Source organism: Vibrio sp. S457-15 (genome assembly GCF_000960545.1).
GTDB lineage: Bacteria > Pseudomonadota > Gammaproteobacteria > Enterobacterales > Vibrionaceae > Vibrio > Vibrio parahaemolyticus.
Map to the genome: position 1 here is coordinate 1 of NZ_JYOQ01000142.1, position 57,671 is coordinate 57,671.

Consider the following 57,671-nt stretch of genomic DNA (forward strand, 5'->3'; position numbering starts at 1 on the left):
AACGCTGAGCGGTCATCGCTGATACGTTAGTGTTTACATTCACTGCCATGGTGATTTCTCCAATTGATTTTCCGATGTAGCGGTTTCCGACGTCTCGGAAAACCAAGTAGTTCTCTCAAAGTTACTTCTATTAACGACACCAAATTCAGAAGCTTTAGAAAAAAAATTAAAAAAATAACATAGCGAGATTTGGCTAAAAAAATTGAAGAAAAGTCAGAAAAAGTGCTCAAGTTTCTACAAATTGAGCCGAGAGGGCTAAATTGTACAGAAAAACATCAAAAACAAGAGATAAGGAAATGAATAGAGAAAATAAAAGAAGGAAAATGCAGAAAAGAAAAAGCCCCTTTTCCTTTGAGAGAACTGGGGCTAGGTTGGTCGCCAGAGCCTATGTGGAGATCAAGAGAAATTAACACATTTCCGGCATACCGGGTGCAACTCTACATTGAAAATGATTGGCAGGTGAGAGATGAGAGAGCCATTCATTCTATTATAAAGTTGCTTGCCAAAAGCCCGCATTCCCATCCACGTCTGAATGTATTGAATACAGGCTAGAGGATACCAATCGTAGTAAATAACTGCTCACCCTAGCTTGCTAAAATGCTCGATAATTATGTTAAAGTTTTTGACTGTAGAATGACTACTTATCGAAAAACTTTGCCTCGTTCTCAAGCATTGAATCTACGCTATTTCTGAACTTTTATTCACTGTAATTGGTATAAACTACTGCAATAGTGACATTGCAGAGTTTGGCAACTGTTTCGCTTGAGCAAGAATCGAAGTACCTGCTTGTTGCAAAATTTGTGCTTTGGTCATTTGCGTTGTTTCTTTCGCAAAGTCCGTGTCTTTAATTCGGCTGTTCGACGCGTCAACGTTTTCTTGGATATTTGCCAAGTTGTTGATGCTGTGGCTCAGACGGTTTTGTTTCGCACCAAGATCCGCACGTTGTGAATCCACGTATTTCAGTGCAGAGTCCAGTACAGAAATCGCGTTCTGAGATCCTTGAACCGTTGTCATATCAATATCTTGTACTGATGTTCTTACTGGCTCATCGCTTAGGCCTAGCTCAGAAGCAAGACCACCAGAGATCGAGATGTCACCCTGAACGTTTGGATGAGCAACAAAAATTTGCAGCTTGCCATCTTCGCTTACAGACGCGTTGATCATGTCTGATTGACCATTGATGTACGTTGCTAGCTCTTCGATGTCATCACCCGCTTTCGCGTTGATATTTATTTCTAGATCATCAACATTACCATCTTCGTCTTCACCCATGCCAGGAAGCGTGATTTTTAGATCGGCTTTAGTTGGATCAACACCCCAATCTTTACCTTTTCCTACTTCAGAGAAGAATGTCACACCGCCCATACGAGTGTCATCTGCACGAATACTAGTTAGACCCATGATCATCGCTTCACCAGAGCTCGCACCGATTTGGAATGCCGCTTCACCGAATGAGCCGTTCAATAGACGACGACCACCGAATGATGTGGTTTCTGCGATACGGTTCAGTTCGTCAACCAACGCCATTGATTCTTCGTTGATTGCCTGACGCTCAGCTGGAGAGTTAGTACCGTTTGATGACTGGATAGCCAAGTCACGCATACGCTGCATCACTGACGTTGCTTCGTTCATCGCACCTTCAGCCGTTTGAGCGATAGAGATACCATCGTTCGCGTTACGCATTGCCACATCAAGACCACGAGACTGTGCCGTTAGACGGTTAGAGATCTGTAGACCTGCTGCATCGTCTTTTGCACTGTTAATTTTGTGACCTGATGATAGACGCTCCATCGAGGTATTAAGCTCGTTGGTCGCTTTATTTAAGTAACGCTGCGCGGTCATCGCGGAGACGTTAGTACTAACTGTTACAGCCATTTTGCTCTCCTTTTGAGTTCGCAAGCTTTTGCGAAGCGGCCAGCTTTACTCTCATTTGGATAAGCACTGACCGTAAAAATTACTTGCTAAATCTGCCTTTAACGCAGGGTTTAGAATCTCGAAATCTGTTCTGACATTATTCAATACAATTTGTGTGCCAACTTATTTAAGATATCGATTCCAAATTAAAATAGATAAATAAACAATAAGTTAGATAACACACTCGCTGTTTTCGACCTCTTTCTCTATGCGATGAAGATATTTTCACACCAAGAGAAGTTTGCCGCTCACATTGCCACCGGTGCCTTTGCCGCATTCGGTAAAAACATGCCGCTCACTCACCTCAACGACTTTTGAAATTTCTCGCACTTAAGGCTTGGCACATAAGGCATCAAAATCTCTCGTTGTCGTTATTCGCCGCTGGCCGTCAAATCATTAAATGTAGTTAAACAATGTCAGGTCTTTTGTTTTGCCAAAAGCTTGTTGCGAGGCCTGTAATGCACGCGAGTTCTCACTGAACTCGATCACGGCTTTGGAGTAATCCAAATCCTCAAAATTGCTCTTTGCTTTTGCCAAAGACAAGTTAAAGTCTTCGTGGTTTTGCTCTTGAATATCGAGCGTGCTCAGCCTTGCACCCACGTCGGTTCGAGCTTTGTTCAAATGGATGAACGCAGCTTGAAATTCCTCAGTCATTTGGTGCAACTTCGCGGTCGCTGATGTATCGGAAACGGATTTATCCGACCAAGACATCGCTTCCTTAAAGGTATCGAAAATACTGAAGGACTCACGCTTTTCGATGCCGATGCTGTCTCCAGGGGTAATTTGCCCTTTCACATGCACTTTAAGTCCTTTGTACTCGATGCCTTTTTCTGGCGAAAATTCGTCAGCGTCCACCACTTTGCCGTTTCGCTCCAATTGGTAGCCAAACTTGCCGTTATTCATATCGACAAACGTCACGCGATAAGAAGCGGTGTCCTTCGCATCCACATTGGTTGCTTTGCTTAGCAGTAAGTCAGAACCGCTTTGTAAATCGTAACTAGGCTGGTAATCACCAAACGGGTTTGGGATTTCCATGAACAGTTTGCTACCAGGATCGTTCATCGGCATATCCAGCATGCTGGACACTTTCATTTTGCGTTGGTAATCATCACCAGCGTATTGCACGCTGCCATCTTTATCGCGATAAAATGGCTGGCTTTTCGGCTTTGTCCCCGCAAACACGTAGTTGCCCGATTCATCTTGCGCATTCACTAAGTTAAGGAAGTTATTTGCAATTTCTTCCAACTCACGCTTTTTCGCTTGTCGGTCTTCGGCAGAAAACGCACCGTTGATCATTTCCATGGTGAGACGTTTCGATTCATCAGCGAAACTTTCTGCGTTCGCGATGTTCACTTCGTGGTTTTCTAAACGGTTACGCACCAACACAATCGAACTTAAATATTGCTTTAACTGCTCTTGCTGCTGGCCAATATTCTGAATGTAATGCGCAGCCAGCGGATCATCACTTGGTTTAAGCAGCTTCTTACCTGAGGCAAGTTGCTCTTGGTTGTGATGGATCTTGTTCTCTTGGCGACGCAAGTCATTTTGTACAGACTGATAGTTATGGAAACTAGAAATTCGGGTTAACACTTATCTCTTCTCCTTACCTCAGTTGCAAAATGGTGTTGAAGGTGTCATTTGCCGCCTGCATCACGCGTGATGAAGCCATGTAAGCTTGTTGAAACTTCATCATGTTGGCGGCCTCTTCATCGAGGTTCACACCCGCAATCGATGCTACACGTTCTTGTGCGGCTTCATGCTCTAAACGCGCAACCGATGCTAAGCGGTTAGCCGTTGCCGATTTCAAACCCACTTCAGTATTAAGATTGTGGTAAACGTCAATCAAGGTGCTCGATTTACCATCCATCATTTTGTTGGTTTGTAATTGCTGCATCTTTCTCAAGTTGCCGTTACCACCTTCTGACGGCACCAAGTTGGCCGTAAATTTATCGTTCAGCAGTGCGCCTTCTGTCAGTTCAAAGATGGTTGCATCGCCATTTTTGTATAGCGGATGACTCTTCGGCACTGAGATTTCAATCAGCGGATCATCTTTGTCTAACGGATAAGAGTATTTATCAGACAGTAAGTTACCTTTGTTATCGGTAATCTTTAGCCACGCTTTGTCGTGCTTTTCATCGGGTGGCTGAACCGTTACTTCAAACTCTTTTACATCACCCGCTTCACGAATATTGAATTTCGCACTGCCTTGAGCAAACGTCGTAGACGCTTCATAACTTTGTGCGGCAATGGATTTAGCGTCGTTGGTTTCCATCTTGATGATGGCAGCACCACTGCGAGTAGGACGCAGCAGCACTCGTTCGCCAGCGGCAAGGCCTTCGCCGATTTGCACTCTCATGCCATCCAATACGAAGGTAGAATCCGACTGGTCTATATCTATCTGAACTTGCTCGCCTTTCGGTGTTGTCACGCTGTAGCGATCACCATCGAAGCGCAGCGCATATTCGCCACCTTTCAACGCCGAAATATCATCGACATAAACGGCAACGTCCGCTTTCGAGTTTGGTGCAGTAAACACTCGTGATTTAGCCACCAGCTCAGAATTCACATCGGTGAAAACGTCTTTACCGATTTTGCCGTTGAGATCCAAACCTTGCGATTGCAGTTGGTTGACCTTGTAAGAGAATCCGGTAGCTAAGCGCCCCATTTCATCCAGCAGCTGCGGAATGTGTTTGTCACGCATGTCGAGTAGCGCGCCGATTTTGCCGTCCATGTCGTCGGCCTTAATCGCTTTGATGCCATCGCCTTCGACCATCGCTAGACGTCGTTGGTGCACGTCTGGGTAGCCATCAATCATTTTTAATTGGCTTGCCTCTGTGCCCGACACCAAGGTATGGCCATTGCCGATGTGCACGTTGAAGCCTTCTGCGTTTTTACGTGGGGTCACAGTGACCTTAGTGTATTCCGACAGCTCGGTAATCAGCTTTTCATGCTGATCCATCAAATCGTTATGTGGACCAGGAGTGCGCATCATCAAGCGGTGAATGTCACGAATTTCTAGCGCCAGTTGGTTAATGCGCTCAATGCCCATGTCCAATTTTTTATTGGTTACGTCTGACTGCAGTCGCACCGTTTCGTGAAAGTCGTTTAATGTGTCTGAAAAGATTTTTGCCTTTTCCAACACAACTTTACGCGCACCTAAATCGTTTGGTGTGTCTGCCATGGTTTTCACAGCATCAAACCACTCGTTGAGGTTTTCTGGGATTTTCTTCGATGCAACAGAGCTCAACATACTAGAAAGCATGTCTAAGTTATCTTGGGTATCCGTTTTATTCGCATTGCTTGTAGAGGACAGGTTGAGTTCATTAACGGCAAATTGGTCCCACGAGCGGCGAACATTTTCCACATGCACGCCCATGCCGTAGGTCGAACCACCAAACATGCGTGGATCGTTGGTACCCTGAATCACTGACTGACGGCTGTAACCTTCTGTATTAACATTAGAAATGTTATGACCAGTAGTATTTAACTGCCTCTGAGCAGTAAGCACACTTTGAGTACCTACATTCAGAAGATCTGACGCCATACCTGCCCCCAAAAACGAAATAAGATCGGTAAATACCGATCACCTAGACAAGTAAAAGCAAAAGATGTGCCAAGTGGAATTTAGAGTAGTAAATTCAGGTAAAATAAAGGCTTGCACGATGGCAAGCCTTAATGATTCGCGTACGCTGTAACCCCAAAAGGTTACATACTTTCGATTTTCTGCTTCACTTGCAGAACTTTGTCGGCGTAGGTTGGATCCGTCGCATAACCTGCTCGATGAATACCGCGAATAAAGGATTCAGAATCTCCACGTTGCTGCAATGCCGTCTCGTAACGTGGGTTGTCATTCAAGAAACGGACGTAGTCGTTGAAACTATCTTGATAGTTCGAGTAAGAACGAAACGCTGCCGTCTCTTTCACTGGCGTATTGTCATGAAATTCCAATGTTTGCGTGGTGACTTTATCACCTTGCCAGCTTCTGTCTGCTTTGATGTTGAACAAGTTGTTACTGCTACCACGAGCATTTTGCACCACTTTTTGTCCCCAGCCAGTTTCCAGAGCTGCTTGAGCAAGAAGCAATGATGGTTCTACACCCAACGCTTTCGCCGCCTTTTCAGCGTATGGCTTCATGGAGTTCACAAAGGATTCTGGCGAATCAAACTTAGCAGGAGTATGGTTGGTACGGGAAAGTTCGCCGGACTCAATCAATCGCTTTTCAATTTCACGCGCTTTTTTCGGGTCCACACGACGATATTCTACGGCGCTGTTTGCCGCATCGCGCATTGCCGTTTCGCTCTTATCATTGCCTTGGCCAGCCGTCAGCTGTGCCACTATCATATCTGCCAAGCCCATAGAGCCATTTGCGCTCAGTTCACTCGCCATCTGCTCATCAAGCATCTGGCGGTAAAATTTCTCATTTTGGCTATTCATGATGTTCGACTCGAAGCCTTCGTTCGCTTCGCGCATCGACTTCAACATCATGGATGTAAAGATAGACTCAAACTGACGAGCAGCCGCATGCAGTGCTTCTTGCTCGCCACCTTTACCCTCTTTCACCGCTTTCTGACGCAGGCTATCGAGCGAGCTAATGTCGTGAATAAAACCGATATCGTTAGGATTCTTCATCATCGCAACCTCCTAACCATTAAATGATGATCAACTGGCCTTCGATGGCACCAGCTTGTTTCAATGCTTGTAAAATGGCCATCAAATCAGAAGGTGCTGCGCCCACTTCATTCACCGCACGTACGAGGTCATCCAGCGTCAAACCCGGCTCGAATTTGAACATCTTGCCTTTTTCTTCCGTCACTTCGATATCTGAATCGGGCACCACGACCGTTTGGCCGCCAGAGAAGCTGTTTGGTTGGCTAACGTTTAGATTTTCTTTGATGGCGACAGTCATGCCACCATGCGTCACTGCCGCAGGCTTAAGACGCACGTGTTTGCCAACGACAATCGTGCCAGTACGGGAGTTAACAATGATCTTCGCCGCGCCATCAGCTGGGTCAAACTCTAGGTTTTCAATCGCGGACAAAAACGCCACACGCTGGCTGACATCACGCGGGGCACGCACGCGTACCGACGTCGCATCGACTGCACTAGCCATTTGTGGGCCAAGGAAGTTGTTTACCGCATCCGCCATGCGTTGTGCGGTCGTGAAATCAGATTCAAGCAAGTTGAAAGTAATGTAATCACCACGACCGAATGGGTTTGGAATGTCGCGCTCTACCGTCGCACCACTAGAGATAAGACCAACAGTTGGGTTGTTACCAACAATTTTTGAACCGTCAGCGCCTTCAGCACTGAAACCGCTCACCACTAAGTTACCTTGTGCAACAGCGTAAACTTGACCGTCTAGACCTTTAAGGAACGTTTGTAGAAGCGTACCACCACGTAGGCTTTTCGCACTGCCGATTGACGATACAGTCACGTCCACTTGTTGACCCGGCTTAGAAAATGGCGGCAACTCTGCCGTGACCATAACCGCGGCAACGTTCTTGATTTTTGGTTTGGTACCCGGCGGCAGTTGAATGCCGAAGTTTTGCAGCATGGCCGCGAAACTTTGCTCAGTAAATGGGTTCGCTTCACCGGTACCTGGTAAGCCTGAAACCAAACCATAACCCACGAGTTGGTTGCTTCGCACGCCTGCCACTTGCGCGACGTCTTTGATTCGTGCGGCTTGGGCGGCTGTAGAAAACAGAGCAACGCTCATCAGTAATAAAACGATTCTTTTCATGCTTACTTAATCTCTTGCAGTCAATTTGCCGTCAGTACGGCGTCTTATAGCGCTACATTAAAGAATCGTGCCAAGAAGCCAGGCTCTTGCATATCTTGCGACAGACCGGTTCCTGAGTATTGAATTCTTGCGTTAGAAACACGATTTGACGCAATTGTGTTGTCGAAGTTGATGTCATCAGGACGAATTGTGCCGCTTAAGCGAATGTACTCGTCACCCGTATTTAGCGTCATCCACTTCTCACCACGGATCACGAGGTTGCCGTTTGCCAGCACTTCGATAACTTCGACCGTAATGTAACCACTGATGCTGTTACTCTGCTTCGCAGAAGAGTCGCCAGCAAAGGTGTTGGTGTTGTTTAAGTCATAAGAGAAGTTGTACTTGCCGCCTACTTTCAGCTCTTCACCGCCCACTTGTAACGGATCCATTTGCGCTTCGTTGGTTTTCGACAAGTCCGCGTTAGCGCTCTTCGTCGCACTGGTGGTTTCATCTAACGTGACTGTGATGATGTCGCCAATGCCGCGAGGTTTAGAGTCATCATACAAATCGGTAATGTGCTCTGGGCTAAACAGAGAACCCGTCGCCGCAGCATAATGCTCAGGCTTTTGTTTTGGATGGATTGGAGCCCACGCTGGATCACCAGCAACCGGATCATTTCTGCCACGCAGTGTATCAACGATGCCGCTACTCTCGTCTTTCGACTTATCGCCTTCAACCGCATCCACAACGGTAGTCGCTTGCGTCACTTCATCCGTTTCGATGGGTTCTAACATCGCACAGCCAGACATGGTTGTGATCAGCGCAAGTAAACAGATACGTTTCATTATGAGCTCCTTAATGGCTAACTTTTGCCGTTACAACTGCTGGTTAACGAAGCTCATCATCTTATCGACAGATGAGATCACTTTAGAGTTCATTTCGTACACGCGCTGAGCTTCGATCATGTTGACCAATTCTTCTGTCACGTTTACGTTGGAGGCTTCTAGCATGGATTGGCGAATTTCACCCAAACCGTCCAAACCCGGAACACCTTCTTGCGGGTCGCCACTTGCGCCTGTTGGCAAGTAAAGGTTCTGACCGATTGGCTCTAGGCCACCTGGGTTAACAAAGTCCGTAATAGTCAACTGACCAACGACTTGGTTATCTTGCTGACCACGTACGCGCACAGATACTTCACCGTCCGTACCGACAGTGATAGAAATCGCATCTTCAGGAATCACAATTTCAGGTTCTACTGGGTAACCAGAACCAGATGTCACTAGCGTGCCTTCACCATTTAGCGTGAACTGGCCGTTACGGGTGTAACCGATGTTGCCGTCAGGCAGAGTCACTTGGAAGAAACCATCGCCTTCCACCATCATGTCCAATGCGTTGGTGGTGGTTTGCGCATTACCGTGCGTGTGCACTTTTTGCGTTGCAACCACTTTAGAACCAGCACCAAGCATCAAGCCACTTGGCAGCTCGGTGTTTTGAGAAGACTGACCGCCCGGCTGGTTGATGTTTTGATAGAACAAATCTTCAAAGACCGCACGGCTTTTTTTGTAGCCCACGGTCGAGGCGTTCGCCAAGTTGTTCGAAATCGTAGCGATGTTGGTTTGTTGGGCGTCTAGACCTGTTTTACTTACCCATAGTGCTGGATGCATAGTGAACCTCTAACTCTGTTAACTCATACGAAGCAATGAATCTGAAGATTTATCCATCTCTTCAGCGGTGCTCATCATTTTGACCTGCATTTCGAATTGACGTTGAAGGTCAATCAGCGCGGTCATTTCACCTACGGCATTCACGTTACTACCTTCAATCGCACCAGTTTGGATGCTGATAGTGCCATCTGCTTCGTAAGGCTGGTTTGGAGTTTTATGGCGAAATAAGCCATTGGTGTCTTTAAATAAGCTTTGATCGTCAGTTTTCACAAGCTTGATACGATCAACGATTTGTAATTCTTCAGCCGGCGCACCTTGTGGAAGTACAGAGATGGTGCCATCACGACCGATTTCGATTTTGGAGAGTGGGATTGGCAGAGTGATTGGCGCATCGTTCTCATCCAAAACGGCATGACCGCTTGCGTTGGTTAGCATGCCATTTTGGTCAATTTTTAGGTTACCGTTACGGGTCAAACCTTCTTTGCCGGTGTGATCCAATACAGAAATCCAACCGCTGCCTTCGACGGTAATGTCTAAATCGCGACCAGTCGTGATCACGCTGCCTTGAGCAAAATTATGTCCCGGACGCTCTGTCATGCTAAACACGCGTGACGGCAAACCATCGCCATACGCTTGCATTGAGCGAGCCTGTGCTAAATCTGCACGAAAACCCGTCGTGCTGACGTTAGCCAAGTTGTTAGCACGCAATTGCAAAGCCTGCATATTTTGCTTGGCGCCACTCATTGCGAGAAACAGTGCGCGATCCATAATCTACTCCAAAAAAGTCTCTGTACTTCGGAGTAAAAGCAATAGTTATGCCAAGATAAAATAGGCTTATTTATCAAAAACTTGAATAAAATTAAAGGCAATCAAGAAGGATGTTCAATGAAGGAAAACTGCAAAGGGAGGCAAGATTTTGATCCATGTGGCGGCAACAGCGGCAAACCAGAGATCAAAGCATGCTTAGCCTGAACTGAGGTGTTTTCAGGCTAAGCATCAGATGAATGTCATGATGTTATCAAGCCAAGCGGCGAAAGCACGCCCAACTTGATGATGCAGATTATCGAATCTGCAGGATATTTTGTTGTAGCTGGTTATGTACTTCTAGCGAACGTGAGTTTGCTTGGAAGTTACGCTGAGCAGAGATCAGATCCACCAGCTCCTGAGTCATATCAATGTTTGACTGTTCCAGCATACCGTTGTTGATAGTACCGAAAGAGCCTTTGTTTGATTCACCCCAAATCTTGTCACCAGAGAACTGAGTTGAATCCCATTGCGTACCGCCCTTCTTATCCAGACCTTGCTCGTTAGGTACACGAACTAGCGCCACACGACCCAACGTTACGTTTTCACCGTTTGAGTAAGTACCCAATACGCTGCCGTTTTCATCAAAGTCAACTTTGGTTAGGAAACCCGTTGTCGCACCATCTTCATCGAACTTAGTCAGCTCAAATGGGGCGGCAAATTGTGTCGCAGCACCCAGACCAAAGTTAAGCGTCTGAGCAGGATCTGCACCATTCATATCAAGCGGCGTGGTGTTTGTTGCAGGATCACCCAATGCAACAGAAGTAATCGGGTTACCGCTGTTTAGGCTTGCCAACGTACCATCGTTGTTGAACTTCATGGTGTGACCAATATGACCTGTTGGTGTTTGCGCATCACCACCAGCAACGTTTAACGGCTTCTCACCACTCTTGTCTGTTACTGTGTAGTAAGTGTTCCACGTGTTTGGCTGAGTCTGATCTTTCAAGTAGTACGTTGTTAACTTGTAAGATTGACCCATCGAGTCATAAATGGTCGAAGAGGTTGAACGGTTGTATGTATCTGGGTCTGAAAAATCAAACTGAGTTGGATCTTTCAAATCACCATTAGCAGGTAAGTTCACGCCCACTTCAATGTTCGCTGTTTGTTTTGGCTTACCAAATTCCGCAGGAATATTGATTGGTTGTGGCTCGTAAGATGAAACCTCACCAGACTCTGGGTTTACTTGATAACCAAGTAGGAACTCATCGTTCGCGGTTACCATGTAGTTTTCTTTGTTCAAATGGAATGCACCGTTACGTGTCATTTCATTTTGTTGTGGGATAAGACGATCTTTCGCGACCGCGAAGAAGCCAGTACCCGATACACGCAAATCCATTGGGTTGTTGGTGTAAATGCTTGAGCCTTCGTGGAACTGTTGTGCCACTTGGCTTGCTTGTGCACCGCCACCCGGAGTGGTTTTCGCGTTAGTAAACAAAGAGTTTGAGTAAACATCAGCAAATTCCGCACGAGACTCTTTAAAGCCGTACGTGTTAGCGTTCGCAATGTTGTTACTGGTTGTATTTAAATCCAGTTGAGCCGCGGACAAACCGCTTAAAGATACATATGACATTCCAAAATCTCCTAATCTAGCGTGTTATGGATTACGCTTTGCCGACTTCCAGTACTTCTGCAAGTCGAACTGGTGATTCAAAACCAGCCAGATTGAGTAATACGTTTCCGTCACCTTTGCCCAGCAATACGCTGTTTACGTTGGCATAAGTAGACACTGGGAACTCTTGTGACTCCCCATCCACTAAACCAGACGCTTTCACTTTGTATTTGCCAGCAGGCAATGGATTACCGCTTTCATCATTACCATCCCAAAGTACGCGTGTGTCGCCGGCTGGTTTCGCACCTACCTCAAAAGTACGAACCAATTGGCCGGCTTCGTCTTCTACACGAACAAACAAGTTGTCGAGAGATTTCGAAAGCTTAACCATTGCCGCCATAGGCGCATCGTCTTGCTTCACACCCGCCGCACCTGGGACCAATACGTCGCGCCCTACCAAAGAGGAAGCTTGCAACGCTTGGTTCGATGTCATTGACGAGTTCAAACTCTCAAACTGAGTGTTCATCTTGCCAATGCCATCTACGGTCGCAAATGACGCCATTTGCGCAATCATCTGGTCATTACTTACCGGCTTAAAAGGGTCCTGTTGAGACAATTGTTTCGTGAGCAACGATAAGAAGTCTTCCTGTTTTAGGTCCTGCTTACCTGTGCTCCCTTCCGCTTTTTTGTTCTCTTGAAGACTTTTAAGCTGGTCGATATAGGACAAGCCGCTTTGACCAACGTTGTTAATTCCGGCCATACGCTACCTCCTTATCCTTATTGACCCATCTGCAGCGTACGCAGCAGCATTTGTTTACTAGAATCAGCAACCTGCACATTCGTTTGGTATGCGCGAGAAGCCGAAATCATGTTTGCCATTTCTTCCATTACATTGACGTTTGGCTTGTAGATGTAACCTTCGTCGTTTGCAAGGGGATGATCAGGGTTGTACTCCGCACTAAGCGGCTTATCACTTTCTACAATTCCCAGAACTTTCACTGGCACAGTATCACCGCCACGCATGGCGTTACTTAACTCAGCACCAAATACAGCATGACGCGCTTTGTAGGTGTCTTTCGCAGAGCTGCTGACACTGTCGGCATTCGCCAAGTTGCTCGAGGTAGTATTCAGACGAACAGACTCAGCGCTCATTGCGGAACCTGTCACATTGAAAACGTTAAATAAGCTCATCTAAATTAATCCCCTTTGATTGCCTTGGTTAAGTTCTTGAATTTGCCGCCTAGAAAGTCGAGTGATGCTTGGTGTCTGATTTGGTTTTGCATAAACAAGTTACGCTCTAAATCCAAGTCAACGGTGTTGCCATCACCCGTGTCTGGTTGCGTAGGAAGACGATACAGTTTGTCCCCCATCAACGTTGTAGTGGCAGGAATATGCCGACCATCTGTTCGGCTAAGACCAATGCTTGCCCCAGATGTTGCCGCTTGTAATTCCTTGGCAAAGTCTAGACCTCTTGCTTTGTAACCAGGCGTGTTTGCTTGCGCGATGTTGGTGGAAATCACCTCTGCATTGCGCTCACGTACGCCCACCGTGTGCTGGTGGATGCCTAGTGCCTTGTCAAAAGATATAGCCATGTTTGCCTCTACAATTAAGAACTGACCGTTATTAATAACCAAATAGCAATTAGCGTGCCAAAAACCGGAAACGCTAAAACACCTATCAGCTATTGACGTTTTAGATTGCAATAAGCAAGCCAAAGTAACTGGAATGTCGTATCACTTCGCTTACTTGAATAAAGATACACCCTGCAGAGGGAACAGGGCAAAGTCCGACAACAGATTAGCGAGGGGAAACTCGAAATCTCATCTCATGTAGACAAAAGAAAGGATGCAGAAAAAGAAAAGCCTGACACGAGGTCAGGCTTTGTTTTCAAATAAGAGATACCGCTATTTAAGCTTGTAAATGATACCGGGATTACAGCGCACCATTTCAAATTTATCAGTCAGACCGGTTAACGACTCTGACGCACCCAGCAATAGGTAACCACCAGGGTTTAAACTACTCGCCATTTGGTTAAGCACTTTAGATTTCATCTCTGGAGAGAAGTAAATCAGCACGTTACGACAGAAAATGATGTCGAATTTACCCATCAGTGCGTAGCTATCCATCAAGTTTTGAGGACGGAAGTTCACCAAACGTTTAACGTTGTCTTTCACTTTCATACGGCCATCGCCTGCATCTTCAAAGAAAGTGCGGCGACGCTCAGGCGAAAGACCACGACCTAAAGCTAGGTTGTCATACACACCTGCACGACACATTTCGAGCATGCTTGCAGAAATGTCCGTCGCTGTGATGGAAACACTTGGCAGCAAACCTGGCTTACGCTGTTGCGTTTCCAGAATTGTCATCGCGATTGAATAAGGTTCTTGACCAGATGAACTGGCCGCAGACCAAATTTTAATTGGACGTTTATTTGCCGCAACTTCTGGCAATAGTTTGTCAGCTAAAACCGTGAACGGATAAGTATCTCGAAACCACAATGTTTCGTTAGTCGTCATCGCATCCACAGCAGCAATACGCAGTTCACGATTGCGGCCAGCAACAACATCGCGCAGCAAATCAGACAACGACGCAAGCTTGAACTTAGTCACTAGAGGACTCAGTCGGCTGCGCACGAGGTATTGTTTGCTATCGCCTAATACGATGCCACATTGCGATTCTAGAAAACGGCTAAAGTCACGATACTCTTGATCACTGATTGTAATAGCAGTCATTAATGTCTCTTTTATTGTGTTAATGCAGATTTAACCGCGTTACCCAATTCGTCTGGGTTAAATTTCGCAATGAAGGTGTTTGCACCTACGCGCTCAACCATGGCTTGGTTGAAAACGCCACTTAATGAGGAATGAAGGATAACATAAAGATCTTTCAAATCTGCATTTCTGCGGATTTCAGCCGTTAATGTGTAGCCATCCATTTCTGGCATTTCGATATCAGAAATCACCAAAGAAATCTGATCGTAAATGCTGCCTTCTTGAGCCATTTCAAGCAACTTATTGTACGCTTCTTTGCCATCTTTGACAGATACGACCTCGAAACCAATCGAAGTAATCGCGCGCTCAACTTGCTTACGTGCAACCGTTGAGTCATCAGCAATCAGAATACGACGTACGATAGGCTTTTCTTGCTCCGCTTGTGCGATTTCTTCACCGATGGTTGAATCCATGGTTTCATCAACTGGCGCGATTTCAGCCAGGATTTTTTCCACGTCTAGGATTTCAACAAGTTCGTTATCGATATTCGTCACAGCAGTTAGGTAGTGCGCTTTACCTGCGCCATCTGGCGGCGGCAAAATCGCTTCCCAGTGCATGTTGATAATACGCTCAACCGATGATACCAAAAATGCTTGGATCGTACGGTTAAATTCAGCGATAACAACAAAACATTTATCAATATCGGTGGTTGGGCGGCCACCAATTGCCAGGCTCAAATCAATTACTGACACGGTATGGCCACGGATATGAGCAATACCTTTTACCAAAGGGTGTAGATTTGGCATAGAAGTCAGCTTAGGGCACTGAAGTACTTCTTTTACTTTGAATACGTTGATGCCGTAACGCTGTCGCCCCATCAGTCGAAAGGTCAATAATTCCAATCGGTTCTGACCGACGAGTTGCGTACGCTGATTCACCGAGTCAAGAATCCCCGTCATATGCTCATCTCCATCTCAAACTTTTTGTTTTTAAATGATACTCTACCACTGGCAAGCATGATACCAGGGAGACAGTATGGCGTATTTCACTATAACTTCGACAACATTGACTATGACAATATGTAGAGCGCTATTTACAAAGTACGCTAAGTCTATCGGCATTTTGCTCAGTATGTTTAGTTTTTTTGTTCATTCGGCAACAGATAATCAGATAGAACAAATAAAATTGGCAGCAGAACAACATATTCTTGCCACGGTAGAGCAGCCAGCCGGAGGTGAATTGACTGTGAATGCGGCAGACATTGACTCTCGAATCAAGGCAACAGACTGCCCTGAACCACTCGACACTTCGGCCTCTTCCACCAGCAGCACCCGCAGCAATATCAATGTGTTGGTAGAATGCCCTGCCGATGACTGGAAAGTGTATGTCCCTGTTCGTGTCTCCTCTTCAGTACCGATGATCGTAGCAACTCGACAACTTGGCCGAGGTGAGATCATCAGCGCATCGGATGTCACGACGTCCATGATTGAGCTTCAACGCTTTCGCAAAGATGGCTTTTCCAGCTTCGAACAAGTGGTCGGTGCGAAGTTAAAACGTAGCGTTCGTCTTGGTGACGTGGTTGAGCGCAATGATGTTTGCGTGGTTTGCCGTAATGAAAAAGTGATAATAAAGGCCGTAAAATCAGGCATGACGATCACAACACAAGGCACAGCATTGCAAGATGGAGCCACGGGCGATCAAGTAAGAGTGAAAAATGACAAGTCACAACGTATAATAGAGGGCATAGTGACTGACATTGCGGAAATTACCGTCACCTTTTAACCTTTATTTAGGTAGCACAACCGCATTGTGAAAATTGATCAATAAAAATGCAAAAAATGATTAAAGTTATCGTTTGGTTGGTCGATAGTCTGGATACCAGTATTACGATACAAGGCAAAGGTTAAACATGGCAGGTATAGATAATATACGTTCAGGGCAAATGATGTCGACGACCAGTCGCGCGCCTGCACGTAACGATTCAAGTGCGACATCAAGCGCAACTGAATCGAAAAAAGCGCCAGCTCAACAAGACGCTGTATCGCTAAGCCAACAAAGTAAAGCCGTCAGCAAACTCCAAAAGGATATGGCAGCTTCTCCGGCTTACGACAGTGCGAAAGTAGCGGCAATCAAAGAAGCAATCGCAAACGGTTCATACCGCGTTGACCCAGAAAAACTGGCCGACAATATGATCAAGTTTGAAAACGAATTGCAAGGCAAAAGCTAACTGACTTAGGCCCAAGGTAAGTATTTATGGCAGCATTAGTCGATCTCGTAAACTTTCAACTAGAAAATGCTAAGGCACTTTCTACTGTGTTACGTCAGGAAACACAGGCGATTACTGCGCGTGTCTCTTCTGAAATCGAAAGCATCGCCAAACAAAAAATGACACTCATTGATCAGCTAAGAACTACTGATCAGCGAATTGCCTCTCACCCGCATGTCAATCAACTTACCGAAGATGAGCACCTAAGTCAGGTTGTAGCCCAAATCCAATCCATCGTGCTGGACTGTCAACAAGTCAATCGCGTGAATGGAGAATCCCTCAGCCGTGCTCAATTGAGTTTTAACAAGCTCAATAACATGCTTCAACACACTCACGGCAAGATCGGTATGACCTACAATGCCGGCGGCAAAACCCACACCATTTCAACGCTAGGCACCAATATTAAAGCCTAACGCTCTAGCCTCTCCTTCCTCATTAGGCAAAGCCATCAAATCAACCCATAAAAAAGCGACCAATTGTTGCCAATTAGCCGCTCGAAAAGATTATCTGTTTAGTGAAGGGGGTTTAGAACAAAGTTTGCTGACGCTTCTCAGGCACTTGTTGAACTTCACCGTAATCGCGTAGCTTATCCATCTTACGGATATCCAAACGTAACTCTGTTACGTAACTGTCTTCAACTAAGTAACTGCGCACGACCTCTGCACCGCGAATCACGCCATCGACCGCGCCACTCGTGCTTTCAATGCCAAGACGCTGATCTTCAAGTTCGGCTCGACCGCTTACTCGCATGCCGTAAACTTGCTCTGCTAACTCACGATACGCATCAATTTTTGATGCTCGCATCGCGCGCACACGTTTTTCTTCTACCGTGCGGCCAGTTTGTTCGCTTACGCTTGCATAACCTACCGCCACTAAAATTTCATCTTGGCGCATCTGTTGTAATGGCTGACATCCCACAAGCACCAAGGTGGCAATAATAAATAATAACTTCTTCATGGTTCTATCCTATGGGCGGAGAATCACAGTGTATGGCTGGCGAATAGTTGGGTCTGAACGAATCAACACGCCATCTTGGGTACGGATGCTATTTAGCGTATCCAAATCACGACCGATTCGGTCTGCAGGCAAGAACCCTTGCGCTGTGGCAACCACAACACGGCTTTGCATACCAACAACGCGAGCATTAACCAACACGCCACCTTCTTGACGAAGCATGGTTCCCGTTAACACATACTGAATTTGCTGCTCTTGTGCCAGATCTTGCCAGTCACGGCTTAAGGCAAAGTCGCCTTGCTGCGTCACTTGGATAGATCCTGTCGTTTTAAAATCGACGACTTTAAAACCGCGACGTTGGAACTGATGGATAAATCCTTCAGATACAGAGTTGCCCAACCAGTTGGTCGCATCCATATTTTGCAGGTCAACAAACGATGTGATAGCAATTGGTGTACGTGCAGAAACGGCAACGTTAGATACCATCAAATCTTCTGTCATGCTCTCAATAAAGAAGTCCATCGTATGACGCGGACTGTCCATCAACATGAACTGGCTGCCTGAATACGGTTCTTTACCATTATAAATCGGTGAGTACGCGCACGATGTCAAAAGCGTCATCATCGATGCGGCGACAAGCCACTTTTTCATGGTTTGATTCTCCAGATAATCTTGGGTGGTACTGTTCTTTCACAATTCCTTACTGAGTAAAGGTAATATTGGAACAGTCTTTGCTTTTCTTTGTTTGTCGAACTAAGAAAGCGCCACCAAACTTCACTGAAATTGATATAGCAATATTTATACCCGAACGGTCATACCCAATGAAAAAAATATTATTTAGCCTACTTTCAATCACTTTCGTTATGCTTCTGCCATTTCGTGCAGTGGCGTCTTGGTACGAAGTGACAGGCGTTGCCACGATCGTTTCTTCTGAAGATGCGGCAAGGCTCCATGCGTTGGAAGACGCTCTATTCAAAGCCGTCAACTTTTCGGGCGCAGACATTGGCAGCATCAGTAATTTGATGCCGCTATTGGAAGAAAGCCGCAAAGAATATCAGTTTACTAACCATGAGGTGCGCTACATTCTCGTGGAATCTGAGCGCAAACGCGGTGGTAAAATGGAGATGAAGATCCGAGTGGACATTTATCCATCGGCAACGGGTTGCCACACGGATCAATACAAAAAGACTATTTTGGTCGGTAACATTGACGTTGCCTCTCCCCAACAAGCAGTCATGGGGCAAATCTACCAAGTGGGTGACGATTTCAGCAAAGTCGTTAATCGCCAATTGGATCAAACCTCGCGCAGCTTCGTTTCTGTTGGCACGACGGACTACTCAATCAGCAGCAATTATCCAGCTCGCACTCAAATGATTGCGCAAGACAACGGCGCACAATACATTATTGGCGGCGTGATCACTGACTTAACGGCAACGATTGAATCTCAACTCTTAAAAGACGACATCATTAACCGTCAGTTTGCTTTAGAGATGAAAGTCTTCGATGGCAAGACAGGCCATGAAGTCTTCAACAAAGCGTACCGCGAAGTCGCGCGTTGGCCATTCGCCAAAACCAGCCAAGTGGATACTCGTAGTGCACGTTTCTGGGCATCGACCTATGGCGAAATGATGCTACGCGTCAGCCGCAACATCATGTTAGACCTCGAGTCCGAACTGTCTTGCAAGATTACCCTACCGGAAGTGGTGGCCGTTTTTGGCAACACCGTCACGATGGATCTGGGCCGCATGCACGGCGTAAAAGAAGGTGACAAACTGCAACTGTGGCACACGGCATCATTCATCGATCAAAAGGGTTTACCACGTAATAAAGTGTCGCAAAGCGAGATCACGCTGACGGTCTCCCGCATCTATGAACAAGAAGCAGAATTGACGATTGATCAGCCGAATTTGGCGTCCAGCGTTCAAATTGGCGATGTAATGAACAAGATCTTATAAAAGGTCACATTAAGCCTTGAGATATGCTTACTTTTGAATATCATAGACAACGCATCTTATTTGATTATGCCTGTCTAAGTAACTAACAAGTTAGCACTAGGGTTAAAGAAATCAGCAGCATGGCTGTGAATTTGTTTAACCTGTAGCAATAACCCAATAGTTGCTGTGATTGGTATTACGCCCTCATGGCACAGCTGGATAGCGCAGTCCCCTCCTAAGGGACAGGTCGTAGGTTCGAATCCTACTGGGGGCGCCATATCATAGCCTTAGCTCACCGTTGAGCTAAGGCTTTTTTATACGCGTTTATCGGGCTCATTGCCCGCACACAACGTTCTCTTCCCAATAATCCAAACGCCCAACAACAGCATATTGCCGCTTCTGGTCAAACCTCATGCGGGTTGAAAACGCTCGCCATCGCCCTTAATTACTTCACAGTTACTATTTACAGTTTTGTATTTTATTACTTTAATTATTTATGAGTTTTGCTTACCCTCTCGACTATTAATAAAAATATTAGTTAGCACTATGTCTAAGAGCAATTTAATTACTAACACTGGACACCGCTTTATTTCGAAAGGCAAGACTGCCTTTAAGATCCACATTCATACTCCTGACGATACTGTTTTGCATCGCTCAGTGGGTTTTGTTCGTATTGGAGAGAAAAAGGGCTTGAAGAAAGCCATCAAACTAAGAAATGAGTTGGGTAGAGAAATGTGGGGCAAATTTTGGCGACGTCTATTAAAAGACCCGTACTTAATGACGCGTCTGCCGCACAGCGTTGAGCCTAAAATCGTTCATAAGCCTAACCCTACCCTAGAGAACCCAGACAACCGAGACACTTGTTACATTGCGAAATGGCGCGAGTTTAACGATAAGGGTGAATACAAATACAAGACGGTAGTACGTTCGATTAACAAATACGGCAAACTTGCCGCTTACATGCAAACGAAAAAGGCACTACTAGAAGCCCACAAAGAGAACTTAGAAATCCTCACTTTTATGGGCCGACTCAACAGCATCGATCTGAAGTAATCCACTCTCGTACTTACACAACTTAAAAGCGCCTCAGACAAATTTCGCTTCACTGCTAAAAATGATTTCGAGAGTTGAACCTCTATCGAACGCAAAAAGAGAACCCGTCATCAACCGGTTCTCTTTTTTTGTGTCCACCATTCACAAATTAAGCGATACAAAATGAACAGATAAAAAAAGCCCCGAAGAGCGAACTCTTCGGGGCATTCAGCTTTAGGCTGCTATTCTACGGTCGGATAGGAGCTTATTGCTGAACTTGGTATTCGAACTCAGGTACAACGATTTCTACGCGACGGTTTTGTTGACGACCTTCACGAGTATCGTTTGATGCGATTGGGTTGTTTTCACCTTCACCGCGAGCTTGGATGCGTGATGCATCGATGCCTTTTTCAACTAGCGCGTTTGCTACAGACTCAGCACGTTTCTCAGAAACTTTTTGGTTGTATGCTGCAGCGCCTGAAGTATCTGTGTAACCAATTACTTCAACCTTCGCTTGTGGGTGCTCGTTTAGGAAAGCAACTAGGTTGTCTAGTTTAGAAGCGCTTTCTGGTTTAAGTGTTGTGCTGTTTAGGTCAAAGCTACCAGTACCGATAGTTTGAGTTTCGAAAGTTTTAGTAACCACTACTGGCTCAACAACTTCTTCTACAACTACTTCTTCAACTACTGGCTCTTCTTCAACTACTACTGGCTCATCGTTGCCGCCGAATTTGAAAGAAACACCTAGAGTTGCAGAGTTACCAGCTGCTTTGCTTACGTTGTTGCTAATGTCAGTAATTGTTTGGTATTCCGCACGTGCTGTAACGTTTTGGCTTAGGTTGAATTCAACACCAGCTGCGCCTAGGTAAGAGTAATCATCTTTACCGTCGAACATTACGTAAGCACCACCAACTTTACCGTAAAGTGCGATGTCTTGAGTGATTGGTAGGCTGAATTTAGGAGCAAGAGTGATTGCTTCTACGTGGCCACCGAAAGAAGTTTGATCGAAATCACCAACGTTGTCGAAACCAGCTTCTAGTGCAATGTAGTCATTGAATTCGTAACCAACGAAAGCACCAAGAGTTGAGCCATCTTTGTCACAAGATTGACCTGCTACACAAGCATCTTCCAACCAAGATTTACCCATTTTACCGCCCACGTATACTTCTGCTTGAGCTGCTGAAGCCATAAGTAAAGACGCTGAAATTACCGCTGCTAGTTTTTTCATTATTGATTCCTCTAAAGAAGTACTTTTTTTAATTCGATGACGAAATGCGCCGCCTAATAACACTGACGTTGTATTTCAATTCTTTTTATTCATTCCTTGAGTGGATACCGAAGCAACTTCCGCTTTATGCACATGCAAAAAATTTATGGAAAGTCACTTGGATATATTTCCAGTGCAGTGATGCATATCGTTATCGAGTTCTCACTGACGGGTTGAACTATAACGCTAAGAAATCACGAGACAAATCCCAAAACTGTCAATTTCGTGTCATCAAAAAGTTCTACATTATGTGATCTTGAGCACTCAAAGACCCACCCCACCAACTACGCAAACGTTTGCCTCACTTTTTAAAACCAGACAGCTAAAGCAAGTTAATTTCTCAATATTGAGACAATAATTAGGGAACTTTAGGATTTATAAATATAAATCAGAGAGATATTTTGAATGCGAACGGTTAATTTTCATTCATATTAGGCATATATGGATTACAAAAACTTATCCATTTTTGAACAGCTAAAAAGCAAAACGAGCAGTTTATATCCTTAGCAAGATTAAGCTTTATAGTGCTGTGAACCTTCAGATACAAAAAAGCCGCGACAAATATCGCGGCTTAGAATGACTATTTATTCAGTCTAATTATGCGTTTGCTTCACGCTCAGCAATGAACTCTAGCGCCATTTTGATGCGAGCAACACAACGTTCTTTGCCGATCAACGCCATTACAGCATCAACAGAAGGTGATTGACCGCCGCCTGTTACTGCAACACGAAGTGGCATACCGATTTTACCCATGCCAATTTCAAGCTCTGCACATACGTCAGCGATCATTTGGTGTAGGTTTTCTGTCGTCCACTCTGTGATCGCTTCCACTTTCGCAAGTGCTACTTCTAGAGGCTCTTTCGCTACACCACGCAGGTGCTTCTTCGCTGCGCCCGCTTCAAACTCAGAGAAATCTTCGTAGAAGTAACGAATTTGCTCAGCAAGCTCAACAAGAGTATGACAACGCTCACCGACTAGCTTGATCACGTCAGTGATCGCAGGGCCGTTTGTTACGTCGAGTTTTTGCTGATCTAGATGCCATTGTAGATGCTCTGCAACATACGCAGGATCTGAGTTCTTGATGTAGTGGTTGTTCAACCATTGCAGTTTATCCGTGTTGAAAGCAGAGGCTGACTTAGATACTGCGTTTAGGCTGAACAAGTTGATCATCTCTTCTTGAGAGAAGATTTCTTGGTCGCCATGAGACCAACCTAGACGCACTAAGTAGTTGTTTAGTGCCGCAGGCAGGTAACCCATATCACGGTATTGCATTACTGATACTGCACCATGACGCTTAGACAGTTTCGCACCGTCATCACCTAAGATCATTGCACAGTGTGCAAACGTTGGTACTGGCGCACCCAATGCTTCGTAGATGTTGATTTGACGAGGCGTGTTGTTGATGTGGTCTTCGCCACGAACGACGTGAGTGATACCCATGTCCCAGTCATCCACTACTACACAGAAGTTGTAAGTAGGTGAACCGTCAGTACGACGAATGATTAGGTCATCCATTTGATCGTTGCGGATTTCGATACGGCCACGAATTTGGTCTTCGAATACTACGCTACCCTCTTTTGGGTTACGGAAACGGATAACACATGGGTCACCGTCTTTTGCCGCTTCGTTTGCCGCTTTGATTTTTGGATGGTTTGCATCGTAACGAGGCATTTCTTTGTTTGCTTCTTGCTCTGCACGGATTTCATCTAGCAGCTCTTTAGACGCGTAACACTTGTACGCTTTGTCTTCAGCAAGAAGCTTATCAACCATTTCGTTGTAACGATCAAAACGTTGAGTTTGGTAGTAAGGACCTTCATCCCACTCCAAGCCTAGCCATTCCATGCCTTCTAGAATCGCATCAACGGCTTCCTGAGAGTTACGTTCAAGGTCTGTATCTTCGATACGTAGAACGAATTCGCCACCTTGGTTTTTAGCGTATAGCCAAGAGTAAAGTGCAGTACGCGCACCACCAACGTGTAGATAGCCAGTTGGGCTAGGAGCAAAACGAGTTTTAACCGTCATTTGAGTTCCTTAGGGGTAATGAGCAACGAGAGGGCTCTCGTTGTGATGTCAAGGATAAAAGTGGCGACATTTTACCACCGTAAGTCAATTCTACAATCGGTTTGACACCAGAAATACAAACAGGGCAGCACCAATATAGGTACTGCCCTCTTATTTATTGTTTAAGCGCGAGACGAAATTACTTCAGGTTACGCATCGCCCATTGCATGAACTCTTGTTGCTCTTCACGGCTGAGTTCATTGAACGACTCTTTCAATGTTTTCGTCACCGCAGGAGATTGCGCGATACTGCTCTTAGTCGCTTGTTTGTTCATTGCGTTGTTGTAGTCGGCCACTTCTCGCTCGTAATCACGAAAACCTTGCAAACCACCTTTACGGAGCTGAACCATAGAGAAATCCACTTCTTTTCCGTTTTTATCCTTTAGTACCACTTTTGGATCGAGTTCGAAGGCTTTCGCTTCTTCAATGGTGCGGAAGGTTTTGTAAGTCAGAGAAAGTTCAGCATCTTTTTCTGCATCAAACTCTAATAAAAGAGGCTGCGAATCAAACTTACGGCGCTTTCCATCTTCAAACACAATTTGACCAACAGTCACCGCTAACTGGTTTTCACCGTCTTTTAGCTCGATACTGTTGTTGTCAGAGATCCACTCAGGGTAAACGAACTCACCATTAATAACGCGAGGCACTAATTCCTTTTGCAGAGTCAACTGAGCAGCGAAGGCAGGCGCAGAAAGGATTGCGCAAATTCCAAGAAGTGTCGTTGTTTTTTTCATCATGGTTTCTCACTTTATACCAATTTAGATAAGCCACTGAAACTTACAGGCCAGTCATTTCAATGGCTTATATGAATAAGTATCAAGACAAAAAGGGCGTTTCCGCCCTTTAAGCTGCTTCTTTATTAGAAGTAGTATTCAACACCTACAGAGAACTCATCGTAGTCAGCTGACTTCCAACGCGCTTCTGCTGGTTTATCTAGTTGAGACGCACCGTCACCGAAGTCTAGAGTACGAGCACGTACGTAAAGCACTGCAGATGGGTCTACGAAGTACATAACTTGTGCAGATAGTACATCGTCTGCTGTATCGTTAATTGTCTTACCGTCACGTTCTAGGTCGAAGTTCGCTGCGTAACCTAGCTTGTACTGCCAGTCACCTGTTGTGTACATCAGACCTGCAGACATTGCATCTTGCTTCTCGTTCACGCCGTTGCTTGCGTCCGCTTCCATGTATTTGTATTGAGCGAAGAACGAAATACCGTTATCAAACCAACCTTGAACACCAACTAGGTACGTGTTGTTTTCCCAAGTTTGACCTTCAGATTCAATGTTACGGTTACCTTCGTAAGCAGCATCCAATTGTAGTGGACCTAACTTGTAGTGAGCCGCGATGCCGCCCCAGTAATCATCACCAGCACCTAGACCCGCTTTATCACCAGCACCCGCTGCGATGTCTAGAGAGAACTTGTCTGCGTACATTGGAGAGTCCCAACGAATGGTGTTTGATTGACGGTCTTGGTACTTAGCACCACCGATTGCACCACCCCAGTCGTAAACATCGCCTAGACCTGGGTTAGATGCTGGCCAGTCAACCAACTCGTACATAGGTGTCAAAACACGACCTAGACGAACTTGACCCCAAGAAGCACTTTCAAAACCGACGAATGTGTCACGCTCACCAAGACCAGCACCCTCGCCACCAAAGCTAGGGTCTACGTAACCACCTTCGATTTGCCAAATAAAGGTAGGACCGAAGTTAGCAAATTGTTTTTTACCACGGAAACCGATACGAGATTCGTTGTTTAGCTGCATGCCACCTAGGTCGTCATCCGTTGCTTTGCTGCCAGAATCGTAATCGCGGTACGCGGCCTGCATCGCGATGATCCCGTAAACTTCATAAGAAAAAGAATCTTTTGTTAGGTACTCTTTAGCAGCATCGCTGTTTGCGCCATCAGCAAGAGCTGCACCACTGAACATCATGCCTGTGATTGCCGTAGCAAGTAGGCTTTTCTTTAGGTAAGACATTTTTAACCCCTATATTTTTAGTTTTTTCCATTTTCAAATTCGCTAACTAGGACATTGCAGGAACTTGAAACAATGTTTGGACGGGGCAAATATGACAAACTTTTTTCGCAGTAAAAAACTTTCCCAGCAGCAATCTGAGCAAGTTCAAAATGAGAAGATCAAAAACAATATCAATCCTTATTTTTCAATTACTTATATAGATAAATAAAAACATAAAAACGTCAAAAGTGAGTTTTTACGCTGTTCTGACATAAGAAAAGCTTCAAATTCGTGAGCGACTTCATTCATGTTTTAGGAGTTTTAACGGAACTTTATATTCAGAGAGAAAAAACCTTGAGATCACTCGCAACACAACAGAGGAAGAAACTGAGCTTTACTGACAGTTTTGACGAAATTGTTTCGCCAATGAAATGCTTGACCTTCCCCTTGATGTAAGGTTTAAGCTCTCTACATCGCTATTATTGAGGACAAGTTTATGAACCAGTTCGTTGTACCGTTATCGGGGCTCAACTGCATGGGTTGTGCAAAGAAAGTAGAGAAAGCGTTACACGCTAATCACGATGTTGAAATCATCAATTTGTCTCCGACCTCTGTAGAATTAAAGACGGATGCGTCTTTATCTGACGTGGTCGCCTCAATTGAATCCCTTGGTTACCAAGCTGGCACCCATTATGAGCTCCAACTATCGGGGCTAAGCTGCGGTGGCTGCGTTAAAAAACTCTCTTCTTTATTGGAGTCCAATCAAGATGTTGTCTCTTTCGAAGCTTCGACAACGCACTTACGCATTCATACTCTGCTGACACAAGAGCAAGTCATCGATTTGGTGGCAAGCTTAGGCTATAGCGCGAGTTCCGAAGTGATCATAGAAGCAAATACAGAAACAAATGTATCAGCTCCGCAGAAGGCAGAAACGCTAGCTCAAGTTGAGCAGCAACTTCACGGTGAGCCTGAAGTTAAAATTGAAGAGCTACCACCAGCAGGCGCGACACAATTACAAATGCTGATTCAAGGGATGACGTGTGCCAGCTGTGTTGCCTCTGTTGAAAAAGCGCTGACTCAAGTCCAAGGCGTTGAAAAAGCACAAGTCAACCTGGCTGAGCAAAGTGCGTTGGTCTTTGTCGATAACGATTCTGACGACTTGCACGCCGAGATTTTAGAATCGGTTAAACAAGCCGGGTATCAGGGTGAAATTCTACAAGACGCCGCAACCCAGCAAGAAAAACAAGCGCAGCAACAACGTCAGCAGCAAAAACGCTTCAAACTGGATGCTATTGCAGGCCTTGTCGTCGGTGCCCCTTTAATGATTTGGGGCGTTGCTGGCGGCAATATGATGATTCGCAACACCAACGACCAATTAGCTTGGGGCGCGATCGGTATCGTATGTTTGCTCCTTCTTGCCACGGCGGGTAAACACTTCTTCAGTAATGCTTGGTTAGCGGCCACTCACAAACGCGCCACAATGGATACCTTGGTTGCACTCGGTACGGGTGCGGCATGGTTTTACTCGATGTTGGTAGTGATTTTTCCTGACTGGTTCCCCATGGCTTCTCGTCATGTCTATTTTGAAGCCAGCGCGATGATCATTGGTTTGATTTCACTTGGTCACTATATAGAAGCTAAAGCTAAGGCGAACACAACGCGTTCCTTACAAGCGTTGATTAACTTACAACCTCAGCAAGCTACGGTAATCACGGAACAAGGCGACCAACAAATAACGGTTGAGCAAATCACGCTAGGCATGAAACTGCGTATCAAACCCGGCGAGAAAGTGCCTGTTGATGGCGTTGTGATTCAAGGTGAATCGTACATTGATGAATCTATGCTCACAGGCGAACCTGTTCCTGTATTAAAAGCGCAAGAGGCTCAAGTCTCCGCAGGTACTTTGAACACAGATGGAGCCTTACTCATTGAGGCAACGGGCATTGGCGCAAATACCATGCTGGCTCGAATCATCCGCATGGTGCGCACAGCGCAAAGCAGTAAGCCTGCCATCGCGAAATTGGCAGACCAGATTTCATCGGTGTTTGTCCCTGTCGTTGTTGGTATAGCAATACTGGCCGCGCTCGTTTGGTTTGCCGTTGGCCCAGAGCCAAAAGCGAGTTATATGCTTGTGGTCACCACAACGGTACTGATCATCGCCTGCCCTTGTGCTCTAGGCTTAGCAACCCCACTTTCTGTCACGGTGGGAGTGGGTAAGGCCGCTGAACTCGGCATTTTGATCAAAGACGCCGATGCCCTGCAATTGGCAAGCAAAGTCGACACGGTTGTATTCGACAAAACGGGCACACTTACCCAAGGAAAACCGAGCGTTCAGCAAGTGTTTACTCAGACCACCAGCCAAGAAGAACTATTGGCTTTAGCGTATGCGGCAGAGCGTCAGTCTGAGCACCCACTGGCAAAAGCGGTGTGTGATTATGCCAAACAACACAACGCAAAAGACGTCTTATTAGACAAGTTTGAGAACGTTCGCGGACGCGGCATTTTGGCGACGTATCAAGATAAACCGCTGCTTATTGGTTCGCTACAGTTCATGCAAACAGAAAACGTTGAGACCAGCGCACTGAAACCAGACATCGATGAATGCGCAAAAAATGCGTGGACTCCGGTAGCTGTGGCATTGAACGGCGAACTGATCGGTCTGATTGCCATTGCCGACCCAATCAAATCAGATGCGAAACAAGCGCTCTCTGCATTAAAATCGCAAGGCATCAAAACGGTAATGCTGACGGGTGATAACCAACACGTTGCCAATGCTATCGGCCTAGAACTTGATATTGATGAAGTGATCGCCCAAGTAATGCCAGATGAAAAAGCTCAGCACATTGAGCAACTTCAATCTCAAGGACATGTCGTGGCAATGGTGGGGGATGGCATTAACGACGCCCCTGCTCTCGCGTTAGCCAACCTTGGTATTGCCATGGGTAGCGGCAGTGATGTCGCCATTGAAAGTTCGCAAATGACCATCCTGAACACGTCACCAATGGCGGTAGTACATGCGATTGAACTGTCTCGCGCTACACTTAAAAATATGAAGCAAAACCTATTTGGTGCCTTTGTTTACAACTCGTTGGGTATTCCAGTTGCCGCTGGCGTGCTTTACCCAGCATTTGGATTTTTGCTCAGTCCTGTTGTCGCAGGAGCGGCAATGGCACTGTCTTCAATTACTGTCGTTAGTAATGCAAATCGACTACGACTGTTTTCAGTAAAATAACCACTTCTTTTTGAGGGTATTATGAAGTTGAAACTATTGACCTTTGCAATGCTTGCGACCGTGTCCGCCAACGTATTGGCAGCCGATGTCATTAACCACAAATCGCCATACTGTGGCTGTTGTGGAGAATGGACAAAACACATGGAAGAGAACGGCTTTACGGTCGAAGAAAAATTGCACGATGACATGAACGCCATCAAACGCGATCTAGGCATCAAGAACGAAAAGCTTTACTCTTGCCACACGGCAGAGATCAACGGCTATGTGTTCGAAGGTCACATTCCAGCCGAAGACATTAAAGCGTTCTTAGAAAATCCACCACGTAACGCGAAAGGTTTAACTGTACCAGGTATGCCGATGGGCTCTCCGGGTATGGAATATGGCGACAAAAAAGACAGCTACACGGTCTACGCCTTTAACGAAAAAGGCCAAGTGTTCGAATACCGCCGCCACGAAGGTAACGACAAGTAATAAGAAAGCCCAGCAAACCAATTGCTGGGCTTTTTCTTAATGGACAGTTAAGACAAATATAAAATTAGAAGCCGTAAGAAGCACCAAATACAAAAGCGTTATTCACTAGGCTGTCGCCACTCGCGTTTTCTGCGCCATGAGCTTGAGAGCGTAATTCAAAGTAAGGCTGAACACCTTTACGCGTCCATGTCGCACGGAACTCGTGATCCATAGTTTCTGCTTCAATCATGTAAACGTTGTTGTAGCTCAGCGTCACATCTTCATTCATCACGTAACCGATGCGGTTATCCATGCGGTAATCTGTATCCGCATCTGCGTCTGTCGCGTCGATGTGAGCACGAGTACGGTTACTTAATGAGATGCCGTTATCGAAGTTGTAGCCGATCTTAACCAGTGGACGATATTGCACGTTCTCACCGGCAGAAAACAGGTGTTGGTAACCCGCCGCAACCCATAGATGATCGGTAATGTTGAATGACTGCTCACCACCCACGGTAATTGCAGGAGTCGTATTGCCTGCACCGCCATTTTCAGTTTCCAACTTACCCAGCTGAATACCATCAAACTCAGTGTAAACCGTAAAGCCACCAAATTGGTTATCAAAAGTATGACCAGCTTCAAGGGTAGACGTCACGTCAGAGCCATGAATTCGACCATCATCGTGGAATTGAACGTTACCCGTTACGTAAGAAGAACCAGCAAAAGCGCTAGAAGCGAAAGCGAGTGAAAGAGCACTCAGTGCAAAGATGTTTTTCATAATTACTGCCTTTAATTATTCACGTTATGCGATGGTTCCATGGGCTTCTTTTCCCGATCATCTCAAGCCTTGGAATGTGCCTCCGTGGCGGTGGCCATACTGAAATAATTAATTCGCAATGGAAAATAAATCCGTTTAAAAAGTGATCTCGTTCAAACCCGACTCTATAACCATAACAAAAACACTGTTAATTACAGACACTTGCGTTGATTTATAAAAATTCGTCAAAAAAATAAAATGTGATCATCAACAACTAACGATTTAATAAATGGCGAAATAACCAGACTCACTTCACATTTAATTTCTATCTTTAACACCAAAACTTATTTATCAATGCAAAATATTAAGACTTCGATCACACTTAATTTCCTTTAAAAATAAAGAAAGCCTCAACATGCGTTGAGGCTTTGCCAAAAATTAACTTACAAGAATCGTGTTATTTTACGCTAGTCACACGACTTGTTTTCTCACCTGTTGCCGATACAGATCGGATGAACACTTCACCTTTCACATTTGGACGAGCATTGTCTGCGTAATTCAGCCAGTTTTTGCCGTCTAGAGAGTATTGAAGCTTCACGCCAGGAAACTGAACGTTCATTGCTAGCTTACCATCTTCTACTTTCGCACCTGGTACAGGCAGGCGGTAGTCGATACCAGATTTCTCTAACTTAGCCAGTTCACGTTGACCAAGCACGTTTGCAAAGCGGTTGTAGTCTTGGTTTAGCGATGCTTTATCAACTAGGTTAGAGTTTTGCGAGTATTCAACACCCACTTTGTAGTCGTTTTCCCACTCAGCACGGTGCCATGCACGCTCTGCCGCAGCAAGTACGCGAGGGAATACCATGTACTCGAACTGCTCGTCGTTACGCACGGTTTCAGACCAAAGCTGTGCAGATAGACCGTAGAAAGGTTTCGCTGCGATTTCACCTTTACCAGTAAAGCCATTGCCATCGCGGTCAACTGAGGTTTCCGCGTTCTGAGGCATGTTCTCTGGTGCAAAACCGAACATCTTACGAGTATCTGTTGCACGTGTTGCCCAGTAGTAACCACGCTCTTTCGGGTCTACTTCGTATGGCATGTCCATGTACACGTAATCTGGGTTAGAAACGATCACGTCATAACCTTTCTTAGACCACTCGTACACTGATGAAGTACCGCCCCAGTACAGAACGTCCCAGAAGTTAACGCGTGTGTTTTCGGTTGCAAATGCCTTCTCACCTTCGCTGTACTTCAAGCCATCTTGCCATGCTTGGAAGCTTGGAATGCCCTTCTCTGCTACGATCTTCGACACTTGTTCTGCAAAATGACTTGGAAGGTGACCAAAGTCGCTTACTGTACCGTCTGCGATTAGCGTCTGACATTGTGGAGACTGCGCGAATGGCTTGTCTTGTTTCGACAGATCAATCGTGCCCTTCCAGCTAACTTTGTCTTGCGCGTTAACGTCTTGGAAACCCGCACCTAACTTAATGTTCTTCGCTTCATCACCACCAAAGTGCCATGTTGTTAGCGGCGCGCCTGCTTCCGTGTGCATTGCTGCCACTTCTGAAATCACTTTATCAACAAAGCGAGTTGAAGATTCCATACATGGGTTGATGAAGCTTTGCTTGTTGTAGAACTGAACCGTCGTTACGTTCGATGTATCTTGAGGATCCATCAGGCGGTATTCGTTTGCTTCTTCTTCTTTACCTTCTTCCATGAGGCGGTCGTAACGCGCTTCCATCGATACTACTGCTGCACGAGCGTGCGCTGGCATATCGATTTCAGGAATCACTTCGATGTTACGTGCTTTCGCATACTTTAGGATTTCCACGTAATCTGCTTTGCTGAAGTAACCTGAACCGAAGTTGTCAGAAGTTGAGCCAGAACCTAGTTGTGGCAACAAACAACTTTTTTCTTCAAGGTCAAAACAGCGGTTAGAACCTACTTCAGTCAGCTCTGGCAGACCCGGAATTTCAAGACGCCAACCCTCATCATCCGTTAGGTGAAGGTGCAGTTTGTTCATCTTGTACGCCGCCATTTGGTCTAGCGTTGCAAGGATGGCATCTTTAGAGTGGAAGTTACGAGCCACATCCACCATCACGCCACGGTAGTCAAAACGTGGTGCGTCTTGGATGGACAGTTGTGGTAGAGAATCAGCATTTTGGCTATCTACCAGGCCAAAGATAGATTGTACCGCGTAGAAAGCACCTGCTTTATCAAATGCTTTAATCGCGATACCGTCGCCGTTGATGCTCATTTCGTAAGCACCCGATTTTGCTAATTCACCGGTGAAGTCTGCAGGAACAACAGTGATGCTTACAGGAAGATCACCACGAACATCCACACCTACCACTTCTGCACGATCTTGAATCACTGCGAACTGAGCTGCATCAAATACGTCTTTAGGCAGCGCAATACCTTCTGTAATATCGACTTTGCCTTTGCCCGCCTCAACGTGCATTGGCGTTGGTAACAACGTCGTGGAGACGTCTTGTTTCACTAAGTCGTCGTTCTTCTCGAAACGCGATACCGCACTGGCAAAGATGTTGTTGTCATCTGGTGTACGTTTTAGGTTATTACCTTCAAGACCAGTGACAAAAGAAGCCACATCTTCAGTATTGAGAGAAGCGATCATTTTAGGTTCAGCGTTTGGCGCTGCAACAAATGCACCCGGCATAAAGTCTGTTTCAAAAAGCTGCCAGTATTCACCGATCAGAGGAAGAACCACCTCTTCACCCGCGGCAAAACCATCAAACTTATCAGTTGGTTCAAGTTTGTGTAGATCACCCGTTACGCGAGAGATTTTAAACTGTTCATTGTCGACATCTAGGATCAAACGAATGCTGTGAAAGTAGATCGCCCAATCTTTTGAGTTAACTGCTTCGCCTTGGTTTACTAGCGTCATGTTGACCTTGTTACAAGATGCCCACTCAGCGCCCAAATCCTGACATGCAAGACCTTCATTAGCACCATGGTTAGTGAGCACTTGATACTGGATATCAAGGTTATCAGCCAGTGAATTTACAACTTGTTGCTCAGAGCTTTGCAGAGCAGAACAACCTGCTAGTGTTGCAATAACAGAAGCAGCAATCAAACTAGGTTTCAACATCTTACTTTCCCCAAAAAGTCAGTGGTTCAAAACGACAATTACGCAATTTAAAAGCACCCAAATCTGTGGTGCTCAACAATGTCATTCAACATACAAGCAGTTATTTCTAAGCGTAAAATAAATAAAAGTAAGAAGTGATCCAGCTCAAACTCCACTCACCAAGAAAAAATATAAACACATTTATTTCATGCACTTACAACCAACGTCAAAATCGAACAACTTATTTTGACGAGTTTGTTGCGATCTAAATCACCGATTCCGATTGATTTGGTATGACTTTGTAGGATTCGGATCACATCTGATTATTTTGTGAACCATTAATAACAAACTCACCAATTTAGCTTTCGTGAAGTCAATCTCATTTTTATCGTGTCAAAACTCGTCAATATTGTTTGAAATGACGTTTTTGTCGATTGGTTGGTCTATCCAATCGTTGCAAAAAATAGTTTTAAAGTGAGCTCTGGTGTCTAAGCTTTATTTGGGTATAAAGTAATATCCCCTGTGAGTTGTAGATGCTGAAATCAGAGTCTCACCATAAGATTCAGCCGAGGATAAAAACTATGTTTCGCCTAATGACACTGATGTCATCTCTTATTGTTATCTTTACCTCTTTTTCGTCCTACGCTGAGCCTCAACACTGGCGAGCTAAAAAAGGCGACACGGAATACATGATTATCGGCTCCGTACATGTCGGTGATAAAAGCATGTATCCACTTCCGAAAAACATCACTAAGTTTTTGGAACAAAGCTCAGGCTTAATTATTGAGGCCGATGTAAGAAGTTCTGAAGGTGTGGTGTACCCAGAGAGTTCGATTCTCTCTAAAGACGTACTCGACAAAACTCAACGCCAACTGTTAGTGAACATCGCCAAAGATCTAGGCATGGCGGAAGCGCAACTTCTCAATGCGCCACCTTGGACCGCAGCTCTGACCATCCAACTCGCGCTAGTCAATAAGCTTGGCTACGTATCAGACGAAGGTGTAGACATGCATCTAATTGGTTTAGCTGAGAAAAAGCACCTCCCTGTCCTCTCGTTAGAATCGGTGCAGTTTCAAATCGATCTTATTGCTGGTCAGCCAAATGGTGGGCAAGAAATGCTGCTGTCCTCGATAGACGAATACGAAGGTGGTGACAAACTTGTACAGTGTTTGATAGAAAGCTGGAAAAGTGGTGATGGCAGTATGCTAGAAGAGGCATCTTTAACAGACAAAGCGACGGAAGATTTTAACGAAGCGTTCTTATATTCTCGCAACCGTGATTGGGCGAAAAAACTCGATACTGGCAGTGTACTGCCTAAAAAGTCAGGTCGTTACACCGTTGTGGTTGGAAGTCTGCATCTGGTGGGGAAAGACAACCTTATCGATTTGCTCGCACAACGGGGATTTGAAATTACCCCGCTTGGTAAAACACGCAAAGCAAAGTGCAATATTTAAAACCCAGCCAAAACCATCATTACACATGCGAAAAAGGCTCTACATTTCTGTAGAGCCTTTTTCTTAATATGGTCGATGAAGAGCCATATTCTAACTTCAGGCAAGCCCTATTTAGCTCTATATCATTGACGTCTCAAATTTCTAGCGCTAGAACGACGAAAGCCTGCTCATTGAGCAGGCTTTCTAAAAATGGTCGGTGAAGAGAGATTCGACGCGGCTGGGCTCCCAGACCCCGACCCGATGTTCGAATGCAAATGCATAGAATGCAAAAAGCCGCAGCATTTCTGCTGCGGCTTCTTTGAAAGTGGTCGGTGAAGAGGGATTCGAACCCCCGACCCTCTGGTCCCAAACCAGATGCGCTACCAAGCTGCGCTATTCACCGAGATGTTTAACTGGGGTCTTGTCCCCGTCAACGATGCGTATATTACGGATTCTGATCGGAGACGCAAGTGCTTTTTGCAAAAAAACGTAATGTCTTAATTCGTTTGATGAATAACTGAACACTAGCACGTAAAATGTGATTGATAACCCACAATAAAACACAGTTTATTAACCTTAGCAACATAATTGATCCAGATCAGTGTGCAAAAAAACACCGCCATTTAGTTTTATGCCTGTCGGGAATATCTTGGAGGAAACATATGGACTTTTGGCTTGATCTCCTATTTGGTAATGCAGTGGGTCTATCGTCAATGATAGTAATCTTTGGGGCATTTGGTCTGATGCTGTTTTACGGCGGTTTCTTCATCTATAAGATCATGAACGACAAATCTCCTCACTAGATCTCGCTTAGCTCTAGAAACGCTTTGCACCGGAGCCGGTTACTTGCCTGCTCCGGTTTTTTATTTGATCTTCTGCCACATCTCGTTGATATAATCCTATCTACCTATCCTGTTCTTATGAGATTGCCACTATGTCTCACGATGACGATTTTGAACTGTTTCAACAGATGATGGGCGATGTTAAGCCAATCAACCAAGACACTGCTGAACACAAAAAAGTCCACCAAGTGACTGATGCACATATTGCCAAACGCGAAGCAGCGATTTGGCTCACCGAAGATGACCCAGAATACCTTTCTCTCGATCATGCAGAAATGCTCAAACCCGATGACTTCGTCGAGTTCAAACGAGATGGTGTTCAAGATGGTGTATTTCGCAAACTTCGCCTTGGCAAGTACCCTATCCAAGCCCGTTTAGACTTGCATCGTAAAACGCTGAAAGAAGCGCGTGATGAAGTAGTGAAGTTCTTAAAGCAATGTATCTCAATGGATATTCGTACTGTTGTGATTGTGCACGGCCGTGGCGAACGTTCGAATCCACCAGCATTAATGAAAAGCTTCGTCAGCAGTTGGTTACAACAAATAAAAGAAGTGCAATGCGTGCACAGTGCACAACGCTTTCACGGTGGCAGTGGTGCTGTTTATGTATTGCTAAGAAAAAGCGCAGACAAGAAACTAGAAAACCGCGAACGTCATCAAAAACGGTTAGGTTAAGTTTCTCCTCGGTGCTAGAATGCCCGACCTTATTTCCCCTTCCCACTCGCGGGAAGGGTCATCAAATTCACCGCCGTTGTGAAACGTTAGGAGACCGATATGTCACAAGACAACGCGAAACGCTTAAATAAATTCATCAGCGAAACGGGCTTTTGCTCGCGTCGTGCTGCCGATAAACTGATCGAAGAAGGTCGAGTGACCATTAACGGCAAACAGCCAGAAATGGGCACCAAAGTACTACCTGGTGACGACGTTTGTGTTGATGGCAAGCCTGTCGCTTCAAAAGAAAAGCCGATTTATATCGCCCTCAACAAGCCAACAGGCATCACCTGTACGACTGAGCGTGATATCCCCGGCAATATCGTCGATTTCATCGGTCACAAAAAGCGTATTTTCCCAATTGGTCGACTCGACAAACCTTCGGATGGTTTGATTTTCTTGACTAACGATGGCGACATCGTAAATAAGATTCTGCGCGCTGGTAACAACCACGAAAAAGAATACGTGGTGCGTGTCGACAAGCCAATTACGGACGAATTCCTAAAACAGATGTCGAGCGGTGTTCGAATCCTCGATACCGTAACGCTCCCTTGTAAAGTTACGAAAGAAACCAAGTTCTCTTTCCGTATTATTTTGACGCAAGGCCTAAACCGTCAGATCCGCCGTATGTGTGAAGCACTCGGCTACGAAGTATTTAAACTTCGCCGCGTACGCATCATGAACATCTCTCTAGATGGTATTCCAAATGGTAAATGGCGTTACCTAACCGATGACGAAGTCGCAGAAATTTTAGCAATGTGCGATGGCTCGGTTGGTACCGAGGAAGCGTCAAAGACAGATTCTCGAGGTCGTAATATTCGTAAAGCGACTGATGCGAAACTGTTTGATAGCCGTGAAGAGAACCAAGGTTCGACTGCTCGTCGCAATCAAAAAACGCGCACCTTCCGTGGTAATAACGCTGACGAGTTCCGTCATGCGCCTAACTCTAAAAAAGGCCAGCAAAAGCGCCGTCAACGTGATGATGAAAACTCACGCCCTGCGAAAGAGCATTACAAAGCGAAACCTCAAGGTGAACGCGCGAAGCCACAAGGTGAGCATGGCAGACCGCAAAACAAGCCTCAAACACCGAGCAAACCGAAGCAGCATTACGTCAATCCGAATACGACAAGTAAACCGACAAAACGCACTAGTGGCACATTAAGCCTCAAAAAATAACAATAAAGGACGCTTTCGCGTCCTTTTTCTTTGTTGGTCATTCAACCCAAACTGGCTTACAAGCATAATGGGGCAAACTGCCCTCTGGTCAAAGCAACAAGATCTTGCGGAGCAAGCTCAATTTCTAAGCCTCGTTTACCCGCGCTCACACAAATCGTCTCTTGTTCTTTTGCACTTTCATGTAGAAAGGTTGGCAACGCTTTCTTTTGTCCAAGTGGACTAATGCCCCCAACTACATAGCCCGTTGTCTTTTGAGCGATGTCTGGGTCTGCCATGTCGGCTTTTTTACCCTTTGCTGCTTTGGCTGCCAATTTTAGATTCAGTTTTTGATCCACAGGAATGATGGCTACTGCCAAGTTTTTGGGCTCGCCATTAAGGCAAAACAACAGGGTTTTGAATACTTTTTTAGGATCTTGCCCCAACACTTCAGCCGCTTCTAACCCATAGCTGTCTGCTCTCGGGTCATGTTCATAATGGTGAATGGTGTGAGGAACTTTTTTCTTTTTCGCAAGATTAATGGCCGGAGTCATCAAGATTCTCCTTATAAAAATAAAAAACGCAGCCCCCATCAATGGGAGCTGCGCTTTTAGTTAATGATATCAGCGAGTTTGAGTCAAACGCTTTTTCGCAATCAAACTCTATTGATTGACCACATTGTTTGTTTGGTACATCACCTCACCAGAAGGTGCGTATTCGTTAACGTCAATTGGGCTATGGCTTTCTAGATAGTCTTTCAAGACTTCTGCATCGGTAAAACCTGTGTTGACGTAGCCAGGGTGCGTATCAATTTTAGGGTAACCATCGCCACCAGAAGCGTTGTAACTTGGTACTGTGAAGCGGTAACGACCATCTAAACGCAGTTGCTTGTTACCGATAAATACATTGGTGACTTTGTCATTTTCAATACGCATAGAGATACCCGCAAACTGCGCGTAAGCACCTGAATCAACTGGCTTGGTTGCAACAATATTTAGGTAATCCAAGACTTCTTGACCAGACATATCGACGTAAGAAACCATGTTGCCAAATGGCTGCACGGTCAGCACATCTTTGTATGTGATGTCACCAGCTTCAATAGAATCACGCACACCACCTGAGTTCATCACTGCGAAATCAGCTTTTGCACGTTCCATATGAGCCGTTGCAATTAAACGACCTAGATTCGTCTGTTGGAATCGCACGACATCACGGTCACCCTCTAGCTTACCGTTTGATTCCGCAATTTTCACATTCAGCTGGCTTTGGCCTTTTTCTTGGAAAGGACGAAGGAAGTCCAACATCGCTTTGTCTTGAGTAATTTCATCTTGAACAAACACACGTTGTGATTGACCATCCACATTGATTTTTTTCTTCAAGTTTACCGGAATAAGATCGTAGCTCACCATTGATAGTTCGCCGTTACGGAATTCGTAATCGGCACGGCCAACATATTTACCCCACTCATGCGCCTGAACAATGTAAGTACCGTTTTGTTGGTCTGGCTGACACTCATCACCCGGTTTAAAGTTCTTTTTGATAACGTTAGGACCTTCCATACAAACGGGCTCTTGTGAGTGACCACCCACAATCATGTCCAAATCGCCTTCATTGAGGTAACGCGCCAAAGCTACATCACCCGGCGCATTGATGCCACGGTTGCCATTTTCGTAGTGACCCATGTGCGTGACAGCGAAAATCAGATCCGGATTTTCTGTTTTTTTCAGTTCTGCAATCAGCTCTTTCGCTTCCGCTTTCGGGTCGCGGAAGTCCACTTGACCGATAAACTCAGGATTTCCCAACTTCGCGGTATCTTCTGTTGTCAGACCAATAACCGCAATTTTAATGCCTTGCTTATTGAACATCGCGTAAGGTTGGAATAAACGCTTGCCCGTTTTTTTGTCGTAGATGTTAGCTGACAGCATTGGGAAGTTAGCCCAATCTTGCTGTTTGAATAGCACGTCTAGCGGATTATCAAATTCGTGATTACCTAACGCCATCGCGTCGTAACCAATCTTACTCATGCCTTTGAAATCTGGTTCAGCGTCTTGTAAATCAGATTCAGGAACGCCGGTATTAATATCACCACCAGACAGCAACAGCACGCTGCCTCCTTCTGCTTGAATTTCATCACGCAGATCATCGATCAACGTCTTGCGCGCAGCCATGCCGTACTCACCATGTTTATTCTGCCAAAAACGACCGTGGTGATCGTTGGTGTGTAAGACAGTCAATTTATAAGTGGTATCTGCATTCCATTCATGAGCAGGTTGCGAAGCACATCCAGCCAGCGAGGCCAAAATAGCAGCACTCAAAGCGGTTTTGATAATCAGACGCTGATTCATTTTTTTTCCTTTTTCTTATTGGGATTACTGATGCACATTTTCAAACATTAGAGCTATTTGAAAACCTCGCGCACCCTAACACATTGATTTCATAATTATGATGTATTGTTTAGCAATAACAAATTCATCAGTAACAAGTTTGAGAATTTACGGTTTATCAGATAAAAAAATAGCCAACTCTAGGTTGGCTATTTTATTTTTCATCATGATCAGTAATGAATCGCTACTTGATATCGATGTTTTCAAAGCTCTTAATCAAGTCATCTAGTGACTTCATTTGCGCCAAGAATGGCTCTAGTTTGTCTAGAGGCAGTGCAGATGGGCCATCACAACGTGCTTGATCTGGGTTCGGGTGCGCTTCGATAAATAGACCCGCAATGCCTGTCGCTAGACCCGCTTTTGCAAGCTCAACTGTCTGCTCACGACGGCCGCCAGATGCTGCGCCTGATGGGTCACGCATTTGTAGTGAGTGCGTTACGTCAAAGATGATTGGGCTACCTTTCGACGCGTTCTTCATTACACCAAAGCCAAGCATGTCTACAACTAGGTTATCGTAACCGTGGCAAGAACCGCGCTCACATAGGATGATCTTGTCGTTACCACATTCCGCGAATTTCTCAACGATGTTACCCACTTGACCAGGGCTCATAAATTGAGGTTTCTTCACGTTGATCACTGCGCCTGTTTTCGCCATTGCTTCAACTAGGTCAGTTTGACGAGCTAGAAATGCAGGAAGCTGAATAACGTCTACCACGTCAGCGACAGGTTGAGCTTGTGCTTCTGTGTGAACGTCAGTGATGATCTTAACGCCAAAAGTGTCTTTTAGCTCTTGGAAGATTTTCATACCTTCTTCAAGGCCTGGGCCACGGTATGAATGAACAGAACTGCGGTTTGCTTTGTCGAACGACGCCTTGAATACGTAAGGAATGCCCAGTTTGTCTGTTACTTTTACGTAATGCTCACAGATCTGCATAGCAAGATCACGAGACTCAAGAACGTTCATGCCTGCAAATAGGGTGAATGGCTTGTCGTTAGCAACCTGGATGTCGCCGATATTAACGATTTTCTGTTCCATTATGATTCTCTTTTTTCTGTCCACGGTATGCCACGCTTGGGCACTCCGATAAAATTAGTGAAGCGTGACGTGTTTTTCACTCATCGCATTAACTTGTGATTTTAGTAGCTCAGACGCAGGATCGTCGGGACATTGGTCAATAAAGTACTGAAAGTCAGATACCGCGACCTGATGACACTCAAGCTGTTGGAAGATAAAACCGCGATCACGAATCTCGTATGGGTCATCTGGCACAAAGGTCAACGCCAGATTAGTACAGCGCAGCGCCAGTGTGTAACGCTCTTCTCTCAGCATCGCGCTTTTAATCAACGCCAACCAGCGACCAATCACTGTCGGATTATCCGCTTCGTCAAAATGTTCTGGTTTAAGTTGCGCTAACGGTCCTTCTTGACCGATTAACCAAGCTTGAAGGATTTTCTCACCAACATACTCCCCGTTGAACGGGTTAATGTAGTCTGGTGTTTTGTGCATCCAATCCACTTTAATTAGGAACTGAGTTGGGAATGTCACACCTTTCATAGGGAAGCCAAGGCGATTGCCTAAGTACAATAAAATTGCACCTAAGCTGACCGGAATACCTTTTTTACGCTCTAGTACTTTATCGATAAAGCTGTTGTCAGAGATAAAGTACTCTTGGTCGTCACCTTTGAAGCCCCACTCATGGAAAAACAGACGTAGGAAAGAGTCGAAACGCTGCTCTTCATCTGTTTCATGGATAAGCGTTGCTTCTGCTTCTTGGTACAGACGCTCTAGCTCTTGCTTAGCCCAATGGACGTTGGTTTCTGGATTAACGGATTTATTGAGCTCTAACGCTCCTTCCACCAGCGCCATGTTGTCAAAATCTTCGTCAAAAAACTCAAGCATGACGATTACCCAAATAAAGTTGGACTCTTAGACACGGCGATGTTAGCCGCCATGACCAACCAACCGAGTGCGCCAAAGAAACCGAAAATTTGCAGCAATTTATTTTTAGCTAATTTCAGAGCGAAGAAGCCCAGAGCAATGTACGCCAACACACACGTGATCTTGTTGGTTAGCCAAGGTGCTGAGTCTGTAAATGGAATGAAGCCAGTAACAAAGATCAAAGCAACACCTGACAACAACAGCGCGGTATCAACAATGTGTGGAAAAACTTTCAGAAAACGATGGTTGCGCTTTGGAGAGTTCATCATCATTAACGCGAATCGAATCGACAACAATGTGGCACTCAGTGCGATGGTGACAAGGTGAATATGTTTTAGAGCTACGTACATTTTTCTTCTCTTTTAATAAATTACTACTGACTTGCTCGTTCTTATGAAGGCTGGTAGCAACCGAGGGTCACTCGATCATTCCCACCATAATCTTTTTCGGTGACAACTTGCTGATAGCCAAAGCCACTCATGATCTCACGAACCGCCTCGCCTTGGTCGTAACCGTGCTCGAAGGCAAGCCAACCGCCCTCTTCAAGATACTGACGAGCCAAATCGGAGATATGGCGAATATCCGCTAAGCCATTTTCATCAGCGACCAGCGCGGATTTTGGCTCAAAACGAACGTCACCTTGGGATAAATGCGGATCTTTCTCGTCAATATACGGCGGATTGGAAACAATTAAAGCAAACTTTGTTCCCTCTGCAATAGGCTCGAACCAGCTACCTTGGTCAAACGTCACATTTTTGATGTTTAGCTGCGCGGCATTGTACTCAGCAAGCTCTTTGGCCTCTTGTTTGAGGTCAACTCCCATTACCTGACGATTCGGTAGCTCAGACGCTAATGCCAACGCAATTGCTCCTGTCCCTGTGCCTAAATCTAGAATCGATCCGGTCTGCCCATAGGTTTTATCCAAAGCAACTTCCACCAAACGCTCGGTGTCTGGTCTTGGGATCAAGGTAGTAGGAGAAACTTTGAGAGGTAGAGACCAAAACTCGCGCTCACCAATAATGTAAGCAACGGGTTCGCCTGCTAAGCGCCTTGCGAGTAAAGCATCAAACTGCGCTTGTTGCTCTGGTTCTAATGCTTTTTCTGGCCACGTTAGCAAATAGGTTCGCGGTTTGCCAAGAACATGGCAAAGAAGGACAGCTGCATCGAGAGAAGGCGACTCTTTGCCGCCTTCTGTCAGTTTTGCCGTCGCACTTTTCAGTGCTTGCTCAATGGATTGAACTTGGCTCATCGATTAAGCGTTCTCAGCTAGCGCCGCTAGTTGGTCTGCTTGGTGTTCTTGAACCACTGGGTCAATCAAGCTTTGTAGGTCGCCTTCCATCACTTCGTTCAAACGGTAGATGGTTAGGTTGATTCGGTGGTCAGAAACACGGCCTTGCGGGTAGTTGTAAGTACGGATACGGTCACTGCGGTCACCAGAACCTAGTAGGTTACGACGCGTGTCAGACACTTCTGCTGCACGACGCTCTTGTTCCGCTTGAACGATACGAGCAGCCAGTACTGCCATCGCTTTCGCTTTGTTCTTATGCTGTGAACGCTCGTCTTGACACTCTACCACTGTACCCGTTGGTAAGTGGGTAATACGAATTGCAGAATCCGTGGTGTTAACGTGCTGACCACCCGCGCCAGATGCACGGAACGTATCGATTTTTAGGTCTGCCGCTTTGATTTCTGGCAGATCCGCCTCTGGGATTTCCGCCATGACCGCTACTGTACACGCAGAAGTATGCACACGACCTTGAGATTCTGTCGCTGGTACACGTTGTACACGGTGACCGCCAGATTCAAACTTCAGCACGCCGTATGCACCGTCGCCGCTCACTTTCGCGATCATCTCTTTGTAACCACCGTGCTCCGCTTCGTTTGAAGACATCACTTCAATGCGCCAGCCACGCTTTTCTGCGTATTTGCTGTACATACGGAATAGGTCGCCAGCGAAGATACCTGCTTCATCACCGCCAGCACCAGCGCGGATTTCAAGGAAACAGTTACGATCATCATTTGGATCTTTTGGAAGAAGAAGAATTTGCAACTCATCAGCAAGACGTTCAATCGCTTCTTTCGCGTCTTTGATCTCTTCTTGAGCCATTTCACGCATTTCTTCGTCGTCTTCTTTTGCCATCTCTTCAGCGGCAGCAAGATCGTCTTGAGCTTGTTGGTAAGCTTGGAAGCACTTAGTTACTTCTTCTAGCTGAGAGTACTCTTTTGATAGAGCACGGAATTTGTCCTGATCTCCAATTACATCAGGATCACCAAGAAGATGTTGAACTTCTTCGTAACGTTCTACTAGCGTTTCTAGCTTAGTCAGAATAGAGGCTTTCATAGTGTCGTTTTCTTAATAAAAAGCGTGAGTTACAGATCATCTAAGCCAAGCGTTTGGCGGATAATCGTTAATTTTGCTGGTTCGCCTTGTTCCGCCGCACTTTGTAGTGCGCGTGTTGGGGCGTGAATCAGTTTGTTGGTGAGTTTATTACTAAGTTCGCGCAGTACTTTCTCCGGATCTGCGCCAGCTGCCAATGATTGCAGGCTTTTACTCAGTAACTCTTCACGTATTTCGTTCGCCGAATTGCGATAATCGCGAATACTATCAACCGCTTGCAGTGAGCGTAGCCACGTCATAAACGACGCACTTTCTTCACTAACAATGGCTTCGGCCTGAATCGCTTCAACTTTACGTTGCTCAATATTGCTATCGATGATCGACTGCAAGTCGTCCACCGAATACAGATAAGCATCGTTCAATTCGCCAACTTGCGCTTCCACATCACGTGGTACAGCAATATCGACTAACAGAATAGGTTGATGACGACGTTGTTTCAGCGCTGTTTCGACCATGCCTTTACCAATAATAGGCAACGGACTCGCTGTTGAGCTAATCACGATGTCCGCTCTTGCGAGGTGGTCTGGGATTTCGTTCAGGCTGATTACTTCTGCACCAAACTGCTCAGCTAACCCTTGAGCACGCTCTTTGGTGCGGTTTGCGACTATCATTTTTGTGCAGCCGTTCGACGCTAAGTGCTTCGCGACCAGTTCGATGGTTTCACCTGCCCCGACGAGTAAGACTGTCGAGTCAGATAACGATTCGAAAATGTGTTTTGCTAATGTACATGCGGCGTAAGCCACCGACACAGCATTGCCACCGATATCAGTTTCCGTACGAACTCGTTTTGCAACAGAAAACGTTTTTTGGAACAGCTTATCAATCGACGAGTCTACAGCTTGATGATCACGTGAATCAGAAAATGCCTGTTTCACTTGACCTAAGATCTGCGGCTCACCAAGTACCAGTGAATCAAGGCCACACGAGACGCGCATCAAGTGTTTAATTGCCGCTTGTTCTTCGTGTACATACAAACTTGGCATCAGGTCTTCACGGCTCACTTGGTGAAATTGAGCGAGCCAATCGATCAGCTTGTTTCGCGCTCCTTGCTTAACGTCGCAGTACAACTCAGTACGGTTACAGGTTGAAACAATCACACTGCCGTTAACCGCTTCGTGCTCTCTGAGTTGCTCAAGTGCAGGGCCGAGCTTATCAGGCCCGAACGCCACTTTCTCTCGCAAGTCAACAGACGCTGTATTGTGATTAATTCCAATAGCAAGCAAGGACATCTAACGTGGTATCTCTGAGATCGGTTATAAAATAGGTTCAGAATTTTACTGTAAGCACGCATTTATTGAAAGGGTAAGCCGGATTTGTTTTCCTAAGTCCGTCTTTTCAATGCTATAGTTGTGAGCGATTCCCGATGAAACTGATTAATAAGCCATCAAACATGACCTTACGTTCCTTTCTCATCTTTCTCTTGTCGAGCCTTATTCTCGCTGGGTGTAGTTCCGTTCCTGAAAGCGTCACCAGCGTCGAATGGCAAGCTCATGAACAACGTCTTGAAACCATCCATGATTTTCAAGCGACCGGGAAATTAGGCTACATCGGCCCCGACCAAAGACAAAGTCTGAACTTTTTTTGGAAGCACTCCACCGCTTTAAGCCAACTTCGATTAACCACTGTCTTGGGACAAACCGCATTAAAACTGACGATTACCCCACAAGGGGCAACGGTTGAAACGTATGATGACCAAGTCCTTTCCGCACGCAACGCTAATCAACTGATTTATCGCCTCACAGGCTTGATGATGCCAGTTGACCACATGCCCGACTGGTTACTCGGTTTACCTACCGATGCAGATACATTCCAGCTTTCTCCAGCCAACACACTGCAAACCTTAGACAAACAGATAGGTCTTAACGACTGGAAAATCGCTTACGAACGTTATGGCGACGTAGAATGGCACGAACAGACGCTTCCATTACCGAATAAACTAAAGCTGACGACATCAGACGTAAAAATCAATCTAGTGATCACAAAATGGAACATCACCCAATGATCGAAACTTCAACCCGCTGGCCGTCTCCGGCGAAATTGAATCTCTTTCTATACATCAATGGCCGCACAGAAAACGGCTATCACGAGTTACAAACCTTATTCCAATTCGTCGATCATGGAGATGAGCTCACCATTCAAGCAAACCATTCTGGTGATGTTACGATTTCTCCAGAGATAGAAGGTGTGCCTCTTCAAGACAATTTAATTTGGAAAGCTGCAACTGCGCTGCAAAATTACACTCACTGCTCTTTTGGTGCACATATCGAACTGCACAAAGTTTTACCAATGGGTGGTGGAATTGGCGGCGGCTCTTCAAATGCCGCTACGACACTTGTGGCACTCAACTACTTGTGGCAGCTCAATTTAACTGATGATGAATTAGCCGAAATTGGCCTAAAACTGGGCGCTGACGTGCCTGTTTTTGTGCGCGGTTTTTCCGCTTTTGCTGAAGGTGTGGGTGAGAAGCTTTCTCCAGCCAACCCGGAAGAAAAGTGGTATCTCGTCGTGAGACCAAATGTTTCTATTGCGACAGCGGATATATTCCGTCATCCAGATCTGACACGAAACACACCAAAACGAGATCTAGAAACACTTTTGAACGCGCCGAGCGTAAACGATTGCGAAAAAATTGTACGAATGCTCTACCCAGAGGTTGATAAGCAACTTTCATGGCTGCTACAATACGCGCCGTCAAGATTGACGGGGACAGGATCTTGCGTTTTTGCTGAATTTTCGAGCAAATCGGAAGCAGAAACTATCCTTGCACAACTCTCTGATAAAGTCTCGGCATTTGTCGCTCAAGGGCGCAATATTTCGCCACTAAAAGAGACTTTGGCTGAATACCAATCAGCCTCACACCGACCTATTTAAAACTGGACGCAAACCCGAGGTTTCCACCGTGCCTGATATGAAGCTATTTGCTGGTAACGCAACACCTGAACTAGCCCAACGTATTGCTGATCGTCTTTACATCTCTCTTGGTGATGCATCTGTTTCTCGCTTTTCTGATGGCGAAGTTGCAGTTCAAATCAATGAGAATGTTCGTGGTAGCGATGTTTTCATCATTCAATCCACTTGTGCACCGACTAACGACAACCTAATGGAATTGGTTGTTATGATTGATGCAATGCGCCGTGCTTCAGCAGGCCGTATCACTGCAGTTATCCCTTACTTTGGTTACGCCCGTCAAGATCGTCGTGTACGTTCTGCTCGTGTGCCAATTACTGCAAAAGTTGTTGCTGATTTCCTATCTAACGTTGGTGTTGACCGCGTTCTTACTATCGACCTACACGCAGAGCAAATCCAAGGCTTCTTCGATGTTCCTGTAGATAACATCTTCGGTACTCCTGTACTACTCGAAGACATGCAATCTCGCGGTCTAGATAACCCAGTAGTGGTTTCTCCTGACCTAGGTGGTGTGGTTCGAGCTCGTGCAACGGCAAAAGCGCTAGGCGACATCGATATTGCTATCGTTGATAAGCGTCGTCCACGTGCAAACGTTTCTGAAGTGATGAACCTAATCGGTGATGTTGAAGGTCGCGACTGTGTGATCGTTGATGACATGATCGATACAGGTGGCACTCTATGTAAAGCAGCTGAAGCGCTAAAAGAGCGCGGTGCTAAGCGTGTATTCGCTTACGCAACTCACGCTGTATTCTCTGGTAACGCTGCAGACAACATTAAGAACTCTGTTCTTGACCAAGTTATCGTAACTGACTCTATCTCTCTTTCTAAAGAGATGGCGGCGACAGGCAAAGTAACCACACTAAGCCTATCTCGTATGCTAGCTGAAGCAATCCGTCGCATCAGCAACGAAGAGTCAATCTCTGCAATGTTCAACTAATCCGAACATTTCAGTTAGACTGATTTCAAAAGCACCCCTCTATGGGGTGTTTTTTTATTTGTATCGATAGGCAGAAAATCCCTTGGTCGCCCACTGTGAGAATTCTGTGCTATTATACTGCGCTTTTTGAGATTCCAGAGAGATCCTAACCTTGACTCAACCAATCAAACTTCTTGTTGGTCTTGCTAATCCGGGACCAGAATATGCCAAAACTCGCCATAATGCGGGCGCTTGGGTTGTAGAAGAATTAGCACGCGTCCATAACGTTACCCTGAAGAACGAACCAAAGTTCTTTGGCCTAACCGGACGCATCATGGTCAACGGCCAGGATCTCCGTTTGCTTATCCCTACCACTTTCATGAACCTCTCTGGAAAAGCGATCGCTGCTTTGGCGAAGTTTTACCAAATTAAGCCAGAAGAGATCATGGTTGCTCACGACGAGCTAGACTTACCGCCAGGTGTCGCTAAGTTTAAAAAAGGTGGTGGCCACGGGGGCCACAACGGACTGCGTGACACAATAAGCAAACTGGGCAATAACAAAGATTTTTATCGTCTTCGTATCGGCATTGGCCATCCGGGACACAAAGATAAAGTGGCAGGTTTTGTATTAGGTAAAGCTCCAGCGAAAGAGCAAGAGCTACTAGATGCCGCAGCAGATGAAGCTGTTCGTTGTCTAGACATCCTGATTAAGGATGGCCTATCCAAAGCACAAAACCGCCTCCACACGTTCAAAGCTGAATAAGGTTACTATCATGGGTTTTAAATGTGGCATCGTTGGTCTACCTAACGTTGGTAAATCAACTCTGTTTAACGCACTAACTAAAGCGGGTATTGAAGCAGCAAACTTCCCGTTCTGTACCATCGAACCAAACACTGGTGTGGTTCCTGTGCCAGATCTACGTCTAGACGCACTAGCAAAGATCGTTAACCCACAGAAAGTTCTACCTACTACAATGGAATTCGTAGACATCGCTGGTTTGGTTGCGGGCGCATCTCGTGGTGAAGGCCTAGGTAACAAATTCCTAGCGAACATCCGTGAAACAGACGCTATCGGTCACGTTGTACGCTGTTTCGAAAACGAAAATATCGTTCACGTTGCAGGTAAAGTATCTCCAATCGAAGATATTGAAGTAATCAACCTTGAACTAGCTATGGCTGACCTTGATTCTTGTGAGCGCGCGATTCAGCGTAACGCGAAGAAAGCAAAAGGCGGCGACAAAGACGCGAAGTTCGAGCTGACAGTTCTAGAAAAGCTGCTTCCTGTACTAACAGAAGGTGGTTCAGCGCGTACCGTTGAGCTTTCTAAAGAAGAATTAGCAGCAGTAGGTTACCTAAACTTCCTAACGCTAAAACCAACCATGTACATTGCAAACGTAAATGAAGATGGTTTTGAAGACAACCCGTACCTAGACGCAGTACGTGAGTTCGCAGCAAAAGAAAACAACGTGGTTGTTCCTGTATGTGCAGCGATCGAATCAGAAATGGCTGAACTAGAAGACGACGAACGCGAAGAGTTTCTAGCGGATCTAGGCATCGAAGAACCTGGTCTAAACCGCGTAATTCGTGCTGGTTACGAACTGCTAAGTCTACAGACGTACTTCACAGCTGGCGTAAAAGAAGTTCGTGCATGGACAATTCCTGTTGGCGCAACAGCACCAAAGGCAGCAGCGAAGATCCACACTGACTTTGAAAAAGGCTTCATCCGTGCAGAAGTCGTTGGTTACGAAGACTTCATCCAATACAACGGTGAAAACGGAGCAAAAGACGCAGGTAAATGGCGTCTAGAAGGTAAAGACTACATCGTAAAAGATGGTGACGTTGTACACTTCCGCTTCAACGTATAATTAAGTGAATGAAATTCAAACACTTCATTTACATAAAAAGCCAGCAGTAATGCTGGCTTTTTTTATGTCTGCAATAAACGCCACAAAGTTAAGTTCCTTGCTTCAAGCTAATTTATTTCCAGTTTTAGATCATAAACACGCCTCTTTGTTTAAAAAGAAAGCGAACGATGTTTTTTGGGGGATTTATTTAAAAAAACTATTGACGGATCTCACTCAACTTCGCATAATGCGCGCCGTTCCCAACGACAAGGCAACAAAGCGTTGAGAGCAAAAAATATGGTTTTGGCTACGTAGCTCAGCTGGTTAGAGCACATCACTCATAATGATGGGGTCACAGGTTCGAATCCCGTCGTAGCCACCATTCCTAAACGTTCTTTAATTAAGAGCACTTAGGAATAGATGCGGAAGTGGCGGAATTGGTAGACGCACCAGATTTAGGTTCTGGCGCCGCAAGGTGTGAGAGTTCAAGTCTCTCCTTCCGCACCATTTTTCTCTAGAAATAGAGAGTTAAGTAGTTGAAAAACTACTGTCTGCAGGTCTATCGCCAAGCGGTAAGGCAGCGGCTTTTGATGCCGCCATTCCCTGGTTCGAATCCAGGTAGACCTGCCATTATTCAAAGTGAGATTCCTTGATAAAAGGGTTGTCACTGAGAGCGCGAAGGTTTATATTGTCTCGCTCCAAAAGATGGCTACGTAGCTCAGCTGGTTAGAGCACATCACTCATAATGATGGGGTCACAGGTTCGAATCCCGTCGTAGCCACCATTCTTTCTTAATGAAAGAAACAAGAAATATAACTGTTAGTTTTTACCAATTAACTGATGGTTTATAGAGTTCAAGACGCGGAAGTGGCGGAATTGGTAGACGCACCAGATTTAGGTTCTGGCGCCGCAAGGTGTGAGAGTTCAAGTCTCTCCTTCCGCACCATCTTGATTCAACTCTATATAAAGAATATTTGCGGAAATGGCGGAATTGGTAGACGCACCAGATTTAGGTTCTGGCGCCGCAAGGTGTGAGAGTTCAAGTCTCTCTTTCCGCACCATTCTTTCTCTAGAAATAGAGATGATATAGTCTCATGACTATTGTCTGCAGGTCTATCGCCAAGCGGTAAGGCAGCGGCTTTTGATGCCGCCATTCCCTGGTTCGAATCCAGGTAGACCTGCCATTATTTAACGTTATTGAGTTTTACTCAGTAACTATGCGGAAGTGGCGGAATTGGTAGACGCACCAGATTTAGGTTCTGGCGCCGTAAGGTGTGAGAGTTCAAGTCTCTCCTTCCGCACCATATTTCAAGTAGTGAAAACTACTGCCTGTAGGGCTATCGCCAAGCGGTAAGGCAGCGGCTTTTGATGCCGCCATTCCCTGGTTCGAATCCAGGTAGCCCTGCCATTACAAAACGTTGTTGAGGTTTTACCAATTACCTTGATGACTACAAGATAAGTTGCGGAAGTGGCGGAATTGGTAGACGCACCAGATTTAGGTTCTGGCGCCGCAAGGTGTGAGAGTTCAAGTCTCTCCTTCCGCACCATATTTCAAGTAGTGAAAACTACTGCCTGTAGGGCTATCGCCAAGCGGTAAGGCAGCGGCTTTTGATGCCGCCATTCCCTGGTTCGAATCCAGGTAGCCCTGCCATATACAATGTTATTAAGGATCACTAATCTCCTTAATAACTACAAATCAAGATGCGGAAGTGGCGGAATTGGTAGACGCACCAGATTTAGGTTCTGGCGCCGCAAGGTGTGAGAGTTCAAGTCTCTCCTTCCGCACCATTCTTGATTTAAACAATTTGAGATGGCTACGTAGCTCAGCTGGTTAGAGCACATCACTCATAATGATGGGGTCACAGGTTCGAATCCCGTCGTAGCCACCATTTATAACGTTATTTAGGTTTTACCAATTACCTTTATAACTACAGAATAAGTTGCGGAAGTGGCGGAATTGGTAGACGCACCAGATTTAGGTTCTGGCGCCGCAAGGTGTGAGAGTTCAAGTCTCTCCTTCCGCACCATATTTTAAGTAGTGAAAACTACTGCCTGTAGGGCTATCGCCAAGCGGTAAGGCAGCGGCTTTTGATGCCGCCATTCCCTGGTTCGAATCCAGGTAGCCCTGCCATATACAATGTTGTTAAGGATCACCAATTTCCTTAATAACTACAAATCAAGATGCGGAAGTGGCGGAATTGGTAGACGCACCAGATTTAGGTTCTGGCGCCGCAAGGTGTGAGAGTTCAAGTCTCTCCTTCCGCACCATTCTTGATTTAAACAATTTGAGATGGCTACGTAGCTCAGCTGGTTAGAGCACATCACTCATAATGATGGGGTCACAGGTTCGAATCCCGTCGTAGCCACCATTGATTAGATTGTTAGCTTAAGCTATCGGTCATGTAGAATTTAAGATGCGGAAGTGGCGGAATTGGTAGACGCACCAGATTTAGGTTCTGGCGCCGTAAGGTGTGAGAGTTCAAGTCTCTCCTTCCGCACCATCTTCATAATCATCTACAATATCAAATATGCGGAAATGGCGGAATTGGTAGACGCACCAGATTTAGGTTCTGGCGCCGCAAGGTGTGAGAGTTCAAGTCTCTCTTTCCGCACCATACTTTCCTTGTTTTGGAAAGCGCTTAGTTGAAAGGCTAAGACCTGTAGGGCTATCGCCAAGCGGTAAGGCAGCGGCTTTTGATGCCGCCATTCCCTGGTTCGAATCCAGGTAGCCCTGCCATTACAAAACGTTGTTGAGGTTTTACCAATTACCTTGATGACTACAAGATAAGTTGCGGAAGTGGCGGAATTGGTAGACGCACCAGATTTAGGTTCTGGCGCCGCAAGGTGTGAGAGTTCAAGTCTCTCCTTCCGCACCATCATTGAAAACCCAGCATTAATTTGCTGGGTTTTTTCTTTTTTCCGATTCTGGACTCGGTAGATCTTTGATTTACCGAATTAAAAAAGCGAGCTCATGGCTCGCTTTTTTTCTATCTGGTTTGCTACGTAATACTTAGCCTACATACCTAACGCGTACTTCAATACTTGTGCTTTGATCGGCCCTGAATTTTCAGCCAGCTTTAATGCTGCATTGCGTGCAAACTTCAAAGGCCCCAAATCATTGCTAAAGCCTTTATAGAAAAAATCCATACCGGTCTGCATTAGAAAATTATCCGGGCGACGAGTACGCTCATATTTTGCTAATAGAGCATCCGTTAACTCATCTTGCCCTTGTGTCACTGATAGCAATACATCAACGTCTTTAAAGCCTAAATTCACGCCCTGCCCCGCTAATGGATTGATTGTATGCGCTGAATCACCAACTAGCACACAACCTCTATGCGAATAGGACTGCGCGTGTCGACGTGTCAAAGGGAAAGAACCAAACTGCAGAACTTCGATATCTCCAAGCTCTTTAGGAAAGTGACGCACGATCTCTTCTCTTAATTGATGTTTGGTCATCGCGCAAAGCTGTTTGATTCGTTTTGGGGAATCATACCAAACTAAAGATCCTTGCCCGACTTCTTGTCCATCTTCTGTCAATGAACACAAAGGTAGGAAAGAGCGAGGCCCACTAGGGGTGAACTGTTGCCAAGTAATGTCTTGTTGTGGCAACTCAGTCTTAACATTGATGAGCATACAATGTTGACGGTAATCCCAAGCAGTCACGCCAATACCCGCTAGCTGACGTACTTTAGAATTGGCACCATCAGCGCCAATGATCCAGTTCGCATCAAACTGTTCGCCGCTTTCTAGCGTGATACGGTTTCCATCATTGAAATCGATGTCTTTTAATCGCTCAGGGCACTTCACCGTTAAGTTGTCGAATTGCGCGAAAGCTTGCCAAAGGCCAAGTTGGATTAGGCGGTTTTCAACGATGTAGCCAAGTTGATCCAATGAAAGCTCATCAGAATGAAAACGAGTACGACACTCAGGATGCTCCCACGTTTCCAGACGACGATAGGGACAGACGCGCATTGCTTCGATCGCCGACCAAGCATCTAATGATTCAAGTAATTTCACCGATTGATGTGAAATAGCAGAAACTCGCACGTCCAGGGCTTGAGCAGCATCGAATGCTTTAGGCTCCGCTCCTTCAACTACCACTACGCTTCTACCTTGCTTGGCAAATCCAACCGCGACAGCAGCCCCGACCATGCCGCCACCGATTACGGCGATGTCATACTTGTTCATTTTTTGCTCTTCATCATGCTGATTATTTGGCGTTTTTCAATTGTACGTTCCGAGGCTATTTTTACAAAATTGTTTAACAAAAAACCTTGCTGTATATAAGGCAAAAAACTAGATTTCATCAGGGTTTGCAGAGAATTCGTCAGATCACTAGTCAGGTGCTTTTTAAAGCAGTACAATACGCCGCTTACCGCCGTGATAGCGGCTATAATTTGAGCAATAGCTCTCCAATTTAAGTACAACTGAACGAGCGAAAGTGAGATGAGTAAGAAACTGCTAATTAAAACCTGGGGCTGCCAGATGAACGAATACGATTCATCAAAAATGGCCGACCTGCTTAATGCTGCAAACGGCTATGAGCTGACGGAAGAGCCAGAGGAAGCAGACGTACTTCTACTTAACACCTGTTCGATCCGTGAAAAAGCGCAAGAGAAAGTTTTCCACCAGCTAGGCCGTTGGAAAACACTAAAAGATAAAAAACCTGGCGTAGTTATCGGTGTAGGTGGTTGTGTAGCAACACAAGAAGGTGACCACATCCGTGAGCGTGCACCATACGTTGACGTAATCTTTGGTCCTCAAACTCTGCACCGCCTACCTGAGATGATCAAACAATCTCAAACTGACGATGCACCGGTAATGGACATTTCGTTCCCAGAGATTGAAAAGTTCGACCGCCTACCTGAGCCACGTGCAGAAGGTGCGACGGCGTTTGTTTCTATCATGGAAGGCTGTTCAAAATACTGTACTTACTGCGTTGTACCATACACTCGTGGTGAAGAAGTTAGTCGTCCAATGGATGACGTGTTATTCGAGATTGCACAGCTAGCGGAACAAGGTGTACGTGAAGTTAACCTACTAGGTCAAAACGTAAACGCATACCGTGGCCCTATGCACGACGGCGAGATCTGCTCTTTTGCTGAACTGCTTCGTCTCGTTGCATCTATTGATGGTATCGACCGTATTCGTTTCACGACTAGCCACCCGCTAGAGTTTACAGACGACATCATTGCTGTTTATGAAGATACACCAGAGCTAGTAAGCTTCCTGCACTTGCCAGTACAAAGTGGTAGTGACCGTATTCTAACGATGATGAAGCGTCCTCACACAGCTATCGAGTACAAGTCAATCATCCGTAAACTACGTAAAGCGCGTCCTGATATCCAAATCAGTTCTGACTTTATTGTTGGTTTCCCTGGTGAAACAGACAAAGATTTCCAAGACACAATGAAGCTAATCAAAGACGTAGACTTTGACATGAGCTTCAGCTTTATCTTCTCACCTCGTCCAGGTACACCAGCGGCAGATTACCCTTGTGATATTCCAGAGCAAGTGAAAAAAGAGCGTCTATACGAGCTGCAACAAACCATCAATGCACAAGCAATGCGTTACTCACGCCTAATGCTTGGTACTGAGCAGCGTGTACTGGTTGAAGGCCCTTCTAAGAAAAACCTAATGGAACTGCGCGCTCGTACAGAAAACAACCGTGTAGTAAACTTTGAAGGTAGCGCAGACCTAATTGGTCAGTTCGTTGACGTGAAGATTACGGACGTATTTGCAAACTCGCTACGTGGTGAGCTAGTACGTACAGAAAAAGACATGGACCTTCGTAGTGTGATTTCTCCAACACAAATGATGGCGAAAACACGTCGCGAAGATGAGCTAGGTGTAGCTACTTTTACGCCATAAGCTCGTATAAATCGCCATGGAGAGCCTGGTCGTCATCAGGCTCTCATTGAGTGGCATAAAATGAGAGGCAACATTGAGCAATAAAATCGTAACTCTAGAAATTAACCTAGAACCTTCAGATAACCGCCGACTTGCTAGCCTGTGCGGTCCATTCGACGACAACATCAAGCATTTAGAACGCCGTCTAGGCGTTGAAATCAACCATCGTAGTGACCATTTTACCATTGTTGGTAAGCCTCACACCTCAGCGGCTGCGCTGGACATTCTAAAAACGCTTTATGTAGATACTGCGCCTGTGCGTGGCGAGATCCCAGATATCGAACCAGAACAAATTCATCTGGCGATCAAAGAATCTGGCGTATTAGAACAAAATACCGAATCAAGTATTGCGCACGGTAAAGAAGTGTTCGTAAAAACCAAAAAAGGCGTCATTAAACCGCGCACACCAAACCAAGCTCAATACTTGGTCAATATGGTTACGCACGACATCTCTTTTGGTATTGGTCCTGCAGGTACAGGTAAGACTTACCTTGCCGTTGCAGCAGCAGTTGATGCACTAGAACGCCAAGAAATTCGTCGCATTCTTTTGACACGTCCGGCGGTAGAAGCGGGTGAAAAACTGGGTTTCTTACCTGGTGATTTAAGCCAAAAGGTTGACCCATACCTTCGTCCACTGTACGACGCATTATTCGAGATGCTAGGCTTCGAGCGAGTTGAGAAGCTGATTGAACGCAACGTTATAGAGGTTGCTCCTCTGGCATACATGCGCGGTCGCACTCTGAACGATGCTTTCATCATTCTAGATGAAAGTCAGAACACCACCGTTGAACAGATGAAAATGTTCCTGACTCGTATTGGTTTCAATTCTCGTGCGGTTATTACTGGTGACGTCACTCAGATCGACTTACCTCGTGGTGCGAAGTCAGGTCTTCGTCATGCGATTGAAGTGCTCAGTGAAGTCGACGACATCAGCTTTAACTTCTTCCAAGCAGATGACGTTGTTCGCCACCCTGTGGTTGCTCGCATCGTCAACGCCTACGAGAAGTGGGAAGCGCAAGATCAAAAAGAACGTAAAGAGTTCGAGAAACGTCGCCGTGAAGAGCGTGATGCTAAACTGTTAGAAGCAGCGAAAGCAGAACTTAGCGCTCAAGTCGCTGCAACTAAGGAATAAAAATGGCAATTGAACTTGATCTGCAACTGGCAGTCGAAAATGAAGAAGGCTTACCTTCGCAGCAAGACTTCCAACTTTGGTTAGACAAGGCCATCCCTCTTTTCCAACCTCAAGCAGAAGTGACAATTCGAATTGTCGATGAGAAAGAAAGCCACGCTCTTAACCATGAGTATCGTGGTAAAGACAAGCCGACGAATGTGCTTTCTTTCCCATTTGAAGCGCCTCCTGGCATGGAGATTGACCTTTTGGGCGATCTTATTATTTGCCGCCAAGTTGTTGAAAAAGAGGCAATTGAACAGAATAAGCCTCTGTTAGCACATTGGGCGCATATGGTTGTACATGGCAGCTTGCATCTGCTAGGTTATGATCATATCGAGGATGACGAAGCTGAAGAGATGGAGTCACTCGAAACCGAAATCATGCAAGGTATGGGTTATGAAGACCCTTATATTGCTGAAAAAGAGTAACCCTTTGGGTACTCGACAGGGAAAGGCGAACCAATAAAACAGTTCTCGCGTTCGCCTCTCTACGTGAGCTATCACACGTCTGATAGCGTTACTTAATTGAGAAACAATGAACGAAGATAATTCTCCCTCTTCTAACGAAGGTAAGAAAGAAAAGGCAGAAGGTCCGAGTAGAAAGTCCTTCTTTGAACGCCTAGGTCAACTATTTCAAGGCGAACCAAAAGACCGCCAAGAGCTTGTGGATGTAATCCGCGACTCAGAAGTAAATGACCTGAT

At 45.6% G+C, this 57,671-nt stretch carries 52 protein-coding genes and 23 tRNA genes (1 of these 75 running past the window's edge); 43 read left to right on the top strand and 32 right to left on the bottom strand.

Features of this window, described 5'->3' with window-relative positions:
- Positions 1-720: 720 nt before the first annotated feature.
- The 14 genes from UF05_RS15395 to UF05_RS15460 all read right to left on the bottom strand — a co-directional run bounded on the left by UF05_RS15395 (position 721) and on the right by UF05_RS15460 (position 15,320).
- Complete coding sequence (locus tag UF05_RS15395; RefSeq protein WP_005462278.1) at positions 721-1,875, bottom strand: flagellin; 1,155 nt, start codon at positions 1,873-1,875, stop codon at positions 721-723.
- A gap of 435 nt (positions 1,876-2,310) precedes the next feature.
- A complete protein-coding gene (gene flgL / locus UF05_RS15400; RefSeq protein ID WP_005482245.1) occupies positions 2,311-3,504 on the bottom strand; it encodes a flagellar hook-associated protein FlgL in 1,194 nt (397 codons plus the stop codon).
- Positions 3,505-3,517: 13 nt separating this feature from the next.
- Positions 3,518-5,458 carry a flagellar hook-associated protein FlgK gene (gene flgK, locus UF05_RS15405; protein WP_005482264.1) on the bottom strand — a complete coding sequence of 647 codons (1,941 nt, stop codon included), beginning with the start codon at positions 5,456-5,458 and terminating at the stop codon, positions 3,518-3,520.
- Positions 5,459-5,619: 161 nt separating this feature from the next.
- Positions 5,620-6,546 carry a flagellar assembly peptidoglycan hydrolase FlgJ gene (gene flgJ / locus UF05_RS15410; RefSeq protein WP_045544940.1) on the bottom strand — a complete coding sequence of 309 codons (927 nt, stop codon included), beginning with the start codon at positions 6,544-6,546 and terminating at the stop codon, positions 5,620-5,622.
- 16 nt (positions 6,547-6,562) lie between these two features.
- Positions 6,563-7,654: a flagellar basal body P-ring protein FlgI gene (locus UF05_RS15415; RefSeq protein WP_045544941.1), complete on the bottom strand. Its 1,092-nt coding sequence runs from the start codon at positions 7,652-7,654 to the stop codon at positions 6,563-6,565.
- A 44-nt stretch (positions 7,655-7,698) separates the two neighbouring features.
- A complete protein-coding gene (gene flgH / locus UF05_RS15420; protein WP_005462288.1) occupies positions 7,699-8,478 on the bottom strand; it encodes a flagellar basal body L-ring protein FlgH in 780 nt (259 codons plus the stop codon).
- 30 nt (positions 8,479-8,508) lie between these two features.
- Entirely contained in the window at positions 8,509-9,297 is a 789-nt protein-coding gene (gene flgG / locus UF05_RS15425) for a flagellar basal-body rod protein FlgG (protein WP_005382032.1), read from the bottom strand.
- 18 nt (positions 9,298-9,315) lie between these two features.
- A complete protein-coding gene (locus tag UF05_RS15430; protein WP_045544942.1) occupies positions 9,316-10,065 on the bottom strand; it encodes a flagellar basal body rod protein FlgF in 750 nt (249 codons plus the stop codon).
- Between the two features lie 292 nt (positions 10,066-10,357).
- A complete protein-coding gene (gene flgE / locus UF05_RS15435) occupies positions 10,358-11,671 on the bottom strand; it encodes a flagellar hook protein FlgE (protein ID WP_005462291.1) in 1,314 nt (437 codons plus the stop codon).
- Positions 11,672-11,702: 31 nt separating this feature from the next.
- On the bottom strand, positions 11,703-12,410 hold the full coding sequence (flgD, locus tag UF05_RS15440; protein ID WP_005462292.1) for a flagellar hook assembly protein FlgD: 708 nt from the start codon (positions 12,408-12,410) through the stop codon (positions 11,703-11,705).
- Positions 12,411-12,427: 17 nt separating this feature from the next.
- Positions 12,428-12,841: a flagellar basal body rod protein FlgC gene (gene flgC, locus UF05_RS15445; RefSeq protein ID WP_005462293.1), complete on the bottom strand. Its 414-nt coding sequence runs from the start codon at positions 12,839-12,841 to the stop codon at positions 12,428-12,430.
- A 5-nt stretch (positions 12,842-12,846) separates the two neighbouring features.
- On the bottom strand, positions 12,847-13,242 hold the full coding sequence (gene flgB, locus UF05_RS15450; protein WP_005462294.1) for a flagellar basal body rod protein FlgB: 396 nt from the start codon (positions 13,240-13,242) through the stop codon (positions 12,847-12,849).
- A gap of 312 nt (positions 13,243-13,554) precedes the next feature.
- Positions 13,555-14,382 (bottom strand): protein-glutamate O-methyltransferase, encoded by an 828-nt coding sequence (locus UF05_RS15455; protein ID WP_005462295.1) that lies wholly within the window; start codon positions 14,380-14,382, stop codon positions 13,555-13,557.
- Positions 14,383-14,393: 11 nt separating this feature from the next.
- On the bottom strand, positions 14,394-15,320 hold the full coding sequence (locus UF05_RS15460; protein ID WP_005462297.1) for a chemotaxis protein CheV: 927 nt from the start codon (positions 15,318-15,320) through the stop codon (positions 14,394-14,396).
- Between the two features lie 76 nt (positions 15,321-15,396).
- On the opposite strand from UF05_RS15460, the gene flgA reads away from it, so the two are divergent.
- From flgA to UF05_RS15475, 3 genes are all read left to right on the top strand, one after another.
- The gene (flgA, locus tag UF05_RS15465; protein WP_045544943.1) at positions 15,397-16,143 is read left to right on the top strand and encodes a flagellar basal body P-ring formation chaperone FlgA; all 747 of its coding nucleotides are present in this window, start codon (positions 15,397-15,399) and stop codon (positions 16,141-16,143) included.
- Positions 16,144-16,270: 127 nt separating this feature from the next.
- Positions 16,271-16,588 (top strand): flagellar biosynthesis anti-sigma factor FlgM, encoded by a 318-nt coding sequence (flgM, locus tag UF05_RS15470; RefSeq protein WP_005453996.1) that lies wholly within the window; start codon positions 16,271-16,273, stop codon positions 16,586-16,588.
- A gap of 26 nt (positions 16,589-16,614) precedes the next feature.
- Positions 16,615-17,040, top strand: a complete 426-nt coding sequence (locus UF05_RS15475) for a flagella synthesis protein FlgN (protein WP_005454011.1) — start codon at positions 16,615-16,617, stop codon at positions 17,038-17,040.
- A 112-nt stretch (positions 17,041-17,152) separates the two neighbouring features.
- On the opposite strand, the gene flgP is transcribed toward UF05_RS15475, so the two are convergent.
- Positions 17,153-17,584 carry a flagellar assembly lipoprotein FlgP gene (gene flgP, locus UF05_RS15480; protein WP_005453982.1) on the bottom strand — a complete coding sequence of 144 codons (432 nt, stop codon included), beginning with the start codon at positions 17,582-17,584 and terminating at the stop codon, positions 17,153-17,155.
- A 9-nt stretch (positions 17,585-17,593) separates the two neighbouring features.
- Positions 17,594-18,232, bottom strand: a complete 639-nt coding sequence (locus UF05_RS15485) for a FlgO family outer membrane protein (RefSeq protein ID WP_005382013.1) — start codon at positions 18,230-18,232, stop codon at positions 17,594-17,596.
- A 170-nt stretch (positions 18,233-18,402) separates the two neighbouring features.
- Between UF05_RS15485 and UF05_RS15490 the strand changes: the two genes are divergently transcribed.
- From UF05_RS15490 to UF05_RS15500, 3 genes are all read left to right on the top strand, one after another.
- Positions 18,403-19,536, top strand: a complete 1,134-nt coding sequence (locus tag UF05_RS15490; RefSeq protein WP_031816691.1) for a flagellar assembly protein FlgT — start codon at positions 18,403-18,405, stop codon at positions 19,534-19,536.
- Positions 19,537-19,715: 179 nt separating this feature from the next.
- Positions 19,716-19,792: transfer RNA gene (locus tag UF05_RS15495), tRNA-Arg, on the top strand.
- A 269-nt stretch (positions 19,793-20,061) separates the two neighbouring features.
- A complete protein-coding gene (locus tag UF05_RS15500; RefSeq protein WP_005482262.1) occupies positions 20,062-20,568 on the top strand; it encodes a hypothetical protein in 507 nt (168 codons plus the stop codon).
- 244 nt (positions 20,569-20,812) lie between these two features.
- Here the strand turns inward: UF05_RS15500 and UF05_RS15505 are convergent, their stop codons facing one another.
- The 4 genes from UF05_RS15505 to chiP form a co-directional block, all read right to left on the bottom strand.
- Entirely contained in the window at positions 20,813-21,772 is a 960-nt protein-coding gene (locus tag UF05_RS15505; protein WP_025500673.1) for an OmpA family protein, read from the bottom strand.
- Positions 21,773-22,408: 636 nt separating this feature from the next.
- Positions 22,409-23,833: a glutamate--tRNA ligase gene (gene gltX, locus UF05_RS15510; RefSeq protein WP_005482241.1), complete on the bottom strand. Its 1,425-nt coding sequence runs from the start codon at positions 23,831-23,833 to the stop codon at positions 22,409-22,411.
- Between the two features lie 178 nt (positions 23,834-24,011).
- Entirely contained in the window at positions 24,012-24,608 is a 597-nt protein-coding gene (locus UF05_RS15515; RefSeq protein ID WP_005453993.1) for a YccT family protein, read from the bottom strand.
- A 122-nt stretch (positions 24,609-24,730) separates the two neighbouring features.
- The gene (chiP, locus tag UF05_RS15520; protein WP_005454008.1) at positions 24,731-25,852 is read right to left on the bottom strand and encodes a chitoporin; all 1,122 of its coding nucleotides are present in this window, start codon (positions 25,850-25,852) and stop codon (positions 24,731-24,733) included.
- 475 nt (positions 25,853-26,327) lie between these two features.
- Between chiP and UF05_RS15525 the strand changes: the two genes are divergently transcribed.
- Entirely contained in the window at positions 26,328-29,063 is a 2,736-nt protein-coding gene (locus UF05_RS15525; RefSeq protein ID WP_045544944.1) for a heavy metal translocating P-type ATPase, read from the top strand.
- A 21-nt stretch (positions 29,064-29,084) separates the two neighbouring features.
- Positions 29,085-29,534, top strand: a complete 450-nt coding sequence (locus UF05_RS15530; protein WP_025632338.1) for a DUF411 domain-containing protein — start codon at positions 29,085-29,087, stop codon at positions 29,532-29,534.
- Between the two features lie 64 nt (positions 29,535-29,598).
- Here the strand turns inward: UF05_RS15530 and UF05_RS15535 are convergent, their stop codons facing one another.
- Positions 29,599-30,291, bottom strand: a complete 693-nt coding sequence (locus UF05_RS15535; protein WP_005453980.1) for an oligogalacturonate-specific porin KdgM family protein — start codon at positions 30,289-30,291, stop codon at positions 29,599-29,601.
- A gap of 436 nt (positions 30,292-30,727) precedes the next feature.
- Positions 30,728-33,379 (bottom strand): beta-N-acetylhexosaminidase, encoded by a 2,652-nt coding sequence (locus tag UF05_RS15540; RefSeq protein ID WP_045544945.1) that lies wholly within the window; start codon positions 33,377-33,379, stop codon positions 30,728-30,730.
- 560 nt (positions 33,380-33,939) lie between these two features.
- On the opposite strand from UF05_RS15540, the gene UF05_RS15545 reads away from it, so the two are divergent.
- The gene (locus tag UF05_RS15545; protein WP_025526296.1) at positions 33,940-34,812 is read left to right on the top strand and encodes a TraB/GumN family protein; all 873 of its coding nucleotides are present in this window, start codon (positions 33,940-33,942) and stop codon (positions 34,810-34,812) included.
- A 305-nt stretch (positions 34,813-35,117) separates the two neighbouring features.
- On the opposite strand, the gene UF05_RS15550 is transcribed toward UF05_RS15545, so the two are convergent.
- Positions 35,118-35,194, bottom strand: a tRNA-Pro gene (locus UF05_RS15550).
- Positions 35,195-35,453: 259 nt separating this feature from the next.
- Between UF05_RS15550 and UF05_RS24855 the strand changes: the two genes are divergently transcribed.
- The 3 genes from UF05_RS24855 (at position 35,454) to rluF (ending at position 37,522) form a co-directional block, all read left to right on the top strand.
- Positions 35,454-35,594 (top strand): DUF3149 domain-containing protein, encoded by a 141-nt coding sequence (locus tag UF05_RS24855; RefSeq protein WP_005489851.1) that lies wholly within the window; start codon positions 35,454-35,456, stop codon positions 35,592-35,594.
- Between the two features lie 131 nt (positions 35,595-35,725).
- Entirely contained in the window at positions 35,726-36,307 is a 582-nt protein-coding gene (gene smrA, locus UF05_RS15560) for a DNA endonuclease SmrA (RefSeq protein WP_005481355.1), read from the top strand.
- Between the two features lie 99 nt (positions 36,308-36,406).
- Complete coding sequence (rluF, locus tag UF05_RS15565) at positions 36,407-37,522, top strand: 23S rRNA pseudouridine(2604) synthase RluF (protein ID WP_045544946.1); 1,116 nt, start codon at positions 36,407-36,409, stop codon at positions 37,520-37,522.
- Between the two features lie 56 nt (positions 37,523-37,578).
- Here the strand turns inward: rluF and ybaK are convergent, their stop codons facing one another.
- The 8 genes from ybaK to hemA all read right to left on the bottom strand — a co-directional run bounded on the left by ybaK (position 37,579) and on the right by hemA (position 45,448).
- Entirely contained in the window at positions 37,579-38,052 is a 474-nt protein-coding gene (ybaK, locus tag UF05_RS15570) for a Cys-tRNA(Pro) deacylase (protein WP_031816702.1), read from the bottom strand.
- Positions 38,053-38,160: 108 nt separating this feature from the next.
- Positions 38,161-39,843 (bottom strand): bifunctional UDP-sugar hydrolase/5'-nucleotidase UshA, encoded by a 1,683-nt coding sequence (ushA, locus tag UF05_RS15575; protein WP_005457348.1) that lies wholly within the window; start codon positions 39,841-39,843, stop codon positions 38,161-38,163.
- Between the two features lie 223 nt (positions 39,844-40,066).
- Entirely contained in the window at positions 40,067-40,918 is an 852-nt protein-coding gene (kdsA, locus tag UF05_RS15580; protein ID WP_005457350.1) for a 3-deoxy-8-phosphooctulonate synthase, read from the bottom strand.
- 54 nt (positions 40,919-40,972) lie between these two features.
- On the bottom strand, positions 40,973-41,782 hold the full coding sequence (locus UF05_RS15585; protein WP_005481357.1) for a SirB1 family protein: 810 nt from the start codon (positions 41,780-41,782) through the stop codon (positions 40,973-40,975).
- A 5-nt stretch (positions 41,783-41,787) separates the two neighbouring features.
- Positions 41,788-42,171, bottom strand: coding sequence for a SirB2 family protein (locus tag UF05_RS15590; RefSeq protein ID WP_005468486.1), 384 nt, complete (start codon positions 42,169-42,171; stop codon positions 41,788-41,790).
- A gap of 41 nt (positions 42,172-42,212) precedes the next feature.
- Positions 42,213-43,070, bottom strand: coding sequence for a peptide chain release factor N(5)-glutamine methyltransferase (prmC, locus tag UF05_RS15595; protein WP_020904133.1), 858 nt, complete (start codon positions 43,068-43,070; stop codon positions 42,213-42,215).
- A 3-nt stretch (positions 43,071-43,073) separates the two neighbouring features.
- A complete protein-coding gene (gene prfA / locus UF05_RS15600; RefSeq protein ID WP_005456867.1) occupies positions 43,074-44,162 on the bottom strand; it encodes a peptide chain release factor 1 in 1,089 nt (362 codons plus the stop codon).
- Between the two features lie 29 nt (positions 44,163-44,191).
- Positions 44,192-45,448 carry a glutamyl-tRNA reductase gene (gene hemA / locus UF05_RS15605; RefSeq protein ID WP_025793415.1) on the bottom strand — a complete coding sequence of 419 codons (1,257 nt, stop codon included), beginning with the start codon at positions 45,446-45,448 and terminating at the stop codon, positions 44,192-44,194.
- Between the two features lie 134 nt (positions 45,449-45,582).
- Here hemA and lolB point away from each other — a divergent pair, with 134 nt between their 5' ends.
- The 27 genes from lolB to UF05_RS15740 all read left to right on the top strand — a co-directional run bounded on the left by lolB (position 45,583) and on the right by UF05_RS15740 (position 52,762).
- Positions 45,583-46,221: a lipoprotein insertase outer membrane protein LolB gene (gene lolB, locus UF05_RS15610; protein ID WP_015296355.1), complete on the top strand. Its 639-nt coding sequence runs from the start codon at positions 45,583-45,585 to the stop codon at positions 46,219-46,221.
- Positions 46,218-47,090 (top strand): 4-(cytidine 5'-diphospho)-2-C-methyl-D-erythritol kinase, encoded by an 873-nt coding sequence (ispE, locus tag UF05_RS15615; protein ID WP_015296354.1) that lies wholly within the window; start codon positions 46,218-46,220, stop codon positions 47,088-47,090. Before lolB ends, ispE begins: the two co-directional genes overlap by 4 nt.
- Before the next feature lie 28 nt (positions 47,091-47,118).
- Positions 47,119-48,063, top strand: coding sequence for a ribose-phosphate pyrophosphokinase (locus tag UF05_RS15620; RefSeq protein ID WP_005496171.1), 945 nt, complete (start codon positions 47,119-47,121; stop codon positions 48,061-48,063).
- Positions 48,064-48,214: 151 nt separating this feature from the next.
- A complete protein-coding gene (gene pth / locus UF05_RS15625) occupies positions 48,215-48,805 on the top strand; it encodes an aminoacyl-tRNA hydrolase (protein ID WP_005496173.1) in 591 nt (196 codons plus the stop codon).
- A 10-nt stretch (positions 48,806-48,815) separates the two neighbouring features.
- Complete coding sequence (ychF, locus tag UF05_RS15630) at positions 48,816-49,907, top strand: redox-regulated ATPase YchF (protein WP_005496175.1); 1,092 nt, start codon at positions 48,816-48,818, stop codon at positions 49,905-49,907.
- Positions 49,908-49,911: 4 nt separating this feature from the next.
- Positions 49,912-50,172, top strand: a complete 261-nt coding sequence (locus UF05_RS15635) for a hypothetical protein (protein ID WP_011105709.1) — start codon at positions 49,912-49,914, stop codon at positions 50,170-50,172.
- Positions 50,173-50,191: 19 nt separating this feature from the next.
- Positions 50,192-50,268 (top strand) — tRNA-Met (locus tag UF05_RS15640).
- 40 nt (positions 50,269-50,308) lie between these two features.
- Positions 50,309-50,393, top strand: a tRNA-Leu gene (locus UF05_RS15645).
- Positions 50,394-50,441: 48 nt separating this feature from the next.
- Positions 50,442-50,516, top strand: a tRNA-Gln gene (locus tag UF05_RS15650).
- 77 nt (positions 50,517-50,593) lie between these two features.
- Positions 50,594-50,670, top strand: a tRNA-Met gene (locus UF05_RS15655).
- Positions 50,671-50,747: 77 nt separating this feature from the next.
- Positions 50,748-50,832, top strand: a tRNA-Leu gene (locus UF05_RS15660).
- Between the two features lie 30 nt (positions 50,833-50,862).
- Positions 50,863-50,947: transfer RNA gene (locus UF05_RS15665), tRNA-Leu, on the top strand.
- 48 nt (positions 50,948-50,995) lie between these two features.
- Positions 50,996-51,070: transfer RNA gene (locus UF05_RS15670), tRNA-Gln, on the top strand.
- A 35-nt stretch (positions 51,071-51,105) separates the two neighbouring features.
- Positions 51,106-51,190: transfer RNA gene (locus tag UF05_RS15675), tRNA-Leu, on the top strand.
- Between the two features lie 29 nt (positions 51,191-51,219).
- A tRNA-Gln gene (locus tag UF05_RS15680) sits at positions 51,220-51,294 on the top strand.
- Positions 51,295-51,348: 54 nt separating this feature from the next.
- Positions 51,349-51,433, top strand: a tRNA-Leu gene (locus UF05_RS15685).
- A 29-nt stretch (positions 51,434-51,462) separates the two neighbouring features.
- Positions 51,463-51,537: transfer RNA gene (locus UF05_RS15690), tRNA-Gln, on the top strand.
- 52 nt (positions 51,538-51,589) lie between these two features.
- A tRNA-Leu gene (locus UF05_RS15695) sits at positions 51,590-51,674 on the top strand.
- Between the two features lie 24 nt (positions 51,675-51,698).
- Positions 51,699-51,775: transfer RNA gene (locus UF05_RS15700), tRNA-Met, on the top strand.
- A 53-nt stretch (positions 51,776-51,828) separates the two neighbouring features.
- Positions 51,829-51,913 (top strand) — tRNA-Leu (locus UF05_RS15705).
- Between the two features lie 29 nt (positions 51,914-51,942).
- A tRNA-Gln gene (locus tag UF05_RS15710) sits at positions 51,943-52,017 on the top strand.
- A gap of 52 nt (positions 52,018-52,069) precedes the next feature.
- Positions 52,070-52,154: transfer RNA gene (locus tag UF05_RS15715), tRNA-Leu, on the top strand.
- Between the two features lie 24 nt (positions 52,155-52,178).
- Positions 52,179-52,255 (top strand) — tRNA-Met (locus UF05_RS15720).
- 47 nt (positions 52,256-52,302) lie between these two features.
- A tRNA-Leu gene (locus UF05_RS15725) sits at positions 52,303-52,387 on the top strand.
- 29 nt (positions 52,388-52,416) lie between these two features.
- Positions 52,417-52,501 (top strand) — tRNA-Leu (locus UF05_RS15730).
- Between the two features lie 47 nt (positions 52,502-52,548).
- Positions 52,549-52,623, top strand: a tRNA-Gln gene (locus UF05_RS15735).
- Positions 52,624-52,677: 54 nt separating this feature from the next.
- Positions 52,678-52,762 (top strand) — tRNA-Leu (locus UF05_RS15740).
- A gap of 139 nt (positions 52,763-52,901) precedes the next feature.
- Here the strand turns inward: UF05_RS15740 and UF05_RS15745 are convergent.
- Positions 52,902-54,077 (bottom strand): 2-octaprenyl-3-methyl-6-methoxy-1,4-benzoquinol hydroxylase, encoded by a 1,176-nt coding sequence (locus UF05_RS15745; RefSeq protein WP_045545474.1) that lies wholly within the window; start codon positions 54,075-54,077, stop codon positions 52,902-52,904.
- A gap of 258 nt (positions 54,078-54,335) precedes the next feature.
- On the opposite strand from UF05_RS15745, the gene miaB reads away from it, so the two are divergent.
- The 4 genes from miaB to corC all read left to right on the top strand — a co-directional run.
- Entirely contained in the window at positions 54,336-55,760 is a 1,425-nt protein-coding gene (gene miaB / locus UF05_RS15750; protein WP_005496209.1) for a tRNA (N6-isopentenyl adenosine(37)-C2)-methylthiotransferase MiaB, read from the top strand.
- 73 nt (positions 55,761-55,833) lie between these two features.
- Positions 55,834-56,931 carry a PhoH family protein gene (locus tag UF05_RS15755; protein WP_005483495.1) on the top strand — a complete coding sequence of 366 codons (1,098 nt, stop codon included), beginning with the start codon at positions 55,834-55,836 and terminating at the stop codon, positions 56,929-56,931.
- Between the two features lie 2 nt (positions 56,932-56,933).
- Entirely contained in the window at positions 56,934-57,398 is a 465-nt protein-coding gene (ybeY, locus tag UF05_RS15760; RefSeq protein ID WP_045545475.1) for an rRNA maturation RNase YbeY, read from the top strand.
- A 106-nt stretch (positions 57,399-57,504) separates the two neighbouring features.
- Positions 57,505-57,671, top strand: partial view of a CNNM family magnesium/cobalt transport protein CorC gene (gene corC, locus UF05_RS15765; RefSeq protein ID WP_005483493.1) — the beginning only. It continues 733 nt past the right edge of the window; only the first 167 of its 900 coding nucleotides appear in the window; it begins with the start codon at positions 57,505-57,507; its stop codon lies beyond the right edge, outside the window.

What these genes read in the sequence shown, in the direction of transcription:
- UF05_RS15395 (WP_005462278.1), bottom strand. Translation starts at nt 1,875, where the DNA reads ATGGCTGTAACAGTTAGTACTAACGTCTCCGCGATGACCGCGCAGCGT.
- flgK (WP_005482264.1), bottom strand. Translation starts at nt 5,458, where the DNA reads ATGGCGTCAGATCTTCTGAATGTAGGTACTCAAAGTGTGCTTACTGCT.
- flgJ (WP_045544940.1), bottom strand. Translation starts at nt 6,546, where the DNA reads ATGATGAAGAATCCTAACGATATCGGTTTTATTCACGACATTAGCTCG.
- UF05_RS15415 (WP_045544941.1), bottom strand. Translation starts at nt 7,654, where the DNA reads ATGAAAAGAATCGTTTTATTACTGATGAGCGTTGCTCTGTTTTCTACA.
- flgH (WP_005462288.1), bottom strand. Translation starts at nt 8,478, where the DNA reads ATGAAACGTATCTGTTTACTTGCGCTGATCACAACCATGTCTGGCTGT.
- flgG (WP_005382032.1), bottom strand. Translation starts at nt 9,297, where the DNA reads ATGCATCCAGCACTATGGGTAAGTAAAACAGGTCTAGACGCCCAACAA.
- UF05_RS15430 (WP_045544942.1), bottom strand. Translation starts at nt 10,065, where the DNA reads ATGGATCGCGCACTGTTTCTCGCAATGAGTGGCGCCAAGCAAAATATG.
- flgE (WP_005462291.1), bottom strand. Translation starts at nt 11,671, where the DNA reads ATGTCATATGTATCTTTAAGCGGTTTGTCCGCGGCTCAACTGGATTTA.
- flgD (WP_005462292.1), bottom strand. Translation starts at nt 12,410, where the DNA reads ATGGCCGGAATTAACAACGTTGGTCAAAGCGGCTTGTCCTATATCGAC.
- flgC (WP_005462293.1), bottom strand. Translation starts at nt 12,841, where the DNA reads ATGAGCTTATTTAACGTTTTCAATGTGACAGGTTCCGCAATGAGCGCT.
- flgB (WP_005462294.1), bottom strand. Translation starts at nt 13,242, where the DNA reads ATGGCTATATCTTTTGACAAGGCACTAGGCATCCACCAGCACACGGTG.
- UF05_RS15455 (WP_005462295.1), bottom strand. Translation starts at nt 14,382, where the DNA reads ATGACTGCTATTACAATCAGTGATCAAGAGTATCGTGACTTTAGCCGT.
- UF05_RS15460 (WP_005462297.1), bottom strand. Translation starts at nt 15,320, where the DNA reads ATGACGGGGATTCTTGACTCGGTGAATCAGCGTACGCAACTCGTCGGT.
- flgA (WP_045544943.1), top strand. Translation starts at nt 15,397, where the DNA reads ATGGCGTATTTCACTATAACTTCGACAACATTGACTATGACAATATGT.
- flgM (WP_005453996.1), top strand. Translation starts at nt 16,271, where the DNA reads ATGGCAGGTATAGATAATATACGTTCAGGGCAAATGATGTCGACGACC.
- UF05_RS15475 (WP_005454011.1), top strand. Translation starts at nt 16,615, where the DNA reads ATGGCAGCATTAGTCGATCTCGTAAACTTTCAACTAGAAAATGCTAAG.
- flgP (WP_005453982.1), bottom strand. Translation starts at nt 17,584, where the DNA reads ATGAAGAAGTTATTATTTATTATTGCCACCTTGGTGCTTGTGGGATGT.
- UF05_RS15485 (WP_005382013.1), bottom strand. Translation starts at nt 18,232, where the DNA reads ATGAAAAAGTGGCTTGTCGCCGCATCGATGATGACGCTTTTGACATCG.
- UF05_RS15490 (WP_031816691.1), top strand. Translation starts at nt 18,403, where the DNA reads ATGAAAAAAATATTATTTAGCCTACTTTCAATCACTTTCGTTATGCTT.
- UF05_RS15500 (WP_005482262.1), top strand. Translation starts at nt 20,062, where the DNA reads ATGTCTAAGAGCAATTTAATTACTAACACTGGACACCGCTTTATTTCG.
- UF05_RS15505 (WP_025500673.1), bottom strand. Translation starts at nt 21,772, where the DNA reads ATGAAAAAACTAGCAGCGGTAATTTCAGCGTCTTTACTTATGGCTTCA.
- gltX (WP_005482241.1), bottom strand. Translation starts at nt 23,833, where the DNA reads ATGACGGTTAAAACTCGTTTTGCTCCTAGCCCAACTGGCTATCTACAC.
- UF05_RS15515 (WP_005453993.1), bottom strand. Translation starts at nt 24,608, where the DNA reads ATGATGAAAAAAACAACGACACTTCTTGGAATTTGCGCAATCCTTTCT.
- chiP (WP_005454008.1), bottom strand. Translation starts at nt 25,852, where the DNA reads ATGTCTTACCTAAAGAAAAGCCTACTTGCTACGGCAATCACAGGCATG.
- UF05_RS15525 (WP_045544944.1), top strand. Translation starts at nt 26,328, where the DNA reads ATGAACCAGTTCGTTGTACCGTTATCGGGGCTCAACTGCATGGGTTGT.
- UF05_RS15530 (WP_025632338.1), top strand. Translation starts at nt 29,085, where the DNA reads ATGAAGTTGAAACTATTGACCTTTGCAATGCTTGCGACCGTGTCCGCC.
- UF05_RS15535 (WP_005453980.1), bottom strand. Translation starts at nt 30,291, where the DNA reads ATGAAAAACATCTTTGCACTGAGTGCTCTTTCACTCGCTTTCGCTTCT.
- UF05_RS15540 (WP_045544945.1), bottom strand. Translation starts at nt 33,379, where the DNA reads ATGTTGAAACCTAGTTTGATTGCTGCTTCTGTTATTGCAACACTAGCA.
- UF05_RS15545 (WP_025526296.1), top strand. Translation starts at nt 33,940, where the DNA reads ATGTTTCGCCTAATGACACTGATGTCATCTCTTATTGTTATCTTTACC.
- UF05_RS24855 (WP_005489851.1), top strand. Translation starts at nt 35,454, where the DNA reads ATGGACTTTTGGCTTGATCTCCTATTTGGTAATGCAGTGGGTCTATCG.
- smrA (WP_005481355.1), top strand. Translation starts at nt 35,726, where the DNA reads ATGTCTCACGATGACGATTTTGAACTGTTTCAACAGATGATGGGCGAT.
- rluF (WP_045544946.1), top strand. Translation starts at nt 36,407, where the DNA reads ATGTCACAAGACAACGCGAAACGCTTAAATAAATTCATCAGCGAAACG.
- ybaK (WP_031816702.1), bottom strand. Translation starts at nt 38,052, where the DNA reads ATGACTCCGGCCATTAATCTTGCGAAAAAGAAAAAAGTTCCTCACACC.
- ushA (WP_005457348.1), bottom strand. Translation starts at nt 39,843, where the DNA reads ATGAATCAGCGTCTGATTATCAAAACCGCTTTGAGTGCTGCTATTTTG.
- kdsA (WP_005457350.1), bottom strand. Translation starts at nt 40,918, where the DNA reads ATGGAACAGAAAATCGTTAATATCGGCGACATCCAGGTTGCTAACGAC.
- UF05_RS15585 (WP_005481357.1), bottom strand. Translation starts at nt 41,782, where the DNA reads ATGCTTGAGTTTTTTGACGAAGATTTTGACAACATGGCGCTGGTGGAA.
- UF05_RS15590 (WP_005468486.1), bottom strand. Translation starts at nt 42,171, where the DNA reads ATGTACGTAGCTCTAAAACATATTCACCTTGTCACCATCGCACTGAGT.
- prmC (WP_020904133.1), bottom strand. Translation starts at nt 43,070, where the DNA reads ATGAGCCAAGTTCAATCCATTGAGCAAGCACTGAAAAGTGCGACGGCA.
- prfA (WP_005456867.1), bottom strand. Translation starts at nt 44,162, where the DNA reads ATGAAAGCCTCTATTCTGACTAAGCTAGAAACGCTAGTAGAACGTTAC.
- hemA (WP_025793415.1), bottom strand. Translation starts at nt 45,448, where the DNA reads ATGTCCTTGCTTGCTATTGGAATTAATCACAATACAGCGTCTGTTGAC.
- lolB (WP_015296355.1), top strand. Translation starts at nt 45,583, where the DNA reads ATGAAACTGATTAATAAGCCATCAAACATGACCTTACGTTCCTTTCTC.
- ispE (WP_015296354.1), top strand. Translation starts at nt 46,218, where the DNA reads ATGATCGAAACTTCAACCCGCTGGCCGTCTCCGGCGAAATTGAATCTC.
- ychF (WP_005496175.1), top strand. Translation starts at nt 48,816, where the DNA reads ATGGGTTTTAAATGTGGCATCGTTGGTCTACCTAACGTTGGTAAATCA.
- UF05_RS15745 (WP_045545474.1), bottom strand. Translation starts at nt 54,077, where the DNA reads ATGAACAAGTATGACATCGCCGTAATCGGTGGCGGCATGGTCGGGGCT.
- miaB (WP_005496209.1), top strand. Translation starts at nt 54,336, where the DNA reads ATGAGTAAGAAACTGCTAATTAAAACCTGGGGCTGCCAGATGAACGAA.
- ybeY (WP_045545475.1), top strand. Translation starts at nt 56,934, where the DNA reads ATGGCAATTGAACTTGATCTGCAACTGGCAGTCGAAAATGAAGAAGGC.